The sequence below is a fragment of the Burkholderia sp. Tr-20355 genome, from assembly GCF_017104685.1.
GTDB lineage: Bacteria > Pseudomonadota > Gammaproteobacteria > Burkholderiales > Burkholderiaceae > Burkholderia > Burkholderia seminalis.
Genome location: NZ_JAAGPK010000044.1, coordinates 1 through 51,326 on the forward strand (window position 1 = coordinate 1; position 51,326 = coordinate 51,326).

General features: G+C 67.7%; 50 protein-coding genes and 1 pseudogene. 16 read left to right on the top strand and 35 right to left on the bottom strand.

Features of this window, described 5'->3' with window-relative positions; all coding sequences use genetic code 11:
• Both G3N62_RS14310 and G3N62_RS14315 read left to right on the top strand, forming a co-directional pair.
• Positions 1-574, top strand: a 574-nt coding sequence (locus tag G3N62_RS14310; protein ID WP_206141246.1) for a cytochrome c, incomplete at its 5' end; no start/stop codon positions are given.
• A 29-nt stretch (positions 575-603) separates the two neighbouring features.
• A complete protein-coding gene (locus G3N62_RS14315) occupies positions 604-1,083 on the top strand; it encodes a GNAT family N-acetyltransferase (RefSeq protein ID WP_059558226.1) in 480 nt (159 codons plus the stop codon).
• A gap of 82 nt (positions 1,084-1,165) precedes the next feature.
• Here G3N62_RS14315 and G3N62_RS14320 read toward each other — a convergent pair whose 3' ends face one another.
• From G3N62_RS14320 to G3N62_RS14330, 3 genes are read right to left on the bottom strand one after another with little or no spacing between them, the layout of a single operon-like run.
• A complete protein-coding gene (locus G3N62_RS14320) occupies positions 1,166-2,416 on the bottom strand; it encodes a Zn-dependent hydrolase (RefSeq protein ID WP_124668982.1) in 1,251 nt (416 codons plus the stop codon).
• Positions 2,409-2,933 carry an L-2-amino-thiazoline-4-carboxylic acid hydrolase gene (locus tag G3N62_RS14325; protein ID WP_034185941.1) on the bottom strand — a complete coding sequence of 175 codons (525 nt, stop codon included), beginning with the start codon at positions 2,931-2,933 and terminating at the stop codon, positions 2,409-2,411. The genes G3N62_RS14320 and G3N62_RS14325 overlap by 8 nt, the downstream gene beginning before the upstream one ends.
• A 25-nt stretch (positions 2,934-2,958) precedes the next feature.
• Complete coding sequence (locus tag G3N62_RS14330; protein WP_034185940.1) at positions 2,959-4,125, bottom strand: branched-chain amino acid ABC transporter substrate-binding protein; 1,167 nt, start codon at positions 4,123-4,125, stop codon at positions 2,959-2,961.
• A gap of 178 nt (positions 4,126-4,303) precedes the next feature.
• Between G3N62_RS14330 and G3N62_RS14335 the strand changes: the two genes are divergently transcribed.
• The 4 genes from G3N62_RS14335 (at position 4,304) to ahpF (ending at position 8,146) form a co-directional block, all read left to right on the top strand.
• Positions 4,304-5,200, top strand: a complete 897-nt coding sequence (locus G3N62_RS14335; RefSeq protein ID WP_034185939.1) for a LysR substrate-binding domain-containing protein — start codon at positions 4,304-4,306, stop codon at positions 5,198-5,200.
• Between the two features lie 35 nt (positions 5,201-5,235).
• On the top strand, positions 5,236-5,601 hold the full coding sequence (locus G3N62_RS14340) for a type II toxin-antitoxin system VapC family toxin (RefSeq protein WP_049035366.1): 366 nt from the start codon (positions 5,236-5,238) through the stop codon (positions 5,599-5,601).
• A gap of 263 nt (positions 5,602-5,864) precedes the next feature.
• Positions 5,865-6,428 carry an alkyl hydroperoxide reductase subunit C gene (gene ahpC / locus G3N62_RS14345; protein WP_049035363.1) on the top strand — a complete coding sequence of 188 codons (564 nt, stop codon included), beginning with the start codon at positions 5,865-5,867 and terminating at the stop codon, positions 6,426-6,428.
• A gap of 119 nt (positions 6,429-6,547) precedes the next feature.
• Positions 6,548-8,146, top strand: coding sequence for an alkyl hydroperoxide reductase subunit F (gene ahpF / locus G3N62_RS14350; protein WP_124609756.1), 1,599 nt, complete (start codon positions 6,548-6,550; stop codon positions 8,144-8,146).
• An 86-nt stretch (positions 8,147-8,232) separates the two neighbouring features.
• Here ahpF and G3N62_RS14355 read toward each other — a convergent pair whose 3' ends face one another.
• Together G3N62_RS14355 and lpxO are read right to left on the bottom strand one after the other, a co-directional pair.
• Positions 8,233-8,991 (bottom strand): extensin, encoded by a 759-nt coding sequence (locus G3N62_RS14355; protein ID WP_124668981.1) that lies wholly within the window; start codon positions 8,989-8,991, stop codon positions 8,233-8,235.
• A 159-nt stretch (positions 8,992-9,150) separates the two neighbouring features.
• Positions 9,151-10,050, bottom strand: a complete 900-nt coding sequence (gene lpxO, locus G3N62_RS14360) for a lipid A hydroxylase LpxO (protein ID WP_124668980.1) — start codon at positions 10,048-10,050, stop codon at positions 9,151-9,153.
• 685 nt (positions 10,051-10,735) lie between these two features.
• On the opposite strand from lpxO, the gene G3N62_RS14365 reads away from it, so the two are divergent.
• Positions 10,736-11,755: a fimbrial protein gene (locus G3N62_RS14365; RefSeq protein WP_124668978.1), complete on the top strand. Its 1,020-nt coding sequence runs from the start codon at positions 10,736-10,738 to the stop codon at positions 11,753-11,755.
• 68 nt (positions 11,756-11,823) lie between these two features.
• Here G3N62_RS14365 and G3N62_RS14370 read toward each other — a convergent pair whose 3' ends face one another.
• The 7 genes from G3N62_RS14370 to G3N62_RS14400 all read right to left on the bottom strand — a co-directional run bounded on the left by G3N62_RS14370 (position 11,824) and on the right by G3N62_RS14400 (position 20,959).
• On the bottom strand, positions 11,824-12,378 hold the full coding sequence (locus G3N62_RS14370) for a 4-carboxymuconolactone decarboxylase (RefSeq protein WP_069705090.1): 555 nt from the start codon (positions 12,376-12,378) through the stop codon (positions 11,824-11,826).
• Between the two features lie 25 nt (positions 12,379-12,403).
• Positions 12,404-13,738: an aspartate aminotransferase family protein gene (locus tag G3N62_RS14375; protein ID WP_034185931.1), complete on the bottom strand. Its 1,335-nt coding sequence runs from the start codon at positions 13,736-13,738 to the stop codon at positions 12,404-12,406.
• A gap of 15 nt (positions 13,739-13,753) precedes the next feature.
• On the bottom strand, positions 13,754-14,803 hold the full coding sequence (locus tag G3N62_RS14380; protein WP_034185994.1) for a C45 family peptidase: 1,050 nt from the start codon (positions 14,801-14,803) through the stop codon (positions 13,754-13,756).
• A gap of 20 nt (positions 14,804-14,823) precedes the next feature.
• The gene (glnQ, locus tag G3N62_RS14385) at positions 14,824-15,552 is read right to left on the bottom strand and encodes a glutamine ABC transporter ATP-binding protein GlnQ (protein ID WP_185733028.1); all 729 of its coding nucleotides are present in this window, start codon (positions 15,550-15,552) and stop codon (positions 14,824-14,826) included.
• Complete coding sequence (gene glnP / locus G3N62_RS14390; RefSeq protein WP_175027885.1) at positions 15,549-16,256, bottom strand: glutamine ABC transporter permease GlnP; 708 nt, start codon at positions 16,254-16,256, stop codon at positions 15,549-15,551. The genes glnQ and glnP overlap by 4 nt, the downstream gene beginning before the upstream one ends.
• A 15-nt stretch (positions 16,257-16,271) precedes the next feature.
• Positions 16,272-17,024, bottom strand: a complete 753-nt coding sequence (gene glnH, locus G3N62_RS14395) for a glutamine ABC transporter substrate-binding protein GlnH (RefSeq protein ID WP_049034308.1) — start codon at positions 17,022-17,024, stop codon at positions 16,272-16,274.
• Between the two features lie 395 nt (positions 17,025-17,419).
• Complete coding sequence (locus G3N62_RS14400) at positions 17,420-20,959, bottom strand: ABC transporter ATP-binding protein (protein ID WP_124668977.1); 3,540 nt, start codon at positions 20,957-20,959, stop codon at positions 17,420-17,422.
• 118 nt (positions 20,960-21,077) lie between these two features.
• On the opposite strand from G3N62_RS14400, the gene G3N62_RS14405 reads away from it, so the two are divergent.
• Positions 21,078-22,028 carry a LysR family transcriptional regulator gene (locus G3N62_RS14405; protein WP_124668976.1) on the top strand — a complete coding sequence of 317 codons (951 nt, stop codon included), beginning with the start codon at positions 21,078-21,080 and terminating at the stop codon, positions 22,026-22,028.
• 39 nt (positions 22,029-22,067) lie between these two features.
• On the opposite strand, the gene G3N62_RS14410 is transcribed toward G3N62_RS14405, so the two are convergent.
• Positions 22,068-22,439, bottom strand: a complete 372-nt coding sequence (locus G3N62_RS14410; RefSeq protein WP_124668975.1) for an MAPEG family protein — start codon at positions 22,437-22,439, stop codon at positions 22,068-22,070.
• 299 nt (positions 22,440-22,738) lie between these two features.
• On the opposite strand from G3N62_RS14410, the gene alr reads away from it, so the two are divergent.
• The gene (alr, locus tag G3N62_RS14415; protein WP_049028905.1) at positions 22,739-23,860 is read left to right on the top strand and encodes an alanine racemase; all 1,122 of its coding nucleotides are present in this window, start codon (positions 22,739-22,741) and stop codon (positions 23,858-23,860) included.
• Positions 23,861-23,953: 93 nt separating this feature from the next.
• Here alr and G3N62_RS14420 read toward each other — a convergent pair whose 3' ends face one another.
• Both G3N62_RS14420 and G3N62_RS14425 read right to left on the bottom strand, forming a co-directional pair.
• On the bottom strand, positions 23,954-24,748 hold the full coding sequence (locus G3N62_RS14420) for an enoyl-CoA hydratase (protein WP_124668973.1): 795 nt from the start codon (positions 24,746-24,748) through the stop codon (positions 23,954-23,956).
• A gap of 117 nt (positions 24,749-24,865) precedes the next feature.
• Positions 24,866-26,275, bottom strand: coding sequence for an MFS transporter (locus G3N62_RS14425; RefSeq protein ID WP_124668972.1), 1,410 nt, complete (start codon positions 26,273-26,275; stop codon positions 24,866-24,868).
• A 136-nt stretch (positions 26,276-26,411) separates the two neighbouring features.
• Between G3N62_RS14425 and G3N62_RS14430 the strand changes: the two genes are divergently transcribed.
• Positions 26,412-27,293: a LysR family transcriptional regulator gene (locus tag G3N62_RS14430; RefSeq protein WP_034185922.1), complete on the top strand. Its 882-nt coding sequence runs from the start codon at positions 26,412-26,414 to the stop codon at positions 27,291-27,293.
• Positions 27,294-27,308: 15 nt separating this feature from the next.
• On the opposite strand, the gene G3N62_RS14435 is transcribed toward G3N62_RS14430, so the two are convergent.
• From G3N62_RS14435 to G3N62_RS14450, 4 genes are all read right to left on the bottom strand, one after another.
• Positions 27,309-28,262, bottom strand: coding sequence for a hypothetical protein (locus G3N62_RS14435; protein ID WP_034185921.1), 954 nt, complete (start codon positions 28,260-28,262; stop codon positions 27,309-27,311).
• Positions 28,263-28,413: 151 nt separating this feature from the next.
• Positions 28,414-28,866, bottom strand: coding sequence for a DUF3592 domain-containing protein (locus G3N62_RS14440; protein ID WP_124668971.1), 453 nt, complete (start codon positions 28,864-28,866; stop codon positions 28,414-28,416).
• Positions 28,867-28,876: 10 nt separating this feature from the next.
• Positions 28,877-29,458: a hypothetical protein gene (locus G3N62_RS14445; RefSeq protein ID WP_124668970.1), complete on the bottom strand. Its 582-nt coding sequence runs from the start codon at positions 29,456-29,458 to the stop codon at positions 28,877-28,879.
• Positions 29,459-29,612: 154 nt separating this feature from the next.
• Positions 29,613-30,518 (bottom strand): LysR family transcriptional regulator, encoded by a 906-nt coding sequence (locus tag G3N62_RS14450; RefSeq protein ID WP_124668969.1) that lies wholly within the window; start codon positions 30,516-30,518, stop codon positions 29,613-29,615.
• A 90-nt stretch (positions 30,519-30,608) separates the two neighbouring features.
• Between G3N62_RS14450 and G3N62_RS14455 the strand changes: the two genes are divergently transcribed.
• Positions 30,609-31,130 carry a DMT family transporter gene (locus tag G3N62_RS14455; protein WP_049028900.1) on the top strand — a complete coding sequence of 174 codons (522 nt, stop codon included), beginning with the start codon at positions 30,609-30,611 and terminating at the stop codon, positions 31,128-31,130.
• Positions 31,131-31,167: 37 nt separating this feature from the next.
• Here G3N62_RS14455 and G3N62_RS14460 read toward each other — a convergent pair whose 3' ends face one another.
• The 7 genes from G3N62_RS14460 to vapB form a co-directional block, all read right to left on the bottom strand.
• Entirely contained in the window at positions 31,168-31,533 is a 366-nt protein-coding gene (locus tag G3N62_RS14460; RefSeq protein WP_006486240.1) for a response regulator, read from the bottom strand.
• Positions 31,534-31,562: 29 nt separating this feature from the next.
• Entirely contained in the window at positions 31,563-32,522 is a 960-nt protein-coding gene (locus G3N62_RS14465; RefSeq protein WP_124668968.1) for a chemotaxis protein CheX, read from the bottom strand.
• Positions 32,523-32,544: 22 nt separating this feature from the next.
• A complete protein-coding gene (locus tag G3N62_RS14470; RefSeq protein ID WP_124668967.1) occupies positions 32,545-33,135 on the bottom strand; it encodes a hypothetical protein in 591 nt (196 codons plus the stop codon).
• Positions 33,132-33,872: a methyl-accepting chemotaxis protein gene (locus G3N62_RS14475; RefSeq protein WP_124609801.1), complete on the bottom strand. Its 741-nt coding sequence runs from the start codon at positions 33,870-33,872 to the stop codon at positions 33,132-33,134. Before G3N62_RS14475 ends, G3N62_RS14470 begins: the two co-directional genes overlap by 4 nt.
• A 10-nt stretch (positions 33,873-33,882) precedes the next feature.
• A complete protein-coding gene (locus G3N62_RS14480) occupies positions 33,883-36,270 on the bottom strand; it encodes an MCP four helix bundle domain-containing protein (RefSeq protein WP_049028896.1) in 2,388 nt (795 codons plus the stop codon).
• 400 nt (positions 36,271-36,670) lie between these two features.
• On the bottom strand, positions 36,671-37,078 hold the full coding sequence (locus G3N62_RS14485) for a type II toxin-antitoxin system VapC family toxin (protein ID WP_124668966.1): 408 nt from the start codon (positions 37,076-37,078) through the stop codon (positions 36,671-36,673).
• Entirely contained in the window at positions 37,075-37,317 is a 243-nt protein-coding gene (gene vapB / locus G3N62_RS14490; protein ID WP_049028908.1) for a type II toxin-antitoxin system VapB family antitoxin, read from the bottom strand. The genes G3N62_RS14485 and vapB overlap by 4 nt, the downstream gene beginning before the upstream one ends.
• Before the next feature lie 269 nt (positions 37,318-37,586).
• Between vapB and G3N62_RS14495 the strand changes: the two genes are divergently transcribed.
• Positions 37,587-38,270, top strand: coding sequence for a phospholipase (locus tag G3N62_RS14495; protein ID WP_124668965.1), 684 nt, complete (start codon positions 37,587-37,589; stop codon positions 38,268-38,270).
• Positions 38,271-38,322: 52 nt separating this feature from the next.
• Here the strand turns inward: G3N62_RS14495 and G3N62_RS14500 are convergent, their stop codons facing one another.
• The gene (locus G3N62_RS14500) at positions 38,323-39,828 is read right to left on the bottom strand and encodes an amino acid permease (protein ID WP_034185911.1); all 1,506 of its coding nucleotides are present in this window, start codon (positions 39,826-39,828) and stop codon (positions 38,323-38,325) included.
• A gap of 76 nt (positions 39,829-39,904) precedes the next feature.
• Positions 39,905-41,311 carry an aspartate ammonia-lyase gene (aspA, locus tag G3N62_RS14505; RefSeq protein WP_034185910.1) on the bottom strand — a complete coding sequence of 469 codons (1,407 nt, stop codon included), beginning with the start codon at positions 41,309-41,311 and terminating at the stop codon, positions 39,905-39,907.
• A 141-nt stretch (positions 41,312-41,452) separates the two neighbouring features.
• On the opposite strand from aspA, the gene G3N62_RS14510 reads away from it, so the two are divergent.
• Positions 41,453-42,427 (top strand): LysR family transcriptional regulator, encoded by a 975-nt coding sequence (locus G3N62_RS14510; protein ID WP_049028894.1) that lies wholly within the window; start codon positions 41,453-41,455, stop codon positions 42,425-42,427.
• Between the two features lie 45 nt (positions 42,428-42,472).
• Here G3N62_RS14510 and G3N62_RS14515 read toward each other — a convergent pair whose 3' ends face one another.
• Positions 42,473-43,537: an asparaginase gene (locus G3N62_RS14515; RefSeq protein ID WP_034185908.1), complete on the bottom strand. Its 1,065-nt coding sequence runs from the start codon at positions 43,535-43,537 to the stop codon at positions 42,473-42,475.
• 323 nt (positions 43,538-43,860) lie between these two features.
• On the opposite strand from G3N62_RS14515, the gene G3N62_RS14520 reads away from it, so the two are divergent.
• Positions 43,861-46,110, top strand: coding sequence for a TonB-dependent receptor (locus G3N62_RS14520; RefSeq protein ID WP_124668964.1), 2,250 nt, complete (start codon positions 43,861-43,863; stop codon positions 46,108-46,110).
• A 42-nt stretch (positions 46,111-46,152) separates the two neighbouring features.
• Here the strand turns inward: G3N62_RS14520 and G3N62_RS14525 are convergent.
• The 5 genes and pseudogenes from G3N62_RS14525 to G3N62_RS14545 form a co-directional block, all read right to left on the bottom strand.
• Positions 46,153-46,410: pseudogene (locus G3N62_RS14525) on the bottom strand (aldehyde dehydrogenase family protein); the annotation flags it as partial.
• A 32-nt stretch (positions 46,411-46,442) separates the two neighbouring features.
• Complete coding sequence (locus G3N62_RS14530; protein ID WP_034185905.1) at positions 46,443-46,766, bottom strand: hypothetical protein; 324 nt, start codon at positions 46,764-46,766, stop codon at positions 46,443-46,445.
• 115 nt (positions 46,767-46,881) lie between these two features.
• On the bottom strand, positions 46,882-47,904 hold the full coding sequence (locus G3N62_RS14535) for a DUF2891 domain-containing protein (protein ID WP_124668963.1): 1,023 nt from the start codon (positions 47,902-47,904) through the stop codon (positions 46,882-46,884).
• A 19-nt stretch (positions 47,905-47,923) separates the two neighbouring features.
• Positions 47,924-48,874 (bottom strand): DUF979 domain-containing protein, encoded by a 951-nt coding sequence (locus G3N62_RS14540; RefSeq protein ID WP_034185903.1) that lies wholly within the window; start codon positions 48,872-48,874, stop codon positions 47,924-47,926.
• A complete protein-coding gene (locus G3N62_RS14545) occupies positions 48,871-49,560 on the bottom strand; it encodes a DUF969 domain-containing protein (protein WP_124668962.1) in 690 nt (229 codons plus the stop codon). The genes G3N62_RS14540 and G3N62_RS14545 overlap by 4 nt, the downstream gene beginning before the upstream one ends.
• Positions 49,561-49,829: 269 nt before the next feature.
• On the opposite strand from G3N62_RS14545, the gene G3N62_RS14550 reads away from it, so the two are divergent.
• Positions 49,830-50,054, top strand: a complete 225-nt coding sequence (locus G3N62_RS14550; protein WP_069705077.1) for a hypothetical protein — start codon at positions 49,830-49,832, stop codon at positions 50,052-50,054.
• Between the two features lie 58 nt (positions 50,055-50,112).
• On the opposite strand, the gene G3N62_RS14555 is transcribed toward G3N62_RS14550, so the two are convergent.
• Positions 50,113-50,541 (bottom strand): hypothetical protein, encoded by a 429-nt coding sequence (locus G3N62_RS14555; RefSeq protein WP_124668961.1) that lies wholly within the window; start codon positions 50,539-50,541, stop codon positions 50,113-50,115.
• Between the two features lie 346 nt (positions 50,542-50,887).
• On the opposite strand from G3N62_RS14555, the gene G3N62_RS14560 reads away from it, so the two are divergent.
• A partial coding sequence (locus G3N62_RS14560) for a response regulator (RefSeq protein ID WP_206141247.1) occupies positions 50,888-51,326 on the top strand: 439 nt, incomplete at its 3' end.

Consider the following 51,326-nt stretch of genomic DNA (forward strand, 5'->3'; position numbering starts at 1 on the left):
TCGCGCGGCCGACGGCTTCGCCGCGCAACTGCCGCTGGATCTCGTGCGCCCCCACGCCCCGGCCCGCGCCGTCCCGTGGCTCGCGATCGAGGACCCGGCCCATCCGTGGCCGAAGCTGCCCGGCAAGCCGGTCAGCGCCGGGCCGTTCTACCTCGTGTGGCTCGGGCCGGACGCGTCGTCGGTGCGCGGCGAGCAGTGGCCGTACCAGGTCGTGCGCGTCACGATCGAATCGTCGCCGCTCGCGCGCTGGCCGTCGCTGGCCGTCGATCCGGCCTTGCCCGCCGACGAGCCGGCCCGCGCGGGCCAGCGGCTGTTCGTCACGCAATGCCTCGCCTGCCACCGGCTCGACGGTGCGGGCAGCAGCCACGCCGGCCCCGACCTGAACACGCCGATGAATCCGGTCGACTACTTCCAGCCGGCCGCGCTGCGCCGCTATATCCGCGACCCGGCGTCGGTACGCGACTGGCCGGGCCGCCGCATGCCGGCCTTTCCGCCCGACCAGCTGAGCGACCGGGAACTCGACCAGATCGTCGCGTATCTCGCGTACCGGGCAAAGCGCAAGGCCGGCCAGTGACGGGCAGCCGGATCATCCAGGGGACGTTGATGACATCACGCGACACGCTGTTCACCATCGCGCCGATCGACGCCGCGCAGACGCACCCGCTCAGGGCGACGATCCTGCTCAACGGCGACCTGAACGCATGCGAGCTGGCCGGCGACCATGCGCCGACGACGCTGCATGTCGGCGTGCGCGACCGGTCGGGCATCGTCGCCGTCGCGTCGCTCTGCGAGGAGCCGCGCGACGACGATCCCGCGCAGCCGGCGTGGCGGCTTCGCGGAATGGCCGTCCACCCTGCCGTGCGCGGCATGGGATTCGGACGCGTGCTGGTGCAGGTCTGCGTGCGGCACGCGGAAGAACGCGGGGCCGCGCTCGTCTGGTGCACGGCACGCGAAGCGGCGTACCGGTTCTACGAAAAGCTCGGGTTTGCGGCCGATGGTGCGTTGACGACGATGCCGGGCCGCACCGATACGGCGTTCCACGTGATGCGCCGCTACATCGGCCGGCATTCGCGGTCGGTCTGACGCAACGCGCGCGCTGGCGTCACGCCAGACGAACGCCTGCCCGGCCCGGCGAAACCCTGCCGCCGGGCCGGGCGCGTCACGCTCAGGCTTCCTGCGCGCTTCGCAGCACCGCGCGCAACAGCACGTCGGCGCCCGCCGCCGCCCATTCGGGCGTGATCGCTTCGGCCTCGTTGTGGCTCAGCCCGTCGACGCACGGCACGAAGATCATCCCGGTCGGCGCGACGCGCGCGACATAACACGCGTCGTGGCCCGCGCCGGACACGATATCCATGTGCGACAGACCGAGCGCCTCGGCCGCGTCGCGCACTGCGTCGATGCAGCGCGGCGCGAACGGAACCGGCGGGTACGTGAAGATCTGCTCGATCCGCGCGCCGAGGCCGGACGCGTCCGCCACGCGTGCGAGTTCCGCGCGCAGCGCCGCGTCCAGTTCGTCGAGTACCGCATCGTCGGGATGGCGGAATTCGACCGTGAAGAAGCAGCCGCCCGGCACCGTATTGCGCGAGTTCGGCCGCGCCTCGATCATCCCGACCGTCGCGCGCGCATGCGGCGCGTAACGACGGCCGAGTTCGTCGAGAAACGAGATCATCCGTGCGGCGCCGACCAGCGCATCGCGACGGAATGCCATCGGCGTCGTGCCCGCGTGCGCGTCGACACCGGTCAACGTCACTTCGTACCAGCGTTGCCCCTGCCCGGCCGTCACGACGCCGATCGTCTTGCCGGCCCGTTCGAGAATCGCGCCCTGCTCGATATGCAGTTCGTACGCCGCGTGCACCGGATAACCGCCGACGGGCGCCGCGCCCGCATAGCCGATCCGCTCGAGCTCGTCGCCGATCGTCCGGCCCGTGCCGTCGGTACGCGACAGCCCGTATTCGAGCGTATAGACGCCGGAAAACACGCCGGCCGACACCATCGCCGGCGCGAAGCGCGAGCCTTCCTCGTTGGTCCAGATCACGACGTCGACCGGGCGCTCGGTCTCGATGCCCGCGTCGTTCAGCGCACGCACGACCTCGAGGCCGCCGAGCACGCCGTAGATGCCGTCGTACTTGCCGCCCGTCGGCTGCGAATCGGCGTGCGAACCGGTCATCACCGGCGCGGCATCGGGATTCCGGCCGGGGCGGCGAGCGAACACGTTGCCCATTTTGTCGACGCGCACCGTGCAGCCGGCCTCTCGCGCCCATTGCACGAACAGGTCGCGCGACTCGCGATCGAGATCGGTCAGCGCGAGGCGGCAGACGCCGCCCTTCGGCGTCGCGCCGATCTGGGCCATCCGCTCGAGCGACGCCCACAGGCGGTCGCCGTCGACGCGCGGTACGTTGACGGTGTTCTCACGCATCGCCGTGCTCCGCGGAACCTTGCAGCGCATAGCGGAAATCGCAACGCTTGCCGCCCTGCATGATCGTGCTCGTGCGCGTGAGCGCGATATCCGGCGCATAACCCTGGATGAAATAGCTGTCGCGCGCGCAGCTGAGCAGGTGCCCGATCTCGCCGAGCCCCATCGCGTGATACATCTCCGCGTAGCGGCAGCGATGCACGTCGTAGTCGTAATGCGTGTCGTCCGCGCGCCGCACCTCGACGTCGAGCGCATCGTCCTTCTCCCACAGCACCTGCAGCGCGATGAACGACTTCACGCTCGTGCCGTCCGGCTCCTGCGCGGCGAACGTGCGGCCCGCGTCGACGGCCGCGCCGCGCACGGCTTCCGCGATCACGGCCTGCGCGCGCTCGGTGCCGAACTCGCGCTTCATGATCTCGTAGATCGGCTTGATGATTTCCGCTTCGATGCGGCGCCGCGCGAGGATCCCGAGGCGCGTGTCCTCGGGTGCGGCGGCGGATGTCGGGCTGGATTCGGTCATGAGGATCGTCTTTGTCTCGTGGGGTCTACTTGGCCGCGGTGCGCGAACCGCCGAGCACGTCGACGACGGCCCACTTGCCGCCGCGCACCTGGTAGATCGTGAAGGCCGGGTCCTTCAGGTTGCCTTCCGGGTCGAACGCGATACGCCCGGTCACGCCCGGCCGGTCGATGGCGCGCACCGCCGCGACGAGCTTCGCCGGCTGCGTCGTGCCGGCCTTCTGCGCGGCGGCGATCAGCGTGGCCGCCGCGTCGTACGCGAACGGCGCATGCAGTTCGATCGGTGCATGAAAGCGTGCCTGGTATTGCGTGTCGAACGCCTGGCCGCCCGGCATCCGGTCGAGCGGCAGGCCCGGTTCGAGCGCCGTCACGCCGTCGCCGTCCTTGCCCGCGAGCGACAGGAAGGTCTGGCTCACGAAGCCGCCCGCGCCGAGCAGCGGCGCATTGACGCCGAGCTGGCGCATCCGGCGGGCGATCGGCGCGGCCTGCGCATCGAGGCCGCCGAAGAACACGAGATCCGCGTGCTTGCCCTTGATCGCGGTCAGCACGCCGCTGAAATCGGTCGTCTTGTCGTTCACGTACTGGCGATCGACGATCGCGCCGCCGTTCGCCTGCACGCCCTTGATGAACTGGTCGGCCAGTCCCGCGCCGAACGACGTGCGATCGTCGATCACCGCGATGCGCTTCGCCTTCAGCGTCTTCACCGCATACGCGCCGGTGAAATTGCCGCCCGCATCGTCGTGGCCCATGATCCGGAACGCCGTCGCGTAGCCCTGCTGCGTGTATTGATGGCCGGTGGACGCCGGCGCGATCTGCGGGATGCCCGCGTCGCGGTACACGCGCGACGCCGGCACGCTGCAGCCCGTGTTCCAGTGACCGACGACGCCGATCACGTGCTGGTCGACGAGCTGCTGCGCCACCGCGACGGCCGTGCGCGGATCGGACTGGTCGTCGGCCGCGACGAGCTTGTAGACGACCGGCTTGCCGCCGATGGTCGGATGCTTGGCGTTCGCGTCGTCGATCGCGAGTTGCGCGCCGTTCTGCAGATCCTTGCCGATCCGCGCGGACGGGCCGGTCAGCGGCGCGGCGAGACCGATCAGGATCGTCTGCGGTGCGGATTGCGCGAACGCGGGAACGGAGGCGACCAGGGCGGCCGCGGAGAATGCGAGACTGGCGGAGAGAAAAGCGATTTTCATGTGTGGAGGATCGGTAGGTCGAATCAAAACATGAAAAATATTAAATATTCAACACCCAAGCCCCAAATACCCAATTGTTGGATGCTTATGCCGTTTCCGGAACATTAACGTATACGACTGTATATAAAGCATATTTTCATGTTGTCGCTTACCCTGACTTTTCGATAAAATTCGATACATGAAAAATATCGAACAATTACCGCACGATCCGCCGCTGCGCGCGGTGCGCGCGTTCGAAGCGTTTGCGCGTCTCGGGTCGGTCACCGCGGCGGCGGGCGAACTCGACATCACGCCGTCGGCCGTCAGCCATCAGCTGCAACTGCTGGAAGCGTTCATCCAGACGCCGCTGACGGTCCGCGAAGGCCGGCTGCTCGCGCTCACCGACGAAGGGCGCGATTATTACCGCTCGATCAGCGCGGCGTTCTCGGTGCTGCGCAGCGCGACGCGCTTCGTGCGCGACCGCTCGTCGCTGCGGCAGATCACCGTCAGCCTGATTCCGCTGCTCGGCATCGGCTGGTTCATTCCGCGGCTGCACGCGTTCCTCGCCGACAACACGGACGTCGACGTCACGGTGCTGTACGCCCATCACCGCAACTACCGAAGCGACGCGTCGGACCTGTCGATCCGCTTCGGCACCGGCGACTGGCCCGGCTACCGCTGCGAACGGCTGCTGCCGGGCGCGATGGTGCCGATGTGCAGCCCGTCGTTCCTGACGCGCCACGGGCCGTTCCGCACGCCGGCCGATCTCGCCCGGGCGCCGCTCGTGCACGACGAGGATCGCAGCACGTGGGTCAACTGGCTGCAGGGTGCCGGCGTGCGGCACGTGTCGCACGCGGTGGGGCCGATGTTCGAGGATGGGCAGCTCACGCTGAGCGCCGCGCGTGCGGATCTCGGCGCGGCGCTGCTGCGCGCGCCGCTGGTCGAGCGCGAGCTGGCGAACGGCGAGCTCGTGAAGCTGTTCGATCACGCGCTCGACGACGGGCGCGATTACTACCTGTGTACGCGCGAGGACGCGGACATGCCGGACGGGGCGCGGCGGCTCGCCGAGTGGCTGAGGAAGATGGCGGGGATCTGAGCGGAACGTGCCGCGCCGGCGGAACGACGCTCGGAATGGTAAAAGCGCTCTTCGACACCAACATCCTGATCGACTATTTGGGCGGCGTGGAATCGGCACGCGTGGAACTGGGCCGCTACGACTATCGAGCGATCAGCACGATCTCGTGGATGGAGGTGCTGGCCGGTACGCCCGCACAGGACGAGGCGCCCATCCGCGCATGGCTCTCGTCGTTTGATGTCATCGCGCTCGACCACACCGTTGCGAATCGCGTCATGACAATCCGTCAGGAGCGGCGCCTCCGCCTGCCCGACGCAATTGTCTGGGCATCGGCACAAGTCAACGGGCTCCTGCTCGTGTCGCGCAACACGAAGGACTTCCCCGCCACCGAACCCGACGTCCGCGTTCCCTACACGCTCTGAGCCGTCGCATACCGCGACACCTTGCCCTCCCGTCGCACCGGACACGATCGCGCGAGACGTTCGTCCAGCGCCCGCGCTCGTCCGCATTCGACAGCCATCCGCCCCGCACTCGACAAGCCGCTCCCACAGGCCCGCACAATCAAGGGCCGGAAGCAGATAGAAAATCCCGATGCCCCAGATTGAAACAAGCAATTTCACAAGCTCCGGGTGAACCCGGATACTGGCAACACTCCACTCACCACTGAAGACAAGGAATTCTCCAGATGCCGATCATCAACACCCAAATCAAGCCGTTCAAGGCAACCGCTTACCACAACGGCGATTTCGTGCCCGTCTCGGAAGAGAACTTCAAGGGCAAGTGGTCCGTCGTCGTGTTCTACCCGGCCGACTTCACGTTCGTCTGCCCGACCGAGCTGGGCGACCTCGCCGACCGTTACGCGGAATTCCAGAAGCTGGGTGTCGAAATCTACGGCGTGTCGACCGACACGCACTTCACGCACAAGGCATGGCACGACACGTCGGACACGATCGCCAAGATCAAGTACCCGATGATCGGCGACCCGACGCTCACGCTGTCGCGCAACTTCGACGTGCTGATCGAGGAAGAAGGAATGGCCCTGCGCGGCACGTTCGTGATCAACCCGGAAGGCGAGATCAAGCTGTGCGAAATCCACGACAACGGCATCGGCCGCGACGCAGGCGAACTGCTGCGCAAGGTGCAGGCTGCGCAATACATCGCGGCGCACCCGGGTGAAGTGTGCCCGGCCAAGTGGACGCCGGGCGCGGAAACGCTGACCCCGTCGCTCGACCTGATCGGCAAGATCTGACGATCGCGCCGCGCGCCTCGCACGAGGCGCGCGATGGCGGGCCGCCGCGACACGCGGCCCGCACCCTCCTCCGGCACGACGTGCCCGACCAGCATAATCAATACGGAATCCGAAACGCCATGCTCGACGCCAATCTCAAGAACCAACTCAAAGCGTACCTCGAAAAAATCACGCGCCCGATCGAACTCGTCGCTTCGCTCGACGACAGCGCAAAATCGCAGGAACTGCTGGCGCTGCTGAACGAGATTGCGTCGCTGACGGATCGCGTGACCGTTGCGGAACGCCGCGACGACGCCGAGCGCAAGCCGTCGTTCTCGATCGGCGAACCCGGCAAGCCGGCCGGCATCCGCTTCGCCGGCATCCCGATGGGCCATGAATTCACGTCGCTCGTGCTCGCGTTGCTGCAGACGGGCGGCCACCCGATCAAGCTCGACGACGACGTGATCGAACAGATCCGCGCGCTCGACGGCGATTACGCATTCGAGACGTATTTCTCGCTGTCGTGCCAGAACTGCCCGGAAGTCGTGCAGGCGCTGAACGTGATGTCGCTGATCAACCCGCGCATCCGCCACGTCGCGATCGACGGCGCACTGTTCCAGGATGAAGTCGAGTCGCGCCAGATCATGGCCGTGCCGACGATGTTCCTGAACGGCGCGTCGTTCGGCCAGGGCCGCAGCAGCGTGAAGGAAATCCTCGCGAAGCTCGACACGGGCGCCGGCGAACGCGCGGCGAAGTCGCTCGAAAACAAGCCGGTGTTCGACACGCTGATCGTCGGCGGCGGCCCGGCAGGCGCGGCAGCCGCCATCTACTCGGCGCGCAAGGGCATCGCGACGGGCGTCGTCGCCGAGCGTTTCGGCGGCCAGGTGCTCGACACGATGGCGATCGAGAACTTCGTGTCGGTACAGGAAACCGAAGGGCCGAAGTTCGCGACCGCGCTCGAGCAGCACGTGAAGCAGTACGACGTCGACATCATGGACGTGCAGCGCGCCGACGCGTTGATTCCGGGCGACGTGCACCAGATCCGCCTCGCGAACGGCGCGGTGCTGAAGGCGAGGACGATCGTGCTCGCGACCGGCGCGCGCTGGCGCGAAATCAACGTGCCGGGCGAGCGCGAGTACCGCAACCGCGGTGTCGCGTACTGCCCGCACTGCGACGGCCCGCTGTTCAAGGGCAAGCGCGTCGCGGTGGTCGGCGGCGGCAACTCGGGCGTCGAGGCCGCGATCGACCTGGCCGGCATCGTGAAGGAAGTCACGCTGATCGAATTCGGCGCGCAACTGCGCGCGGACGAAGTGCTGCAGCGCAAGCTGCGCAGCCTGCCGAACGTGACGATCGTCACGCAGGCGCAGACGACCGAGCTGACCGGCGACGGCAGCAAGCTGAACGGGCTCGTCTACAAGGATCTGCGCTCGGGCGACACGCGGCGCATCGATCTCGAAGGCGTGTTCGTGCAGATCGGCCTCGTGCCGAACACCGAATGGCTGAAAGGGACGGTCGAACTGTCGAAGCACGGCGAGATCGTCGTCGATGCGCGCGGTGCGACGTCGGTGCCGGGCGTGTTCGCGGCCGGCGACGTGACGACGGTGCCGTTCAAGCAGATCGTGATCGCCGTGGGTGAAGGCGCGAAGGCGTCGCTCGGCGCGTTCGACCACCTGATCCGCCAGGACGTGGCGCCGGCCGCCGCACCGCAGCCGCAAGCGGAAGAAGCGGTCGCCGCATAACGCCCTTCGGCGTACCGGATTGTCTCTCTTGGCCCCGCATGCTTTGGTCGGCATGCGGGGTCCTTTTTATTCGGAAGTTGGCGCGGCTACTTGGTTGCGGTCGGATCGCCGTTCGCAGGCACGGGTGTCGTCGACTTGAAGTTGCTCGATGCGCGGACCAGTTGCTCGGTCATCGCGGCGGCGACCGGATTCGCGCCGGACGAATTCCCCTGGCGGGACGAACCGGCGCTTGCCGACATCGACGACATCGGCGGCGGCGGCAACGACGGGTCGAGCTTCGCCGATTCCCGGACCAGCGCGGCCGTCTCCGGCGTTTCGGATTTCGTCGCGGCCGGCGCGGCGGCTGCATGGCGTTCGAGGCCGTCGCGCTTGCGCGGCGCACGTTGCGCGACCTGCGCGGATGCGGCCGATGGAGCGGGTTTGACGGCCGGCGCCGGCGGGGTCGAATCCTGCGCATCCACCGTCACCACGTTGACTTTCGGCGGCGGTGCGGCGGGCTTCGTCACCGGTTGCGGCTTGTCGCTGACGACCGGAACCGCGGGCACGGCCGCAGGCGCCGCGTCGATCCGCGCGGTTTCAGCCGGCGCAGGCGTGGGTGCGGAGGGAGGCGGCGCGGCCGCGACCTGTTTCGATGCCGTCGCGGCAGCCGGTGCCGGCGGCGCGATGGCGCCCTGCACCGCATGATCGTTGCTCGCGGGTGCCGCGGCGACCGGCGCGGCCGAATCGCCGATGCCGGCGTCTTCGATCGCACGGTGGTCCGCGCGCAGGAGCATCACGTAGCCAGTGCCGGCCGCGGCTACCAGGAGCGCACCGGCGATCATCAAGGTCTTGCGGGTACTCGTCATGCTTGCTCACCGATCATTTCGACGTGAACAAGCCATCATACGCGGCCGTCGGTCATTGATCCCGCATGAATACATTTGGTTGCATTGATGGCGGCCGAGGGCCGCCGATGCGATGCCGCGCGCCCTATCGTCAGACGGAAAAATGCCTGCTCGTCCCCGTCAGATACAGAAAATTGCAACCGCGATCCCGCCGAACAGCAGCCACTTCACGACGTAGTACACGGTGCGATTCCATGCCTTCAATCGCTTGCCGGCGCGGCGAATCGCATACAGGTACCTGAACGCACGATTGAGGCCGCCCGTGCGATCGCCGGTTTCGTTCGGCGACGCCGCCGCGCGCATCAGCAGTTGCCCGAACGCATCGTTGATGCGCTGCGCCCAGCGATATCTCATCGGGCGGTCGATGTCGCAGAACAGGATCACGCGATCGTGCCCGGTGCGGTTTTCGGCCCAGTGCAGGTACGTCTCGTCGAACATCACGGCCTCCCCGTCCCGCCATGCATACGACTCGCCGTCCACGATGATCCGGCACGCGTCGTCGTTCGGCGTATCGAGCCCGAGGTGGTAGCGCAGCGAGCCCGCGTACGGATCGCGATGCAGCCCGAGTTTCCCGCCCGGCGGCAACTGCGCGAACATCGCCGCCTTGATCGACGGAATCCGCGACAGGATCTCGACCGAGCGTGGACACAGCGCCTGCGCGGACGGATGCGGCGCGTCGTACCACTTCAGGTAGAAACGCTTCCAGCCGTGGCGAAAGAACGAATTGAAGCCGATGTCGTTGTACTCGCCGGACGCCTTGATCCGGCTCGCGTCGCGCAACGCGAGCGCTTCGCCGCGAAACGTGCGCCATTCGCGCCGTAGCACCGCGAGCTCCGGAAAGTGATCCGTATCGAGAAACGGCGTGGTCGGCACCGACGAGAACGCGTAAGAAAAGCAGTTCAGCGGTGCGATGAAGGTCGAGTGATCGGATAGTTGCCTGAACAACCTGTGCCGAACCTTGCCGCGCCGATGCGTGTACACGACACACGCAACGAACACGATCAACAGGACCCAGCGCATCGATATTTCCCCCGTAAGCTGTTTGCCGAAATTCTAGGTAGGGGAAAAAATTCCTGCACTGACGCGCAGGTCGTGCGGCGTGCGTCGTCACGACGCGGCGCGTTGCCGGATCGACCGTGCCGAAACGCCGAAAGGCCCGAGAATACGGGCTTTTCGGGCCATCGTGGCGCGCGTGCGGCGTGCTCCCGACGCAGGCGCCGCCGGCGATTATTCCGGAAACGGCAAATCAGTTTGTCGGTCTGCACGCATACCGAACGCGTTCAGCGTCATCGTCGCACGCAAACAGGCAACCGGTGCGCCCCATCCCCGACATGATTGCGTCGACAGTCGGCAGCACACCGCTCTTGTCGCACGCCGCGCGAGTCATGTTCAGGTCGACCGCCGAGCGGACGGCATGCGAACGTCGCATCCTCGAACGACGGAATTCGCAACAGGGTTTCACCGAGCGCGGGCACGGCATCCGACAAAGCGCGGCATCGTGGGCGGTCAGGCCCCGGGCGCGCATGCCTGACACGCAGGAACCAGTTCGTGTGAGGGAGACCGCATCGCACTTTTCCGATTGGTTAAACCTGAATTTCGTACTAGTCCCATTAAAAATCCCGCCCCGTTCGATGAAAATCCCAAATCTGATCGGAGTTCGACATATCTGCCCTTCCATACGACGACATTTCGCCGGGAAATCCCCATGAACCTCACGAGTCCATTTCATCCTGCCTCGATATCGGCTTGTTCAAGACGTGTACTCCGCCGCGCGTCACTGCCCGTCGTCCTGACGCTCATGGCCGCCTTCGTCACACATGACGCGTTGGCACTCACCCAGGTCACCGCATTCGGCTCGACGCTGAACGTGCCGAGCACCACTGCGGCCGGAACGGTCCTGAGTCGCCATACCATTCCGAAAAATCAGCTTTGCGGCGCGCTTGCCAAGTGCGACGTCTACGCGATCTCGTTATGGCCGAACGGCGGAGGCGCCTTCGCGCCCGGCCCCGATATCGCCACCAACGTCCCCGGCATTTCGGCGCGGCTGCTGATCGGCGGCCAACCCGCCACCCGGGCCGACTACGGATCTGCCGGTATGCCGATTACCGTCTCGTCATCTCTTGAGGTCCAGCTCGTGCGCGATTCGCGGCCGCTTGAGCCCGGCAGCCTTGCCGGCCAGGCCGGCGGAAATCCTTCGTACTTCTATATTTGCACGTCGCCTCGCGGAACATCCACATCCTATTGCGGTTCGTCGTACGACGGTCTTGCGATCGCGCTGGCGGCCAAGGTCAAGCTGGTCAACGGCACCTGCGGCACGCCCACCCAATCCATCACGCTGCCGGGTGCCGCCGCCGCTCAATTCAAAGGTGTCGGATCGACCGGCAACAACGCATCCACGCAGAGCTTCAATCTGCGATTCGAAAATTGCCCGCCGGGCTATACGCGCATCGGTTACACGCTCACGCCGATCGGTGGCGCGTCGTCCACCATTCCCGGTGCATTGCCGCTGCGTGGCGGATCGACCGCAAAAGGTATCGCCATCAAGATCACGGACGCATCCGGATTGCCGGCCGCCTTCGATTCCTCGTTGCGGCTTGGCGCATACTCGTCCTCGACGGGCGGCACCTACACGCTTCCGATGGTTGCCGGCTATGTCCAGACGGAGGCCGTCGTCACGCCGGGCACGGTCATGGGCGCCATGTCCGTCCTGGTCGATTATCAGTAACCGCCTGCGCCTTCACACCCGCGTCTCAAGCCGGACGCGTGATTCGGGGGCGCCGGTTCAACTGCACCTCATTCCGGGAACGGCAAATCGGTTTGTCCGTCTGCGCGCATACCGAACGTGTTCAGCGTCATCGCGACGAGTGCGTAGTAACCGAGCAGCGCGACGAGATTCACCACGGTCTCGTGGCCGAAGCGCGCCTGTGCGCGCGCGAACGTCGCATCGCTCACGCGGCGCGTGTCGTACAGCTCGCTGGCGAACGCGTATATCAGTGCGTCGTCGTCCGATTCGAATGCGGGCGCGACGCTCAGCCGGATCGCTTCGGCCGTCGCTGCCGGCACACCGGCGTCAAGCGCGATCGGATGATGGATGTGCCACTCGGCCTGCGAGCGCCAGCGCGCGGCCGTCACGAGAATCGCGAGTTCCGACAGGCGCAGCGGCAGGCCCGTGCGATAGCGGCAGAACGCGCCGAGCTTCTGCGCGTGCTGGGCCAGCTCGGGGCTCGCGATCCAGCCGAGGAACGGCCCGTTCAGGTTGCCGCGCGGACCACTGAGGATGTCGGCCAGCACGGCCTTCTGCTCGTCGGTGGCCAATGCGGGATCGAAAGGAGGCAGTCTGTCTGTCATGGTCGGGATTCGATGAAGTCGGGATTCACGCGCCGGCCGACGCGAGCGCCGCGCCGATCGCGCCGGACAGCCGCTCGACGATCGTGTCGATCTGCGGCGCGGTACTGATGAACGGCGGCGCCACCAGGATGTGATCGCCGTGCACGCCGTCGATCGTGCCACCCATCGGGTACACCATCAACCCACGCTGCATCGCTTCGCGCTTGACCGCCGCATGCAGCCTCAGCGCGGGATCGAACGTCGCCTTGGTGTCGCGATCGCGCACGAGCTCGATGCCGACGAACAGCCCGCGGCCGCGCACGTCGCCGACATGCGGATGCGTACCATAATGCTCGCGCAACGATGCACGCAACTGCTCGCCGCGCGCCTTCACGTTGTCGAGCAGTTTCTCTTCGGCGATCACGCGCTGGACTTCGAGCGCGGCCGCGCACGCGGTCGCGTGGCCGAGGTACGTGTGGCCGTGCTGGAAGAAACCCGAGCCGTCGACGATCGTCCGGTAGATGCGGTCGCTCACCAGTGTCGCACCGATCGGCTGGTAGCCCGCGCCGAGCCCCTTCGCGATCGTCAGCAGGTCGGGCGCGACGTCGTCTTCTTCGCACGCGAACAGGTAGCCGGTGCGCCCCATCCCCGCCATGATCTCGTCGAGGATCAGCAGCACGCCGTATTTATCGCACACCGCGCGCATCTTCTTCAGGTACGTGCGCACCGGCGGCACCGCGCCGGCCGTTGCGCCCACCACCGTCTCCGCGACGAACGCCGCGACGTTTTCCGCGCCGAGTTCGACGATCTTCCGTTCAAGCTCGTCCGCCAGACGCTGCGCGTACGCTTCGTCGGTTTCGCCCGATTGCCGGTCGCGGTACGCATAACACGGGCTCACGTGATGCGCTTCGATCAGCAGCGGCAGGAACGGCTCGCGGCGCCATGCGTTGCCGCCTATCGCGAGTGCGCCGAGCGTGTTGCCGTGGTAGCTCTGCCGCCGCGCGATGAAATGCCGGCGCTGCGGCTCGCCCTTCTCGACGAAATACTGGCGCGCGAGCTTCAGCGCGGCCTCGATCGCCTCGGATCCGCCCGACACGAAATACACGTGTTCGAGGCCGGCCGGCGCGGCGTCGACGAGCCGGTCGGCGAGTTCTTCCGCCACGTCGGTCGTGAAGAACGACGTATGCGCGTACGCCAGTTGCTGCGCCTGCCGCTTGATCGCGTCGATCACGCGCTGGTTGCTGTGGCCCAGACACGACACGGCCGCGCCGCCGCACGCGTCGATATAGCGTTTGCCGGTCGAATCGATGATCTCGATGCCGTCGCCTGCAACGGCAACGGGCAAGGTGGCGCGCGGAGCGCGATGGAAAACGGTCGTCATGCGTGGCCTCATGGATCAGGACGCGTCGGGCGCGCGTCCGGACGGCACGATGCGCGTCGCGAAGCGCCGCGTGCCGTGTTGATGAACGGTGAAATCGATTGATGCCGAGCCAATCGCGAACACGGCGGTTGCCAGCGTATTCTCGCCGTCGGGGTCGGCCGGATCGTCACGGTAGATCGGCAGCCCTTGCGGCGCGCGATCGTCTAGCACGCGCAGCAATGCGCGTTCGTCGACCGCGTCGATGCCGGGCATCAGCGTGTCGACGCGGCGCTGGCGGTCGGCCGACGATTGCGTGACGATCTGCGCTTGCGCGTCGCAACCGGGATGCACCAGATGGTTCGCATGGCCCGACAGTCGCGCGACGTCGACGACCGAACAACGCGCGACGCTCGCCTCGATGCTCAGCAAGCGTTCGTCGCCGGTCGCACCGAGCGTGTGATGAAAGCCGCTCGCGCGCGCATGCCCGCGCAGCACGTCGGCCGCCGCGTCGAGCGATGTCGCGTCGAGCACCGCGCGCGCGAGGATCATGCGCGGCACGCCGGCTGCCGGCGTGCGGATGCGCAGATTGTTGATCGTCTGCACGATGCCCGCGCGGTTCGCGGCAAACGTATGGCCCGGCAGCGAACCGGGGTAATAGAAACTGACGAAACCCGGCTTGCCGGCCGGCTGCACGTCGACGAGCAGGCAACGCTCGCGCAGGAACGGATCGCCGTCCTCGTTGTGCGCGATCCAGCGCGTACCGTCGGCATCGCGCGCGGCGAGCGTCGTACAGCCGTCCGGCGCGTGATGGATCAGTTCGCCGCGGCAGTTCCACAGGAAGACGTCCTCGGCCGGCCAGCCGATGCCCGCCGCGATCCCGTCCAGTTCCGCGACGAGATCGGGGTACGCGGCCAGCGCGGCCTGCCGCAGCGCATCGACGAACGGATGGCCGCGCCAGCCTCGCACGGCCTGCCATGCGCTGCTCTGCCGCATGTACGTGTCGAATACGGGGCGGGCAAGCTCGCCGAGGCGCACGCCGATGTCGAACGGCGCACCGGCGATGACGGGAGAAAGGGAAAGCGGCATGTCGGCCATTTCGGTTTCGTTCAGGACACGTGTTTCAGGAATTCCTTCAGGCGCGGCGTCGGCGGACGGTCGATCAGGTCGACCGGATGGCCGTCCTCGGCAATGCCGCCCTGATCCATAAACAGCAGCCGCGTGCCGACCCGCTTCGCGAAGCCGATCTCGTGCGTGACGACGATCATCGTCATCCCCTCGGTTGCGAGATCCTGCATCACTTTCAGCACTTCGTGGCGCAATTCCGGATCGAGCGCCGACGTCGGCTCGTCGAACAGCATCAGCCGCGGCCGGATCGCGAGCGCACGCGCGATCGCCACGCGCTGCTGCTGCCCGCCCGACAGCTCCGACGGGTAATGATTCGCGCGCGATTCGAGGCCGACCTTGTCGAGCAGCGCCATCGCCTGGTCGCGCGCGACGGCACGCGATGCACCGCGCACCTGGATCGGCCCGAACATCACGTTCTCGAGCGCGGTCATCTGCGGAAACAGGTTGAACTGCTGGAACACCATGCCGGCCTCGAGCCGGATGTTGCGGATCGTCGCCGCGTTGCCGCGCACGCTCTGGCCGTCGACGAGCAGCTCGCCGCCGGTGATTTTCTCGAGCGCGTTGATACAGCGCAACATCGTCGACTTGCCCGAACCGGACGGGCCGATCACGACGACCACCTCGCCCGCGTCGATCTTCAGGTCGATATGCTTCAGCACCGGCACGTGGCCGAAGCTCTTCGACACGTTCTGGAATTCGATCATGCTCATAAGATGCGCATCCTTTTCTCGACGATCCGCAGCGTCAGCGTCATGGCGCCGGTCAGCAGCAGATAGATGATCGCCACCGCCGTCCAGATCTCGACCGCCTGGAAATTGCCCGCGATGATTTCCTGCCCCTTGCGCGTCAGCTCGCCGACGCCGATCACGATGAACAGCGACGTGTCCTTCAGGCTCACGATGCACTGGTTGCCGAGCGGCGGAATCAGCCGCCGGAACGCGAGCGGCCCGACCACCTTGAGCAGCACGCGCGGCATCGACAAGCCCATCGCGAGCCCCGCTTCCGTCAGCCCCTTCGGAATCGACAGCAGCGCGCCGCGCACCACTTCCGCGAGATACGCGCCGGAATTCACCGTGATCGCGATGATCGCGGCCGTCAGGCCGTCGATGCGGATATGCGCGAGCAGCGGCAGCGCGAAGTACAGGAACATCACCTGCACGACGATCGGCGTGCCGCGGATCAGTTCAATATAGATCTGGGCGAGCACGTTCATCGCCTTCGGTCCGTATGCGCGGAACATCCCCGCGATCATCCCGACGATGAAGCCGCCCACCAGCCCGAAAAATGCGATGAACACCGTCAACCGGACCCCGTCCATCAGGTCCGGCAACGCCGCCCAGATCGCCGACCAATCGAAATTCACTTGTCGCTCCCCGTTCGAATCAAGACCGGCGCGGCCATCCGGCCGCGCCATGGTGCGCCGTCACGCTCACATCTTCGGCGGCTCGGCACCGAACCACTTCTTGTAGATCTGCGCGTAGCGGCCGTCGGCCTTGATCTTCACGAGCGACGCGTTGACCTTCGGCACGAGCGCGCTGCCCTTCGGGAAGCCGATCCCGTATTTGTCGCCGCTGACCGGTTGGCCGGCGACCTTTACCTTGCCCTTGCCTTCGTTGTTCACGAAGAACAGGACGTTCGGCGTGTCGTGCATCGCCGCGTCGACGCGGCCGGCTTCGAGCGCGAGATAGGCCTGGTCGATGTTGGGGAACTGACGGACCTCCTTCGGCTTCAGGTGCGCCTTGATCCAGTCGATCGTCGCGGTGCCCGTCTTCGCGGCGATCACCTTGCCGTTCAGGTCGTCGATCGACTTGATCGACGTGTTGCCCGCCTGCACCATCGCCGCGAGGCCGCTGTCGTAGTAAGGGGCGGAGAAGTCGATCGCTTTCTTGCGCTCCTCCTTGATCGTCATCCCGGACAGCGCGACGTCGATGTTCTGCGTCTGCAGCGCCGGGATCAGGCCCGCGAAATCCATCGGCTGGATCGTGTATTTCCAGCCCTGGTCCTTCGCGATCTCGGCCCACAGGTCGAGATCGAAGCCGACGTACTTGTCGCCCTGCTTGAACTCGAACGGCATGAAGGACGTATCGGTCCCGACGACGAGCGTCTTGGTATCCGCGTGCGCGATGCTTGCGCCGAGCGCGGCGGCAACCGCGACGGCTTTCAGGAAGGAACGGCGACTCATGGTTTCTCTCCGCATGATTGAGCGATGTGGCCGGCCAGCCGGCCGGCGGGAACGACGACATCAAGCCGCACCGCAACATGCGATGTCGAATTAGACCTTAGTGCAACAAGTGTTGTCAATGGCGATACTACGACAACAAAAAAGTCCGCAACGAATAAATTCATCGAGACAAATCCGGGCCACGCGGGCCGGATTGATCGGAGGAAACGGGAGAACGGCGGGGCAGGACGCGCCGCCGGATCGCGCCGCCGCGGGATGGCGGCGCATCGGGAGACAATGGCGGCGCCGTGCGGGGCCGGCCGTGCGCGCCAGGCCGGCAACCGCCGGCGCGGCTCAACGCAGGTTGCGGGATGCGCGGGACAATACCGGACGACGACGCGCCGGTGTCGCGTCGATCACGCCGCCACCCCGCTCGCCTGATGCGACACGAGCCGCGCATACGCGCCCTGCCGCGCCATCAAGTCCGCGTGGCGTCCCGCCTCGATCACGCTGCCCTGCTCCATCACGAGGATCAGGTCGGCATTGCGTACGGTCGACAGCCGGTGCGCGATGATGATCGACGTGCGCTGCGTCATCAGATCTTCCAACGCCGCGCGGATCTGCTGCTCGCTGATCGTGTCCAGATGGGACGTCGCTTCGTCGAGGATCAGCACCGGCGCATCCTTCAGGAACGCACGCGCGATCGCCACGCGCTGGCGCTGGCCGCCCGACAGCTGCACGCCGCGCTCGCCGACGCGCGTCGCCAACCCGTCCGGCAGCCGCGCGACGAAGTCGCCGAGCGCCGCATGGTCGATCGCGCGCCGCACGTCCGCGTCCGACGCGTCGTTCGCCGCGAGCCGGATGTTCGCTTCGAGCGTGTCGTTGAACAGATAGGTATCCTGCGCAACCAGCGCGATGTGCTGCCGCAGGTCGTCGAGCCGCAGGTCGCGCAGGTCGACGCCGCCGAGCGTCACGCGGCCCTGTTGCGGATCCCAGAAACGCAGCAACAGGCTCGCGACCGTCGACTTGCCGGCGCCCGATGCGCCGACCAGCGCGACCGTGCTGCCCGGCGGCACCTCGAAGCTCACGCGGTCGATCGCGGGCACGCCGCGGCCCGGATACGTGAACGACGCCGCCTCGAAACGCACGGCCGGATTGCCGGGCGGCGCGTGCGTGCCGTCCGTCACGGTCACGGGCTCCTTCTCCAGCGCGCGCAAGCGGCGCGTCGACGCGATCGTGTCGGCAAGCTGGCGCGCGACCTGGCCGATTTCGGCCACCGGCATGAACGCGGCCACCGCAACCAGCACCAGCAGCGGCAACGACTCGTGCGGAAACCAGCCGCGTGCGCACAGCAGCGCACCGAGCGCCGCGACGGCCAGCCCGCCGAGCCCGCTCGCGACTTCCAGCGCGGCGCTTTGCGTCGACAGGTCGTCGAGCAGCTTCGCTCGCTGCAGGCGGTACGCATCGACCTCGGCCAGGAACGCTGCGCGCCGGCGCTCGATCGCCTGGAACGCGGTCAGCTCCGCGAGCCCCTGGATCGTTTCGGTCAGGTGCGCGCCGAGCTGGCCGAGCGCTTCGCGCGCGCCGGTGCCGAGCCGGTCGACATCGCGCCGCGCGAGCACCGGCGCGAGCCCGGCCCACAGCAGGAACGGCAGCAGCACGAGCGCAAGCGGCCATGCGACCGACGCGAGCAGCACCAGCACGCCGGCCGGCACCAGGACCGCGACGAACGCGGGCGCCAGCGTGTGCGCATAGAAATACTCGACGGTCTCGACGTCCTGCGTCGCGAGCGAGACGAGATCGCCGGAACGGCGGCGCAGCAGCCCGGCCGGCGCGAGGCGTTCGAGCGTCGCGAACAGCGCGATGCGCATTTCCGCGAGCAGCCGGTACGCCATGTCGTGCGCGAGCCACGATTCGAGCCAGTGCAGCACGGCCGCCACCGGCGCGATCACGAGCAGCGCGACGACGAGCGACGCACTCACGCGGCCGGACGACACCGCACCGACCACCATCGCGCCGATCACCCCAACGCCGATGAACGCGAGCACGCGGCCGATCCCGAACAGCACGGTCAGCACGACCTTGCCCTTCCACGGCCGCACGAAGCGCAGCAGCGTCTGCAACGTGTCCGCCCAGCCGATCGTCGCCGCGTCGTCGTTCAGCGGCCGCACCTGCGGGCCCGACGACGCGCGCGCGGTCGCACCGGCCGCCGCCGACGCGCCGACGGATTCGGCGACTGCCTCCAGTTGCGGCCCCATCAGCCGGCGATACGGGCCGTCGCGCGCGATCAGCGCCGCATGCGTGCCTTCATCGACCACCTGCCCCTGGTCGAGCACCAGGATGCGGTCAGCGCCGATCACGCTGGACAGCCGATGCGCGAGCACGAGCGTCGTCCGCCCGCGCGTGAGCCGGTCGAGCGCCTGCTGGATCAGCGCTTCATTCTCCGCATCGACCGACGACAGCGCCTCGTCGAGCAGCAGGATCGGCGCATCGCGCAGCAGCGCGCGGGCGATCGCGATGCGCTGGCGCTGGCCGCCCGACAGCATGAGCCCGCGTTCGCCGATGCGCGTCGCGTAGCCGTCGGGCAACGCCGAGATGAAATCGTGCGCGTTGGCGGCGCGCGCGGCCGCGATCATGTCCGCGTCGCTCGCCTCGGGGCGGCCGAGCCGCAGGTTGTCGGCCACACTGCCGTCGAACAGCGTCGCATCCTGCGCGACGACGGCGATCATCTCGCGCACCTGGTCGGCATCGAGCGTGCGCACGTCGTGGCCGCCGATGCGTACCGCACCGCCCTGCGCATCGTGCTGACGCAGCAACAGGCGCACGATGGTCGACTTGCCCGCGCCGCTCGGCCCGACGATGGCGACCGTCTCGCCTTCGCGAACCGTGAAGCTCAACGCCGCATGCGCATCCGCGCGGCGCCCCGGATACGCGAAGCTGACGTCGTCGAACGCGATCTCCGGCCGCAGGGCCGCGACGCGCGGCGCATCGGCGGCCGGCGCCCGGCTGCCCGCGTCGAGCAGCGCATGGATCGCATTCGCCGCCGACTGGCCGATCATCCCCTGGTGCAGCACCGCACGCAGGTCGCGCAGCGGCCGGAAGATTTCGCTGCCGGCCATCAGCACGATCAGCAGCGCTTCGAGGCTCATGTCGCCGTGCCGCACGCGCCATGCGCCCACCGCGATCGCCGCGGCCGCGCCCAGGCCCGTGCCGAGATCGGTGAAGAGCCGCGTCAGCAGGCCGAGCGCGAGCACCCAGAACGTGCTGTCGGACAGCGCGCGCGCCTTGGCGGCCAGCTTCGCGCCGAACGCGCTGCTCTGCCCGAACGCCTTCAGCGTCGGCAGGCCCTGCACCGCGTCGAGAAACTCCTCGCCGAACGCCTTGAACGCGGCCGAGCGTGCGAGCGCCGCACGCTTGTCGGCGCGATGCACGAGCTGCGGCAGCGCGAGCGTGACGAGCGCCGCGACCAGCAGGATCGCGGCCGTCGGCACGTCCCACCATGCGAGTACCGCGAAGATCATGACCGGCGCGCAGGCGGCGATCGCGAGTTGCGGCAGGTAGACGCCGAAGAAGGTTTGCAGCTGCTCGACGCCGTCGACGACGGCGAGCATCACGCCGCCCGTGCGCTCGCCGCTGAACCACGCGGGGCCGAGCGCGGCGATCCGGTCGAACAGCCGCGCGCGCAGCGTGGCCTGCACGCGCCCGGCCGTATGCTGCGCGAGCACCGTGCGGCGATGATCGAGCCACGCGCGCAGCAGCACGCAGGCCGCCGTTGCAGAGACGGCTTCGCCGATGCCGCGTACCGGCGCACCGGAAAAAACCAGCGCCAGCACGCGGCCGAGAAAGACGAAACGCAGGATGCCGACACCCATCGCGACGAGCCCGAGCGCGACTGCCGCGGCCACCCGCCAGCGCAGTCCGGCCATCATGGCCCATAGTCGTCGGTCGAAATACATGTTGCCTCCAGTCAGTGACGCGTTGCTTTTTTCTTGACCGGATCGAGGCTACCCGCGCCGCCCGCGCGCGGCAAAAGATGATTTTTCAACGGGTGTTGAGTCAACTACAATACCCGGCATGTCGCACCTTCCTCCCCTTAGCGCGCTGCGTGCTTTCGAGGCGGCCGTCCGCCTCGGCGGGTTCGCGCGCGCGGCGGTCGAGCTGAACGTGTCGACCAGCGCGGTCAGCCACCAGATCCGCTCGCTCGAGGAAGCGCTGGGTGCACGGCTGCTCGAACGCAGCACGGGCATAGGCGGCATCGGCCTCACGCCGGCCGGCGCCCGCCTGCTGCCGGCCGTCAGCGATGCGCTGTCGCGCTTGACCGACGCCTGCGCGGAGATTCGCGGCACCGCACAACGGCTGACCGTCTCCGCCAACGCGCCGTTTTCGTCGATGTGGCTCGCGCGCCGTCTGGCGGAATTCTCTTCGCTTCATCCCGACACGCCGCTGCATGCCGTCGTGCTCGACGACGAGCCGGATTTCGCGCGCAGCGGCGTCGATCTGGCGATCGTGCACGTGCCCGCGCACCGGCTGCGCGCCGACGACGACGTCCTGATGCGGGAAACCGTGTTTCCGGTCTGCAGCCCCGAACTGTTTCCGTACGCATCGGGGTACGTGTGCCGCTCGCGGCTGCTGCAGGAAATGCACGAGAACAGCCCCGAGATCGACTGGCGCAACTGGGCGTCGGAATTCGGCTTGCCGGGCGACTTCGAAACGAAGATCGTCCGTTACAGCAGCTTCAGCCAGGTGATCGGCGCGGCCGTCGGCGGTGCGGGCATCGCGCTCGGCCGCGTGCCGCTGATCGAGCCCGAACTGCGCAGCGGACGCCTGGTACCGCTGGTGCCGGGCCTCGCACGCGAGGCGTCGTGGCGCTTCGTGCTGCGCCGCCATCCGTCCACGCGCCACCGGCTGCTCGATCCGTTGATCGCATTCCTGCGCAGCGAAGCGCAACTGCCGCCGTTTGTCGCAAAGAAGGTTGTGCCCGCATCCAACGACAGTCACGCACGGGGCGCCGGCGGCGCGCCGTAGCGCCGGCATGCGCCGCCGGCGCCCGTGCTCATCGGCCGCTTACGGCGTGGCGAGGAACAGCGCGACGACGCACGCCATCCCGCCGAACCACACGAGCGAACGCAGCGACGCCCAGTTCAGCAGGTACATCAACGCATAGACGATGCGGATCGCGACGAACGCCATCGCGAGCTGGTCGACGCGATGCACGTTCGCGCCGTTGTGCCACGCCACCACCAGCGCGGCCGTGAACAGCGCCAGCGCTTCCCATGCGTTCTGATGCGCGGCCTGCGCGCGAGCGCGCCAGCCTTCGAGCCGGGCCAGGTAATCGCGTGGCGCGCGGTTGTCGTAACCCTTGCGGGCCTTGGCCAGGAACGTCATCGGGAACGGCAACAGCGCCACGATGAACAGGCACAGCTGGGACGTCGTCATAAGTCTCCTCCGTTATGATTACATTGATCAATGACAAGATCGCCGAGAGCTTAGCATTGCGCCGCCCGGTTCGCGCACCGGTTTTCTAGACGGGGGACTCGGCCGCACGGGCCGCGGTCGGCCGCGGCCGACCGGCATGACCGCCAAAATTTCCACCAAATCGCCGACAAATACGTTAATTAAAACTGGTCGAACACCAATAAGATAGCGCTCGACACTGGCTTGGCGCGTTGCGGCGCCAGCCTGCCGTTTCACTCCGCGCCGCCGCGCGCCGAACGACATCGACCCGAGCCATCACCATGCCCCGTCCCATCGTCGCCCATATCCGCCCTGACGCCGTCCGCCACAACCTCGATTTCATCCGCCGCACGGCCGCGCAATCGCGCGTCTGGGCCGTGATCAAGGCCAACGCATACGGCCACGGCATCGAGCGGATCTATCCGGGCCTCGCGGCCGCCGACGGCATCGGGCTGCTCGATCTCGACGAAGCCGTGCGCGTGCGCGAACTCGGCTGGGACAAGCCCGTGCTGCTGCTCGAAGGGATCTTCGAGCCGGCCGACGTCGAACTGGCCGATCGCCACCGGCTGACGGTGAGCGTGCATTGCGACGCGCAGCTCGACCTGCTGATCGCCGCGAAGCCGCAACGGCCGATCGACATCCAGCTCAAGATGAACTCCGGCATGAACCGGCTCGGCTACCGGCCCGCCGCGTTCCGCGCCGCGTGGGAACGCGCGGCGAGCGCACCGTCGATCGGCAGGATCACGCTGATGATGCATTTCGCGAACGCCGACGAAGGCCAGGTCGACTGGCAGCTCGACCAGTTCGATGCGACGACGGCCGGCATTCCCGGCGAACGCTCGGTGTCGAATTCGGCGGCCGTGCTGTGGCATCCGCGCGCCCATCGCGACTGGGTGCGGCCCGGCACGATCCTGTACGGCGCGTCGCCGACGGGTGCGTCGCGGCATATCGCCGACACGCCGCTGATGGCCGCGATGACGCTGACGAGCCGGATCATCGGCGTGCAGACGCTGGCGCCGGACGAGACCGTCGGCTACGGCCGCCGCTTCACGGCCGACCGGCCGATGCGGATCGGCGTGGTCGCATGCGGCTACGCGGACGGCTATCCGCGCCACGCGCCGACCGGCACGCCGATCGCGGTGGACGGCGTGATGACGCGTGTTGTCGGCCGCGTGTCGATGGACATGCTGACCGTCGACCTGACGCCGTGCCCGAACGCGGGTATCGGGTCGAGCGTCGAGCTGTGGGGCGACCAGGTGAAGGTGGACGATGTCGCGGAAGCCAGCGGCACGATCGGCTACGAGCTGATGTGCGCGCTCGCGCCCCGCGTGCCGGTCGTGATCGTGCCGCCCGGCGCATCGACCGTGCAGCCGGCGCTGCGGACGGGAAGCTACGGGCGCTGACCGACGTCGACGTACACGCCGCCCGGGTTGCGGGCCGCCTCGGGCGGCCCGTTCGCTTTCCGGCGAGCCGCCGCGCGAGTCAACGGGAACGCGCTACGAGCGCCACGCCGGCTCGCGCTTCTCGAGGAACGCGTCGATGCCCTCGCCGGCATCCTCTTCCATCATGTTGCGCGCCATCACGTCGCCCGCATACGCATAGGCTTCGTCGAGCGGCAACTCGCGCTGGCGATAGAACATCTGCTTGCCGTATCGCACCGCGGCCGGGCTCTTCGCGACGATCTCCGCGACCTTGCGCGCGACGGCCGCGTCGAGCGCGCCCTCCGGCACGGCCTCGTTGACGAGCCCCCACGCGGCGGCCGTCGCCGCATCGACGAAGCGCCCGGTCACGAGCATGTCGAAGGCGCGCTTCGCGGTGACGTTGCGGCTCAACGCGACGGCCGGTGTCGAACAGAACAACCCGACGTTGATACCCGATACCGCGAAGCGCGCGGTATCGGCCGCGATCGCGAGGTCGCACGCGGCGACGAGCTGGCAGCCGGCCGCCGTCGCGATGCCGTGCACGCGTGCGATCACCGGCACCGGCAACGCGCGCATCGCGAGCATCACGCGGCTGCACTGCGCGAACAGCGCGCGGTAGTAGTCGAGTTCGGGCCGGCTGCGCATCTGCCGCAGGTCGTGGCCCGCGCAGAATGCCTTGCCCTCGGCGGCCAGCACGACGCAACGCACGTGCGAATCGGCCGCCAGCGCCTCGAACGCATCATGCAGGCTCGCGAGCATTGCCTCGGACAATGCGTTGAACTGCCGCGGGCGATTCAGCCGCAGCGTGACGACGCCGTCGTGCGCATCGCGCAACAGGATCGGCTCGGCAGTCTCTTGATCGGGTTCCATGGTGTTTCGCTCGACGAAGGGCGGCAGAATGCGTTTCGGCACAGACGTGCGGCCGGCGCAACCGCGCGTGCGCGGCCGGTCGATGAAATGGTCCTCCACATTCCGTGTGACGTCCAGTCACGCCCCTTTCGTCATGCCGGCCGCCCGTGCGGCAAGGGCGGCCGTCGCATACGCCATGCATCCAAGCGCCGCGACCGCCCACAGCGCGTCGGTCAAGTCCGGCAACAGTATCGTCGCGGCGCCCGCGATGGCCACGCCGAACAAGCTTCCGGCCTGCCGCGCCGCGTTGAGAAACCCTGACGCGACGCCCGCCGCCTCCGCGGGCACCTGTTCGAGCACGGTCGCGATCATCGGCGCGACCGACAACGCGGTGCCGGTGCCGAAGGCGGCCATGGCCGCCCAGACCACCAGCCATGGCGCACGCAGCGCGAGCGCGACGGCGATCGCCGGAATGGCCAGCGCCGCCATCCCGAGACCGCTTGCCATCAGCGTGACCGGGCGCACACGGCCATGCAGTTTTCCCGACAACAGGTTGCCGAGCGACAGGCTCAGCGCAAACGGCAACAGCGTCATCCCCGTCTGCCGCGCACTCATGCCGAAGCGCCCGTGCAGGTACAGGCTCAACACGAACAGCAGCCCGAAGTAGCCGACATAGACGAGGCTGCCCATCAGGTTCATCGCGACGAACACGCGATTGCGAAACCACGCGAGCGGCACCATCGGATGGCGCGCACGCCGCTCGACGACGACCAGCATCGCTGCCGCGAGCGCGGCGGCCAGCAGCGCGCAGCGCACTTCCCCCGCGCCGGGGCCGCGCGTCGGCAATTCGATCACCGCGAAACACAGCGCGCCGAGCGCCGCCGCACCGATACCCTGGCCGGCCCAGTCGAACGGGCGCGCATGCCGCGCGCCCGACGCCCGCACGAGCATTGCCGCCCCGGCAAAGGCGATCGCGCCGGTCGGCACATTGATCAGGAACGCGCTGCGCCAGCCGAAATCGTCGACGAGGATGCCGCCCAGCACCGGCCCCACGGCCACCGCAACCGATGCGATGCCGGCCCAGACCGCAATCGCCCGCGCCCGCTCGGCAGGCACGTCGAAGGTGCCGCGCACGACCGCGAGCGACGCGGGCAAGAATAGCGCGGCACCCATGCCCTGCGCGAAGCGCGCCGCCACGAGGATCGCCACGGACGGCGCAACGCCGCACGCCGCCGATGCGGCGACGAACAGCGCCAGCCCCGCGAGATACACGTGCTTCGCGCCGAACCGGTCGGACAGCGCGCCGCCCGCGAGGATCAACGCGGCGAAGCTGAGCGTATACGCGTCGACGATCCACGCGAGTTCGGCGACCGTCGCGCCGAGGCTCGCGCGCAACGCGGGCAGCGCCACGTTGACGATCGTCGAATCGAGGACCGCCATGAACATGCCGATCGCGACGAGCGCCAGCGTGAAGCGCTGCTCGCGCGCCGTCGGGCGGCTCGCGGCGGCCAGGGGAACGGAAACGGACACGGGATTGCAATCGGACATGACACCTCCAGGCAGATGCCGGGAGTCTAGGAACGGCACACGATGCGGAAAAGTGATAATTTCGCATTTGCCTGATGCAGATCTGCATCACCCGTTCCCGTCCGCCGCCGCCCGCCCGATGACACAATCGCTCCGCATGAACTGGGACAACGCCCGCTTCTTCCTCGCGCTGGCGCGCACCGGCACGCTGCGCGGCGCCGCGGCGCAGCTGAATGTCGATCAGGCGACGGTGGGACGCCGGATCGCCGCGCTCGAGGAGGAACTGTCGGCCCGCCTGTTTCTCCGCACGCCAACCCTCTATGTGCTGACGACCGCCGGCGAAGCACTGCTCGAACCGGCCGAAACGATGGAACGGGCGTCGCTCACGATCGAACGCCGCGTGATGGGGCTCGACGAGCAACTGGCCGGATCCGTGCGGATCGCCACGACCGACTCGCTCGGCAAGCGTTTCGTGGTGCCCGCCATCGCCCGCATGCGGCGCAAACATGCCGGCATCGACGTCGTCTGCGTGACTTCAGCGGAAATCGCCAACCTCACGCGCCGCGAAGCGGACCTCGCGATCCGCACGTTGCGGCCGGAATCGCCGGACCTGATCGTCAGGCGGCTCGGGCATCTCGAAACGGGGATCTATGCCTCGCGCCGCTACCTGGCCGAGCGCGGCGAACCGGTCGCGGGCAGCGCGTTCGACGGGCACGACCTGGTGATGTACCAGCAGCCGGTCGTGCCGACGATGTGGGACGCGCTGTGCGGCGAACCGACGTCGCGCGGCCGCGTGATGTTCCAGACGTCGTCGACGATGATGCTGGTGGAAGCGACGCTGGCGGGGCTCGGCATTGCGGAGCTGCCGTGCTTTCGCGCCGATGCCGAGCCGGAACTGGTGCGTCTGATGACGCGGCGCTGCAATCACTTCGACGTATGGCTCGTCGCCCATGCCGATCTCTACAAGACCGCGCGCGTGCAGGCCGTGATCGAAGCCGTCGTCGACGAATTCGCGACCGCCGCGGCGACTGCCCCGTAACGGGCCGCCCGGGTGTCAGCGCGGCCGATACTCGCCATCCGCGGCAGACCATCGAAACGTCCGGCGCCATTTGCCGCCGCGCTCGCGTAACTGCAGGTCCCGGAAGCCGTCCGTCGAAGTCGGCAGCATGCTCAGCGTATTGCTGCCTTCCGTGATGTCGTGATCGCGCGTGCCGTCGCGATGCCAATCGCCGGCGATATCCCGGTAGAACATCATCGGCTGCGCGAACACGACGCGCAGCGTCTTGCCGTCGATCCGGAACAGGTACAGCGCCTCGAACGATGCGCCGCCGCCCGAGTAACCGATCGACCAGCCCGCCCGCACCCCGAACGCCGCATCGCCCGCCCGCAGCGTATACGGCGCGAGATCGAACCGCGACCACCGCTCGGGCCGTAACGCGAGATCACCCGGTCGCGTCGTCTGCTCAAGGTAGTCGGGACTGTCGAGATTCGTGTTGCTCCAGTCGGTCGCCTGCTCGAGCGGCTGTTCGGTACGCGCGACGAGGCGCGGCACGCCGTCCGGACCGCGCTCGAACACGCCCAGCCAGACCCGTTCCTTCTGGTCGTCGGCATCGGCGTGGCGCTCGAACCCTTCACACTCGGTGGGTGCACGAAATCGCAGCGCCTCGCGTGCAAGCTCGTCGGTCGGTGCCGCACAAACGATCGCAACGAACGCACCGGGGCGCTGCGGCCACGGTTTCGCGCCGACCAGCACGACACGCGCAAGCGGCTGGCCCGGGACAAGCTGTGCCACCAGCCCTTCCTTCGTGAAGCCGGGCGGCAGGCGCACACCGAAACCGTCCCCTTCCGGCGCGCCGGTCATGTCGCGCGCATACGCGGCGCGGGTTTCGGGAGCATCGAACGTCCCGGGCACCTGGTCGAGCGAATGCGCCGTACCCGCCGCGTGCGCGGCGAAGCCCGCAAATGCAGCGCCGATCGCGACGAGCCACGGCATCAAGCGAATTGTCATGCTGGAAGAGTCCTGTGAAGTAACGAGGCGACGTACTGCGATACCGTACATGAAATCGTGTGCGTGACAACCGGATCGGCCCGCGGCCTCATGACGGAATCCATGATGTTCTGCTTGCCGGGTTCGACACGTTTCGGCGCGCGGCGGGTGATCACCTCCGCTTGCGCCCGCTGCGCCATGCGCGCACGCCCGACCACAACTGACCGACGCCAACGACGAAAAAAACCGCGCCCATCCCGCCGATTGTCAGCGCATCGCCCCAGATCGCGCCGAACGTATTCATCCGTGCGGTCATCCTCGGCGCGTCCGGCGCATAGCGCACCTCGACCGTCGCGCCGTCCTGCACGCTGACGTCGCCGCCCTGCGCGTATTCGACATGCTCACCCGCGTGTGTCGTGAACGCGATCTCGGGATGATGCGGGCCTGCGTTCAGCTTGATGACGCGCCCCGGCACGACGACCGACGTGCGCAGGAATTCGCGCGTCGACTGCGCGCCCAGCGTGGCGCCGATCAGCATGCACGTGCCCAGGACGGTAAAGACGATGCCCTTCGCGATCAGCGTCTCGACGTGCTGGGTTGCGGCGCAGCCGGATGCGGACATCATGCGTCTCGCGCTACGGACGCGACTGATGGAACGACACGTCGATCCGCGACTGCGTCTTGCAGCGGTACATCACGCCGCGCCCCGTTTCGTCGGTCACGCCTTCGTATGGCCCGTTGCACCCCGTGACCTTGTACGGCGCGAACGGGATGCGCTTGCCGTCGGTCGGCCGGACCAGCACCGGAATCCGCCCTGTCGGGCCATCGCCGATCATGCGGACGAGCATCATGCGCGACGCATCGATCGGCGCGGCGGAACGCATGTAGATCGTGCGCCCCTGCGCGTCGGTCGCGCCTTCGACTTCGAGTTCCCGGCTGTCCTGGGCGGCGCTCGTATAAAGCGCGAATGCATAGCGCGTGTTCGGCAGCGCCTGTTTCGTCGCGGGATCGTACAGCACGAAATAGCAGCCGTTGACGCCCCTTCCGGCCGTCGCCTGCCCGTCGACCGGTGTGGGATGGCACGTGTAGGACGAACCGTTGCCGACGTCCGCCTGCGGCGCCTGCTGCCCGGTGCCTGCGCATCCGCCGGCCAGCGCAGCCATCAGCGTCACGCATGCGGCGCGCACGCGCGCGGCCTGATCGACTCCGATTTTCATTGGAAGGGATTCCGTTCCCGATTGTTGCAGACGCCGGGCATGCCGCGCGCGATGCGCAGGTTCGCCGCCCTCGGCCTCCGGCAGGATACGGACATCGCGGTACGCTGTAAATCGTTGCGCCCGCAATCGCCGCTGCCACATCACTGCCACACCGCTACCCGCCGCTCGCGACGCGCGCGATCGTCTGCCGCAGCCAGATGTGTGCGGCGTCGCCATGCCGGCGCTCATGCCAGTGCTGCGCGAATTCGAACGAATCGATCGGGAACGGCGGGTCGAACACGCGCAGGCGTGCGTCGTCGCGCACGCGGTCGAGGTTGCGGCGTGCGACCGTCAGCACGAGATCGGTACCCGCGATCAGGTCGTTCGCGACACTCCAGAACGGCAGGATCACCGCGATGTGCCGCTCGTGCCGCAGCCGCGCGAGCGCCCGATCGACCTCGTTGTCGATCCCGTCGCGCATCGCGACGAGCGCGTGCGGCCGCGCGAGCCACGCGTCGAGCGCGAGTTCGCCGCGGCGCGGCAGGCGGCTCGCGTCGGCCACGCATGCGAACGACTCCACGAACAGCGGCTGGGCATGCAGGTCGCGCTGCAATGCGGGCAGCACGCCGAGCGCGAGATCGACCTCGCCGTCCATCAACTGCATGCGCATCGCCTCGCGCGTGCCCTGCGACACGATCAGCTCGATGCCCGGCGCGTCGGCGCGCAACGTCTTCACGAGCGCGGGCAGCACGATCCGCGCACCGTAGTCGGACATCGCGATGCGAAAGACGCGCGTGGCCGCGGACGGATCGAACGCCGGCGGCTCGATCAGCGCGCCGAGCCGCCCGAGGACGTCGTTCAGCGGCTCGACCAGTTCGTTCGCGCGCGCGGTCAGCTCGAGCCGGCCCGCGCGCCGCACCAGCAGCGGATCGCCGAAGATCTCGCGCAGCCGCGCGAGCGCGTGGCTCACGGCCGGCTGGCTCCGGTGCAGCCGGAGCGCCGTGCGCGAGATGTGACGTTCGCTCAGCAGCACATGCAGCGTGACGAGCAGGCTCAGGTCGATACGGGCGAGATTATTCATTGCACGAATACATGACATCCGAAAGACGAATTTCCATTCACCATCTTAATGGACGACACTCTTTTCGACATCCTTTCAAGACCGACCAAGATGACGACTTCGCTTTCCTTCGCCACGCTCCCGCTCGCCGTCGCGGCTTTCGTCGCCGGCGCGCTCGTGCCGCTGCAGGGCGGCAGCAACGCCGCGCTCGGGCGTGCGCTCGGCCACCCGCTGTGGGCGAGCGTCGCGTCGCTGACGGTCAGCCTGCTCGCGGTGCTGCCGGTGCTGCTGGCGACGCGTGCGCACGCACCGCTCGTCGGCGACGCGCTGCAGCGCCCACTGTGGATGTGGCTCGGCGGCCTCGCGGGCGTGATCTACATCACGCTCGCGCTGATCCTGACGCCGCGGCTCGGCGCGACGACCTTCATCGTCTGCGTCGTCGCCGGGCAGATGCTCGCATCGCTGCTGATCGACCACTACGGGCTGATGGGGCTCGCGCAGCGGCTGGCGACGCCCGGCCGCATCGCGGGCGTCGCGCTGATCTTCGCGGGGATGATCGTCGTGCAATGGCAAACGCCCGCGCCGGTTGCGGCAGGCAACGCGGCGGCCGCGCGGCCCGAGCCGCAGCGTTGACCGCGAAGGTCACGGGCCCGCGGCGGCCGGCCGTGCGTCAGCCCGCGAGCTTCTTCAGCGCGTCGAGCACCGCGTCGCCCTTGAACGGCTTCACGATCCAGCCCTTCACGCCGGCCGCCTTGCCGCGCTCCTTCATCGCCGGGCTGCTTTCGGTCGTCAGCATCACGACGTTGACCGCCGTGTTCGCCAGTTCGCCGCGGATCTTCTCGACCATCGTCAGGCCATCCATGTTCGGCATGTTCACGTCGCTGATCACGAGGCGCACGCCGGGCGTCGCCTTGAGCTTCGCGAGCCCGTCCTTGCCGTCGACGGCCGTCGCGACGTCGAGCCCGTGATTGCGCAGGAAACCCGCGACCTCGTCGCGCACCGTGCCCGAATCGTCGACCACCAGAATCTTTGCCATGTCGTATTCCTCCTTCGTCGTTGCTGACTTCAAAACAGTTCGAGTTCACCCGACTCGACCATCGGTCCGACGTCCTGCACCGATTCGCGGAAATCCTCCGGCGACCAGCTGAGGCTGAACACGAAGCGCTGGTCGAGACAGACGGCGCGCCCCGATCGCGGATCGGTCATCCGGTACTTGAAACAAAGCTGCGGACAGTCGCCGCCGAACGAGATGAACTTCTGCTTGTGGTTGACGACGAGCGGCACCTGCACCGGATGGCGCGCCAGTGCCTCGGCGTCGCCGAGATAGCGGTTCTTGAACGCGCCCCACACGAGGTTCGTCAGTTCGCCGAGCACGCTGTTCACGTCGCGGAAATCCGGCGCGCGACCCTCGCCGCGCGTGCCGCCGATCATGTCGAGCAGCGGCTGCTCGCTCGTCTGCAGCAGCATGTAGCCGCGGCACCACGCGCTTTCGAGCGCGATCAGGCTGAACACCTCGCCGAAGATGATCTGGTCGCGGACGATGCACGGCGTTTCGTGCTCGATCGCCATGCCCGGGAACAGGCTGTCGATGCGCGCCTCGGTGATCTCCGAGATGCCGCGCACGAGCGCGTTCGGATAATCGCGGCCGAACAGGTATTCGTCGATCGCGCGCTCGAGCGGCGTCATGTCGTCCGCGACGTAGGCCGCGCAGGCCACGCGCGCGAGCGCATCGGGCAGTCCGTCGCGCGACGCGAGCGATTCGCGGCGCAGGATGATCGGCAGTTCGGGCCGCAGCGCATCGATCTGCGTGGCGATGATCGCGCTCTCGGCCGGCGAACCGCCGTAATCCTCGGCCAGCAGGATCGCGCCGAGGTCGATGTTCGAGCGCAGCACCTTCAGCAGCCGGCTGCGCCGCACGGTCAGGCCGACCAGGTTGTGCTCGTCGCAGAAGCACTTGATCGCGTCGGCGTGCGCGCGGCTGTCGTCGAGCACGAGCACCTTGCTGACGGGTTGGTCTTGGGTCATCTCGCGGATTCCTCGTGGTCGGTCAGAACAGTTCGAGCTCGCCGCCGGTATCCACCGCCGCCGTTTCCGGCACCTGGAAATCGACCGGCGCGTTCGCGCACACGCACAGCGTCGCGCCGACCCGCACGTCGCCGTCGAGCGTGAGGTCGTACGCGGCCACGTAATCGGGTGCGAGCACGGGCAGATAGTCGATGCTCGCGCCGCTCAGCAAATACGGCGTCGACATCCCTAGATCGGGGAATGGCGCGGTCAGCGCCTGGTTGATCGCGCCGCAGCACAGGTTCGCGACTTCCATGAACGCTTCGGGCAGCGGCCGCTGGCTGCCCGTGCCCGCCGTCGTGCCGGCGAAATGGCGTCGTGTCGCGTCGTCGTCGCTGAAGCGCAGCGCGAGCAGCAGGCGGAAATGCAGGGCCGAGATCGTCAGTACCGCGACATGCTCGGGCACCTTCGGCGCCGACCGCGACCTCGCATGCACGCGATCGTGCCCGTCGTGTTCGTCGAGCTCGTGGCCGGCGGCCGGCCGGATGTCGCACGCGCCGCCGGACGCGAGCCGCGTGCGCGCCGCGTCGAAAAAGATCCGTTCGAAACCGGCCCTGGCCTGCGCGCTGATCACGCCGCCTCCCCTTCGATGCGCGCGTGCAGCTGCCCCGCCAGCGTCTCGACGGTCGCGAGCGCGGCCGTGATCATCTTGCCGCCGGCCTGGATGTCCTGGAACGTCGCGGCCGTCACGAGATCGTTGCGGTTCAGGCTGTCGCGATAACTGTTCGACAGTTGCTGCGAACGCGCGGCCAGCCCGCGCACCTCGCTCGCGACGATCGAGAAGCCGCGTCCGGCCGAGCCCGCGCGCGCGGCCTCGATCGACGCGTTCAGCGACACGATCGACACGTGCGCGACGATCGCCGACAGCTCCTGGTTCTTCGCGCGCATGTCGTGGTTCTGCGTGGTCAGCGAGATCATCTGCTCGTGCCAGCGCTCGAACGTGCCGGCGAGCCCGCGCAGGCGCGCGGCTTCGTCGGCGATCTTCATCGCATGCTGCGCGAGCGCCGCGCGCTCGGCAAACAGCGCCTGCCGCGCATCACGCTGCGCGCCGGCCACCGACGCCTCGCGCGCCAGCGCTTCCTCGAGCTGCGCCTCGCGTTGCGCCCAGGCGTCGGCTGCCGCCGCGTGCGCGGACACCGCGGCTTGCGCACGCGCTTCGGCCGCATCGAGCGCGCCGCGCAACGTGTCCGCGTCATGTTCCATCGCCGCGACGAGCCGCCCGCGCATCACGCGAAACACGATCGCCGCGGTCACCGCGACGACCGCACCGCCCGCCAGCGCGACGGCCGCCTGAATCATCCACGCCTGCACGATCACGTCGTCACTCCGCCGCGCCGATATCCGCGATGCGCGCCCGCTGCTCGTGCGGCGCGTCGTGCGCGGCGCCGTCGGCCGCGAAGCGCGCCGGCAGCGACACGATCGTCTCGAACGCGCGGTACGGCGCACCGGCGCGATCGTCGGTGAAGCGCAGCGCGATATTGCCGCCGTCGCGCTTCAGGAAGTTGCGCACCGCGTCCATGCCGACGCCGCGCCCCGACACCTCGGTCACCGTCTGCGCGGTCGAGAAGCCCGGCCGGAAGATCAGCTCGGCGACATCCTCGTCGGACAGCGCCGCTTCGTTGCCGGCCTCGATCCAGCCGCGCTCGCGCGCGATGCCGCGGATCCGGTCGAGCGCAAGGCCGCGGCCGTCGTCGCCGAGCACGAACCACAGCTCGCCGCCGCCCACGCCGACCGCGATGTCGATCGTGCCGGACGCCGGCTTGCCGGCCGCGCGCCGCTCCTCCGACGATTCGATGCCGTGATCGATCGCGTTGCGCAGCAGGTGCATGAACACGTTCTTCAGCGTCGCGGCGATCTCGCTGCGCACGCGCTGGCCGTGGCTGTCGACATGCACGACGGGCGCCGGCTTGCCGAGTTCGGCCGCGAGCGACGGCAGCGACTCGATCACGCCGCCGAGCGCGTCGCCGATGCCCTGCGTGCCGAGCTGGCTCAGCATGCGGCGCACGGCATCGCGTGCCGCGTGCCAGTCGGCCACGTTCGCCGGATCGGCGCCGTCGAGCACGCGCAGGCTTTCGCTGATGTGCGCGCGTTCGACCATCAGGAACTCGGCGCCGCCCTGCGCCGGCTCACCGCTGCGGCCGAGCGTGACCGCGTTGATCGTCGCGTAGTGTTCGACGGCATCGCGCACGCGCGCGAGGTCGTCCATCAGCGCGTCGCGGTTCCACTCGGGGCCGCCGTCCGCGCGGCGCAGCGATTCGTACGCCTGCTCGGCCTCGTGAACGATGTTCGTCAGGTGCTGCAGGCTGTACGTGCGCGCGTTGCCCTTGATCGTGTGCATGTTGCGGAACAGCGCGGCGACGATCGAATGATCGGCGCGCTCGTGCTGGCGGATCATCCGCTCGTTCTCGCTCAGGAAGCCCTTCGCGCTGTGCACGAAGTCGTGGAACTTGTCCTGGCTGATCGACAGGATCTCGCCGATCATCTCGAGGCGGCGCTGCTGCTCGCCCGCCTGCGCGGTCAACTCGCGGATCTCGGTCACGTCGCGCACGCACAGCATCAGCCGCACGACCGTGTCGGTCTCGTCGGTGATCGCCGACCAGCTCAGGTCGAGCCACTTCTCGCGGCCGTCCGGCATGCGCTTCGCGACTTCGTTGACGAGCAGGTGTTCGTTGAACTCGAAGTTCATGCTGTCCTCGCCGAGGCACGCATGCACGGCCGCATCGACCTGCGAACGCGCGTCGGCGCCGATCGCCGAATCGTCGAACACGAGCGCCATCAGGTCGCGCCCGGCGATGTCGTTCGTCTCGAAGATGGTTTCGAGGTACGCCGAATATTCCGCATGCACGACGCCGCCTTCGACGACGGTCAGGATCCCCTGCTGCATGTTCTGCAGCATCGCCTGGATGTCGGCCGTCTTCTGCTTGAGTTGCGCGGCGTTCTCCTGGATCTTCTCGATCATCCCGTTGAACGCGACGATCGAATGGCCGATCTCGTCCATCCGGCCCACCGGCACGCGGCGCGTGAAATCCTGGCTCGTCGCGATCTCGCTCATCGCCGTCTGCATCCCGATCAGCGGGCGCGTGATCTGGCGATACAGCACGAAGCCGAGCGCGGTCAGCAGCACGATCACCGTGCCGGCGACGCCCGCGATCGCGGTCGCCGTCGTCGCGAGCATCCCGTTCAGCGCGCTGATCGCGTCGTCCTTCTGGCGGTTCTTCTCGACGCGCAGCGTGCCGACGATGCTCTCGAGTTCGTCGCGATACTGCGCGACGTTCGCGAACAGGTAGGCCTGCGCCATCTCGGCCTTGCCGTCCGCCTTCATCTTCACGGTGTCGTCGATCGCCGCGAAATAGTTCGCGGCGCTGTCCTTCGCCTGCGCGACGAGGCCCTCCTGCGCATGGCCGACCGCCGATTTCGCCTGCACGTCGAGTGCGGCGCGCAGCGCGGCCTGCTTGGCCTTCAGCTCGTCGCGCGCCTGCGCGGCCGTGTTCGCGTCGGGCGCGTAGACGAGCGTCATCGTCGCGATCTGGATGTTCTTCACGTCGGCGACGAGATCGGCCGACGCGAGCGCGCTCGGCACGATGCCCTGGGTGACCTGACGCACCTCGGACGCGCTCTTGCGTGTCTGGTACACGGCATAGATGCCGATCGCGGACAGCGCGAAGAACGTCAGGACGACTAGCAGCGTAATGCGATGACGGATGGTCATGAGTCCAGCTCCCCGCAGCGATCCGGCTTCGATCGCCCTTTGGTCTATTGAAAGAATGTGAGCGCCGAATTATCGGGGATGGTGTATGACTGTCCGATGACCGTAAATCAATCGTTCATTGAGGAAATTGCAATGAATAATTGCGGCGGAAAAAGCCTAAAGTTTTTTCCGGATTGGCCGTTAACTTCGCGCCGCCAATGCAGGTATGGCTGCATGATTTGCCGAATTTTTGAAGTGGCGGATATTCATTGTTTTATTCATGATCCGCAAAATCGATTTTATTGAATGCCGGTAAAACGTTTGCGTATTATTTACGAGCCTGTTTGTTTTGGCAGCTCTTGCGATCGAAGCCGCGTTCGCGCCGCAGGTTCGTGAATGTCGAACCGGAATGATCGGCCGTTCAATGTTCGCACGGCCCGGCAAGCCAGTCTTCGAATTGCAGTCGCGGTACCCGCTCGAATTCGCGAACGTTGTGCGTGACGAGCACCAGATGCCGGGCGCGTGCCTGCCCGGCTATCAAGGCATCGTATGGACCGATCGGGGTACCGGCCGCCATCAGGTGCGCACGAATCTCGCCGGCATGCTGAGCATCCTCGACATCGAAGGACACGACCTCGAACTGAAGCGCCTCGACACGCGCGACATTCGCAGCCGCTCGCTGGCTCTTGTACGCGCCGAAATAGAGTTGGTGCGCGACGATCGCCGGCATCCCGAAATCAGCCGGCTGGTACGAACGCAGGCGGCCCAGCACGGCCGGCTCGCCTTTGAGAACGGCAATCACCGCGTGGGTATCCAGCAGGAATTTCATTCGAACACATCCAGACTCGTGCGCTCCTGCGCGAACGGCTGCGTTGCCGCGGCCGCCTCGAAGTCCGCATCGACCGGGCCGATCAGCGGCGTCAGCCATGCCCAGTCATGCGGCACCGGTTCGAGCACGACCGACGCGCCGTGGCGCCGAATCCGAACCTCGGCCGTGTCGAAACGGAAATCCCTCGGCAGCCGGACGGCCTGCGAGCCGCCATGCTTGAAGATTTTGGCAGTGCCCATCGCCATACCCCCGCGTATCTACAGAATGTATCTATTCCATCTGTGCGTGAGTACGACGAGCCATCCGATCGGCCTGTTTCCGGTCCGTTATCGGGCACGATTTCCCGCTACGGCCCGTACCGGATGCCGCACTGCCGACGATCCGCCGGCAACACAAACCTCGGCCCGATTCATTCCCAACAGGAAACAATCAATCGCCATCCCGGTGATTCCCTCACCGCGCCGGCCGCTCTAGACTGTCGCATCGTTCCCCTTTCCGGACTCACGCGATGACCGACGTCCTGCCGCTGACCACCGACCCCGATTCGGGCCTCCAGTACCGGCTGCGCCCGGCTGCCGGCCGCCCCGCCGCGCGCCTGTTGCTGCTGCACGGCGTCGGCGGCAACGAAACCAACCTGCTGAACGTGGCCAGCGTGATCGATCCGCGCATCGAAATCGCGTTCCTGCGCGGGCCGCTGACGTTCGGCCCCAATCAGCACGCGTGGTTTCCGGTGCGCTTCGGCCCGAATGGCCCCGAAATCGATGCGGCCCGCGCCGACGCCAGCCGTATGCAACTGATCACGCTGTTGCGCGCCTTCCGTGCGCGGGATGGCGCGGATGCCGCGTTGCCGACCGTGATCGCCGGCTTCAGCCAGGGCGGCATCATGAGCGCCGGCGTCGCGCTGACTTCGCCGAACGACGTCAGCGCGTTCGCCGTGCTGTGCGGGCGCATCCTGCCGGAAATCGATCCGCTGATCGCGCCACGCGATGCGCTTCGCCCGCTCCATGCGTTGATCGTCCACGGCCGCTTCGACGACAAGCTGCCGGTCGCCTGGGCCGACACGGCCGATGCGAAACTCACGGCGCTCGGCGTCGCGCACGATACGCGGCTGTACGCGGCCGGCCACGAACTGACGGCGGAAATGGCGGGCGACTTCGGCCGCTGGGTCGGCGAGCGCACCGGGTTGAACTGACCGCACCGGGGACGCCGGCCCGAGCACGGACCGGCGTTCCCGGCGGATGCCGTCACGCGTTCCGCGCGGGATCCGCAACGACGTGCGCGGCTGTGGGCGCGGCAACCGCCTGCTCGCGCAAGGCACCGCGCTTCGTCAGCTTCCAGCCGACCACCAGCGCAAGCACCACGACCGGAATCGTCGCGATCGTCCACGTGCCGCCCGGATAGTCGAACGCCATCAGCACCAGCACGGCGACGAGGAACGCGAGCGTGAGCCACGACGTGAACGGCGCGCCGGGCATCCGGAACGACACGGCCTTCATCTCGCCGCGATTGACCGCGCGGCGGAACAGGATCTGGCACATCACGATGAAACCCCACGTCGTGATGATCCCGAGCGACGCCATGTTCAGCACGATCTCGAACGCCTGCGCCGGGACGATGTAGTTCAGCGGCACGCCGATCGCATTGATCGCGACCGTGATCAGGATCCCGCCGTACGGCACGCCGCGCGCGTTCATCCGCGACACGAAACGCGGCGCCGAGCCGCCCATCGCGAGCGAGCGCAGCACGCGCCCGGTCGAATAGAGGCCGGAGTTCAGGCTCGACAGCGCAGCCGTCAGCACCACCACGTTCATCACCGTGCCGACGTACGGCACGCCGAGCTTGCTGAAGAACGTGACGAACGGGCTTTCGTGCGAGCTGTACGCGGTCCACGGCAGCAGCATCGTCAGCAGCACGACCGAGCCGACGTAGAACAGCGCAATGCGCCACATCACGCTGTTGATGGCCTTCGGCAGCACCTTGCGCGCATCGGCGGTCTCGCCCGCCGCGACGCCGACGAGCTCGATGCTCGCGTACGCGAACACGACGCCCTGCACGATCAGCACGGCCGGCAGGATGCCGTGCGGAAAGATCCCGCCATGGTCGGCGACCAGGTGAAGCCCCGTCGCCTGGCCGGCGACCGGATGGCCGCTCGCGAGGAACACGGCGCCGACCGCGAGAAACACCGCGAGCGTGCCGACCTTGACGAGCGAGAACCAGAATTCCATCTCGCCGAACACCTTCACGCCGATCATGTTCATCACCGACACGATCCCGAGCGCGCCGAGCGCGAACACCCATTGCGGCACGTCGGTGAATACGGCCCAGTACTTCATGTAGATCGCGACCGCGGTGATGTCGACGATGCCGGTCGTCGCCCAGTTCAGGTAGTACATCCAGCCCGCGACGAACGAGGCGCGCTCGCCCATGAATTCGCGCGCATACGACACGAAGCTGCCGCTGGTCGGCCGGTGCATCACGAGCTCGCCGAGCGCGCGCATGATCAGGAACGCGAACACGCCGCACACGAGATACACGAGCGCCAGCGCCGGCCCCGCGCTTTGCAGGCGCCCGCCCGCGCCGAGAAAAAGGCCCGTGCCGATCGCGCCGCCCATTGCGATCATCTGCACGTGCCGCGGCTTCAACTGCTTCGCATAGCCGGCTTCGTGCGACGCGAACATCGCATCGGGATCGGCATGGCGGGAATCCGCGCCGCCGGCCGCATCGGCCGGGCGCTCGCTGGTGTGTTTCATCGAGAGTCTCCGTTGTTTCTTGGTGTGTCGCGCCCCGCTCAGGGGCGCTTTCGGTACGGCCGTGCGCCGGCCGGCGTCAAAGCACGCGCGGCCGGATCAGGGCTTCGGGTTGCAGCGCCTCGTCGAGTTGCGCGGGGGTCATCAGCGCGTGTTCCAGCACGACCTCGCGGATCGATTTGCCGGTGGCGTGCGCTTCGGCGGCGACGGCCGTCGCACGCTTGTAGCCGATGTACGGGTTCAGCGCGGTAGCGAGCGCAACCGAGCGCTCCATCGTTTCGCGCAGCCGCTCGGGATTCGCGGTGATCCCGCTCACGCAGCGCTCCGCCAGCGTCGTGCATGCGGCCGTCAGATGGCTGAAGCTGCGGAACAGCGCGCTCGCGATCACCGGCTCGAACGCGTTGAGCTGAAGCTGTCCGGCCTCGGCCGCGAAGGTCACGGTCAGATCGTTGCCGAACACCTCGAACGCGACCTGGTTGACGACTTCCGGGATCACCGGATTCACCTTGCCGGGCATGATCGACGAGCCGGCCTGAACCGGCGGCAGGTTGATCTCGCCGAAGCCGGCGCGCGGGCCGCTCGACAGCAGCCGCAGGTCGTTGCAGATCTTCGACAGCTTGACGGCGATCCGCTTGAGCACGCCCGACACCTGCACGAACGCGCCGCAATCCTGCGTCGCCTCGATCAGGTTCGGCGCGGTGCTCAGGTCGAGCCCGGTGATGCGCCGCAGCGCGGCCAGCGCCTTCTCCGCATACTGCGGATGCGCGGTGATCCCCGTGCCGATCGCGGTCGCACCGAGATTGATCTCGCGAATCAGCCAGCCGGCTTCCTGCAGCCGCGCGATGTCTTCCGTCAGCATCACAGCGTAGGTCGAGAATTCCTGGCCGAGCGTCATCGGCACCGCGTCCTGCAACTGCGTGCGGCCGAGCTTCAGCAGCCCGGCGAACGCGTCGGCGCGCTCGGCGAACGCATCGCGCAGCCGCGCCATCGCCTCGAGCAGGTGCTCGACCGCGAAGCACGTCGCGACACGGATCGCGGTCGGATAGACGTCGTTGGTGCTCTGCGCGAGATTGACGTGCTCGTTCGGGTGCAGGTATTCGTACTGCCCGCGCGCGTGCCCCATGATTTCGAGCGCGCGGTTGCAGATCACCTCGTTCGCATTCATGTTGGTCGACGTGCCGGCGCCGCCCTGGATGACGTCGACGACGAACTGGTCGTGCAGGCGCCCTTCGCGAATCTCGACGCACGCGGCGGCGATCGCATCGCGATACGGCCGCGGCAGCAGCCCGAGCTCGCAGTTGGCGTCGGCCGCCGCTTCCTTCACGGCCGCGAGCGCCAGCACGAGGTACGGCAGCGAAGCAATGGTGCGGCCCGTGATGTCGAAATTCTCTTTCGCGCGCAGCGTATGGACACCGTAATAGGCGTCAGCCGGGATACTTCGTTTACCTAAAAGATCCGCTTCGACGCGGAAGCCGCTTTCTGTCATCGTGCCCTCCTGAGTGTCTCGTGCCGCCCGTCGTCCGCCGCTTCCCGACGCGACGGGTTCGCATTCTATGCCTTTGCAAAAACAAGCTCGCTTCTGTATTATCGAAAGCGGTTTTGCGTGGGACGCAACAGCGAGAAGCGAATGAAAAAAGGCGCGAGAGAAACCGGCATCGATCACCTGGGCGCGATGCGTGCGTTCGTTAGAGTGGTCGAAACGGGGAGTTTTTCGGCGGTCGCGAAGGAGATGCACGTGTCGACGTCGACCGTCGCGCGCAAGGTGACGGCGATCGAGGACGCACTCGGCGTCGCGCTGCTGCATCGTTCGACGCACAGCGTGACGCTCACCGAGGCCGGCCATATCTACCTGGAACGCGCGGTCACGCTGATCGCCGATCTCGACGACACGCTGCGCGTCGTCGCCGAACTGAATGCGCAGCCGAGCGGCCCGCTGAAGCTCACCGCGCCGGTCGCGTTCGGCCGCCGCCATCTCGCGCCGCTGGTCGCGCCGTTTCTCGCGCGCTATCCGACCATCCAGCTCGACGTACGGCTCACCGACAACCACAACGACCTCGTGGCCGGCGGCTACGATCTCGACATTCACGAAGGCGAGAATTACCTGGACAACCTGGTCGTCCACCGGCTGTCGCGCAACGACAGCATCCTGTGCGCGACACCCGGCTATCTCGACCGCTGCGGCCGCCCGGCGTCACCGGACGACCTGAAGCACCACAACTGCCTGCGTTACGTGCATCCGGAAGGCGATCCGCGCTGGGATTTCGTGAACGGCAACGCACGGCACAGCGTGCTGCCGGCCGGCAATCTCGTCACCGATCATTCCGAGTTGCTGCTCGAAGCGACCTGCGCGGGGCTCGGCATCGCGGAGTTCGAGATCTGGCTGGTGCGCGACCTGCTCGCGAGCGGCCGGCTCGAAGCCGTGCTGCCGCGCTACCGGCTGCAGAACCGGCTGACCGGCGAATACATCTACATCGCGTATCTGGCGAACCGGCGCAGCTCGGCGAAGCTGCGCGTGCTGAAGGACTTTCTCGCGGAACACCTCGCGCAGATCGGCGAGCTGTCCGAGCGGGAACTCGCGAAGATCCGCGGCGCACGCGCGTAGCGCGCGGCCCGGATCGCCGGCCTCACGCCGGTGCGGCGACGGCGCTCAGACCGCCTGCAATTCGAACGGGAACGTGGCGTGCCCGAACTCGACGCCCTGCGTGTTGAGCATCCGCGGCCGATGGAAGCCGGCCAGTTGCGCGCGCTGCGCGTCCGTGCCGATCCGCAGCCGCTCGAGGATTTCGCTGACGACCATGTAGAGCACGTCGAGATTGCCGTCCTCGATCTTCACCGAGATGCCGAGCGCGCCATCGGCGCCGAGCTGCCGCGTGCGTTCCGAGGCGCGCACGCCGATCCCGTAGCACGCATCGGCGCCGAGCTTGCCGACCACCTGCCCGTCGAACGCGTTCATCAACACCGTGCAATAGCGCCCGTCGCCCGCGACGAGTTCCGGATAGGCCGTCATCGCACGATGGATACGCGCCAGCGCGCGGACCCGGTCGGTGAGCGCGCCGCCGCCCGCTTCCACCGCGTCCGCACCGTCGGCCAGCGACGCGTAAAGACGCGCGAGGCGATCCAGCGGGAACGCCGGCGTCGGCAGGTTGCACCCGTCGATGCCCCAGTCGACCTCGTCGTTGCGCAATCCGCATGCATCGGCCACCCCATGCTTCACGCGCACCTGCATCGGATGGTCGGGCAGATGGTAGTCGGCGATCGGCGCGCCGATCGCCCGCGCGCCCGCCAGCATCCCGACATGCTTGCCCGAACAGTTGCTGCACACGCCGGTCGGCGTGTAGTCGCGCTTGATCCACGATCGGTACACCGCCTCGGACAGCGGCGGATGGCCGCCGCAACGCAGGTCCGATTCGTGCGCGGCCACCTTCGCGAGCATCGCCCGCGTCCGTTCGATGTGACGCTCCTCGCTGCTGTGCGACGCGCACATCAGCGCGATGTCCGCATCGTCGAAACCGAAGCGCTCCGGCGCGCCCGTCTCGATCACCGACAGCGCCTGCGCCGGCTTGGCGGCCGACCGCGCCAGCGTCATCCGGAACGGATCGCCGAATCGGGCCAGCAGCCTGCCGCGTGCATCGACCACCGCCACATGGGCGACGTGCGTGTTCTCGATCGCGTTGCCGCGGTATGTGACAACCGCTGCGCGTGGGGTCTCCATCGTGTCTTGTCTCCTTGCTCGGGGCCTGATTGCCGGGGCCCGTCCAACCGGTACGGCAGTGTAGCGAGTCGCTGCCGCCGCGCGCCGTCCCGACGATGGAAAGCGGTGTTGCACGCGACGCAAAGGTGATCGCGCCCCCACGAAAGCCTGACCGGATACGTACAACAACCCTTCGATCGTTTACATATTTGATGCCAATCCGTACAATTGCGACCGCAAACGCGAATCATACGCATTTACATTGACGTCTTCCGATGTTTCGGCCCGTGCGGCCCACATCGAGAAAACGCACCCGATCACCGAACCTTCCGCTGCTTCCCGATATGCCCGCCCAGTTCAAGACGAGGCCTCGTGCCCTCGTGTCGGCGCTGACCTGCTCCGTTTTCCTGACACCGCTGCTCGCTTCCGCCGCAACCGCACCCGCTACCGCTCCGGCCCCTGCCGCCGACCGGCCCGCGCCGGCCGCCGACGCACCGGCGACGCTGCCGACGATCGCGGTCCAGTCGTCCGCGCTGTCGGACATGCAGGTGAAGCGCTCGCCGTCGTACAAGTTCACCGCGCCGCTGCTCGATACGCCGCGCTCGGTCACGGTGATCCCCGAGCAGCTGATCAAGGAAAAGAACGTCACGTCGTTCGCGGACGCACTGCGCTCGGTGCCCGGCATCACGTTCCTCGGCGGAGACGCGGCCGCGAACCCGTCGGCCGACCGCCCGGTGATCCGCGGCTTCGAATCGCGCAACTCGATCTTCGTCGACGGGATGCGCGACTCCGGGCTGCAGAACCGCGAGACGTTCGCGGTCGAGCAGATCAGCGTGATCAAGGGCCCCGATTCGGTCTATGCGGGCCGCGGCTCGGTGGGCGGCAGCGTCGACATCGTCACGAAGACGCCGAAGAACGACAATTTCGTCAACAGCAGCATCGGCTTCGGCACCGACGGCTACAAGCGCGCGACAGTCGACGCGAACCGCAAGATCAACGACACGACGGCCGTGCGGCTGAACGTGATGGGTCACGACGCGAACCAGGCCGGCCGCAACGACGTGTACAACAAGCGCTGGGGCGTCGCGCCATCGATCGTGTTCGGGCTGAACACGCCGACCACGGTCACGGTCAGCTACTACCACATGAACGCGTACGACATGCCGGACTTCAGCGTGCCGTTCCGCGCGTCGGGCGGCACGCCGGTGCCGACCGACCGCGGTCAGTTCTTCGGGCTGAACACGCGCGATTACCGCTACGGGCAGACCGACACCGGCGAAGTACGCGTCGAGCACAAGCTCAACGACGACTGGAAACTGAAGAACACGACGATGTTCGGGCGCACGACGCTCGATTACGTGGCGACGAATCCGCAGATCTCGACCCGGTATCCGGACCGGCTCGGCATGCAGGCCAAGAGCGGCAAGTACGCGACGAACGGCATCGCGAACCAGACCGAGATCACCGGCCGCGTCAACCTGTTCGGCATGCAGCATACGATGACCGCCGGCGTGGAATTCAGCCAGGAGCAGAACCGCTACGAGGGCTACCTCGTCACGGATGCATCGGGCACGAACCTGCGCACCGGCGATATTTGCGTCACGTCGCCCGCGTTCTGCGCGCCGATTTCCGGCGGCTGGAACCCGAACATGCCGTGGACCGGCAACATCGTGCTGAACGGCGACAAGGGTTTCCCCGGCGCGACCACCAACACGCGCACGACCACCGCGTCGGCGTACCTGTTCGATACGGTGAAGCTGACCGAGCAGTGGCTGTTCAACGCGGGGCTGCGCTTCGACCGCTACGACCTGACCGCGAAACAGGCCGGCGCCGCCGACCTGTCGAACACGTCGAACCTGTTCAGCTACCAGTTCGGCCTCGTGTACAAGCCGGTGCGCACCGTGAGCCTGTATGCGTCGTACGGCACGTCGTCGAACCCGCCCGGTTCGAACGGCGGCCTCGGCGGCGGCACCGACCAGATCACCGCGAACAACCAGAACCTGTCGCCCGAGCGCACGCGCAACATCGAGGTCGGCGCGAAGTGGGACGTGATCGACCAGCAACTGTCGCTGACGTCCGCGCTGTTCGACACCGAGAAGACCAACGCGCAGGTCAGCGACGGCCTCGGCCACACGATCAACGCGGGCAAGCAGCGCGTGCGCGGCGCCGAGCTGGGTTTCGCCGGCAACGTGACCGACAAGTGGCACGTGTTCGGCGGCTACACGTACCTGAATGCGGTGACGGTCGATGCGGGCCCCGGCAATCCGGGCGGCTCGGGCCTGCCGATGGTGATGGTGCCGAAGCACAGCTTCACGCTGTGGACGAGCTACGACGTGATGCCGAAGCTGACGCTCGGCGCGGGCGCGACGGTGATGAGCAAGACCTATGCATCGGTGTCGCCGACCGTGAAGAAGTGGACGCCCGGCTATGCGCGCTTCGACGCGGCCGCGACGTGGCGCGTGAACAAGACGATGGACGTGCAGCTGAACGTGCAGAACCTGTTCGACAAGAAGTATTACGCGAGCGCGTACCCGATCTACGCGACGTGGGCGCCGGGCCGCTCGGCGATGGTCACGCTCAACTTCTATCAATGACGCCGCAGGCGGGCGGGCGCGATGCGCCCTTCCCCGCCCTGCTCACCGCGGCAGCGAATACGTCGTCACGTTCGTGAAGCGCTTCATCGCTTCCTGCACGCCTTCCTCGTACCCGAGCCCCGAATCCTTCACGCCGCCGAACGGTGTCGGTTCGAGCCGAGAGCCCGGCACGTCGCGCACGTTCATGCTGCCGACTTCCAGCTCGGTGACGAAGCGCGTGATGTGGTCGAAGCGGTTCGTGCACACCGACGACGACAGCGCATGGCCGGTGCCGTTCGACATCCGGATCGCGTCGTCGATGCGCGAAGCGCCGGCGTCGGCCGGACACCCGTTCACGCGAGGTGGTAGCGCAGCCAGAAGGTTTCGCGGCACGCGTTGTCGAACGTCAGCCGCGACGGGCTGATCGGTTGCGCATCGGGATGGTGGAGCACATCGTAGTCGATCCAGCATTCGGCGCACAGCAGATCGGACGGCGCGCGGTCCTGCTCGACCGAGCGGCGCACGATCGCGCCGTTGTCGAAGCGGTATTCGGTTTCGTCGCGCGTGACCTCGACGTCGTCGTCGGTCCAGCGGTCGTGCGACGTGACATGCGACACGATCGACACCGGGCCCGCGAGCCCGTGGATCGCGGCGACGTAGGAAATGAGCTTGTCCATGGCGAGGCGGCGAACTGGCGGAGAGCCGATTCGCGCAACGCATGCTGCGCAAATCGGCCCGAGCGGCGAGTATAGCCGCGCGCCGAAGACCTTGCCGCCGGCGGGGTTTCGCGCGCTACGCGTCCAGCGCGAGCAATGCGAACGTCGCGAGCCAGTGCTCGCCCATGTAGTCGCCGGCCACGTGCGCGAGCGCGCTCGCGAGATGCCGGTCGGCCGCGTCGAGCAGCTTCACGCGCCGCGCATCGCCCTCCGGCAGCGCGCCGGCCAGCGCGCGCTGGCACCACGCGCGGCTCAGGTTCAGCCCGTCGAGGTGCGCGATCTTGCCGTCGCTGCGGTCGCTGACCGTCGCCGGCTCGAACAGCGTCGCCGGCTCGCCGCGCGCGAGATCGGGCAGGAAGCGCGCGAACCAGCCGTCGAATTCGGCGGCCGGCAGCACGCGCCGCATCAGCTCGGCCTCGATCAGCGCGGGCGACAGGAATTCGTCGCCCGACGGCTCCCACGCCTGGCACGCGACGTCGTTCAGGTGCCAGCGTTTCGCGGTATCGACGATCAGCGCCGCGAGCCCGTCGCGCTGCGTGTCGCGCGCGAAGTCGAGCGTGAGCGCCAGCGCGAACGCGGTGTTGAAGTGCGTGCCCACGCGCAGCGGATAGGTCGCCTTCGGCAGGAAGGTCTCGAAGCGCGACACGAACAGGTCGGTGAGCGGCGCGATCGTCTTCGCCCAGCGCGCGGCCTGCGGCAGCGCGCCCTTCAGCGCGAGCCGCTCGAGCTGCGCCGACAGCGCGAGCAGCCACGCCCAGCCGTACGGCCGCTCGAAGCCGCTGTTGTGCGGCAGCGCGAGATACGCGCGCTCGCCGGCGACGTTCGCGTCGGTGAAATGCGCATCGACGGTCGCGACGATGCGCTCGGCCTCCGGCAACGCCGGATAGCGTTCGAGCACGCGCAGCACGAGCCAGTAGCCGTGCACGCACGAATGCCAGTCGTAGCTGCCGTAGAAGATCGGGTGCAGCGCGCGCGGCGCCTGCACGTCGTGCGGGCCTGCGAGCGCATGCGTGAGCTTGTTCGGATATTCGCGGGTCAGGTGCGCGAGCGCGAGCGACGCGAATTTCGACGCGAGTTCGGGGGTGAGTCGGTCGGTCATGAGGGTCTCGTCCATCGAATCAGAAGCGGAATGCGAACGCATACATCAGCAGCGTGTTCACGGCGAGCAGCAGCACGGCGGTCGGCCACTGCGCCTTGATCACGCCGTTCTTGTCCTTCAGTTCGAGCAGTGCCGCCGGCACGATGTTGAAGTTCGCGGCCATCGGCGTCATCAGCGTACCGCAGAAACCGCTCAGCATCCCGATCGCGCCGACGATCGCCGGGTTGCCGTGGAACTGGTGGACGATCAACGGCAGGCCGATGCCGGCCGTCATCACCGGGAACGCGGCGAAGCCGTTGCCCATGATCATCGTGAACAGCGCCATGCCGACCGTGTAGGCCGCCACCACCGCGAACGGCGAATCGATCGGCACCCAGTCCTTCACGAGCCCCGACACCACGCCGCCGACGCCCGCGACCGCGAACAGCGCGCCGAGCGCCGCGAGCATCTGCGGCAGGATCGCGGCCCAGCCGACCGCGTCCATCGTATGACGCGCTTCCTTCAGCGCATGCACGGGCGAATCGCGCAGCATCGCGAGCGCGACGACGAACGCGACGATCGTGCCGAGCACGAGCGAAATCAGCGTCACGCTCTTCGGTTCGACGAACGGCACGAGCTTCAGCGCGAACGTGCCGATCAGCGTGACGACCGGAATCAGCAGCGCGGGCAGGAACAGCCGGTTGCCGAAACGCCGCGCGAGCGTCTCGCGCCGCGCAGCCGCCGCGTCGCCGGCTTCGTCGGACTTGCCGCGCCCGAGCTTGCCGGAGCCGGCGATCACCGCCAGCGCGATCGCGAGGCAGCCCGTCACGAAGTGCGGCAGCCGCGCGCCGAGCAGGAACGTGACCGCGTAGATCGCCCAGAACGCGAAATTGACGACGCGGCGCGGGTTCGTGCGATCCGTCAGGTTGAAGTACGCGAACGCGGCGAACATCAGCCCCGCGAGCGTGTACAGCGATTCGAGGCCGATCATCGCGCGCCCTCCTGCTTCACCAGGCCGAAGCCGCGCGTCAGCCGGCGGTCGAGCAGCGCGAGGCGCGTGCAATGGATCAGCAGCGCGGCGATCGCGGTCGGGATCGCCCATACCGACAGGTGCAGCGGCTCGATCGCGATGCCGTTCTGCTCGAGAAAGCCCTTGATCAGCAGGATCGACTGGATCGCGATGAAGATGTCCTCGCCGAAGAACACGGCGACGTTGTCGGCGCCCGACGCATGCGCGCGGATCTGCTGGCGCACCGCGTCGGGCAGCTCGCCGTGCCGGTTGACGGCGGCGGCTTCGGCCATCGGCGCGATCAGCGGCCGCACCATCTGCGCATGGCCGCCGAGCGACGTGAGGCCGAGCGCGGCCGTGACCTGGCGCAGCACGAAGTACAGCATCAGCACGCGGCCCGTGGTCGCCGCCTGCACGCGCGAGATCATCTGCCGCGCCTGCTCCTTGAGCCCGTTGCGCTCGAGCAGCGCGATCACCGGCAGCGTCAGCCAGATCAGCCCCATGTAGCGGTTTTCGGTGAACGCCTTGCCGAATGCGCTGACGATGTCGACCAGATTCAGGCCGCCCGCCAGCCCGGTCGCGAGCCCCGCGATCGTGACCACCAGCAGCGCGTTGAAGCGCAGCGCGAAACCGATCACCACGATCGGCACCCCAATCAGCACCAGCATTTCCCCTCCTTGTGTCGGATGCGCGGCACCCAGGCAACGCGCTGCCCGCCCGGTTTCGACCGGGCTCGGACGGCGCAATCTAACACGAGACTTTATCGATAAAAAGTCGACAAATTACAGGTTCGGGTAAACGTTGAAACCGGCGAACACCGTGCACGCACCCTGTGTCGGCGGTATTTCATCGGAGGAATCGGGCGGCCGGCGCGCGTGGCGGAGCCCATGGCCGCCGACTAAACTGGAAAGCATCGGCAACGGACGGGAGAGCCGCCATGATTGACGTATTCCAGACCATCGGCAGCCGCGCGTTCTCCGCTCATCTGGCGAAGGACGGGATGGTGACGCTGATGGAGCAACGCCACGAAGTCGACCGCGTGACGCTCGCGACGGCCTATGCCGCGCTCGTCGAGGAAGCCGGGCAGGAAAGCGACCTGCGCGACGCGACGGTCGAGGGGATGATGCGCGCGCTGATCCAGGGCTACGCGCGCAGCCATTGACGGCGCGGCCGCGCATCGGCTCGTGCGGCCGGCAGCCCGGTGTGGCCGATCCGGCCCGCTACGCGGCCGGCGTGCTCGCGCCCATGCCGAACCACCGGCCCGCGCGCAGTTGCCGGTAGTCGGCTTGCGTGAAGATCCTCAGCAGGTTGGCGAGCGCGCCGTGACTGGCGCGGTCCAGTTCCGTCATGAAGGCTTCGACCTCGTCGCGGCCGGCAAACAGGATGGTGCTGAAATAGCGCGCGCGCTCCGCGTCGGACAGGTTCGTCGCGCTCAGCTGGTACGGATGGTGAAGTGCCGCGAACAGGAAGTAGTAGCGCTCGGCGTCGTCGCGCAGCACGCGCACCGCGTCCGGCTCGACCGGAAAATCGCGGCAGAACGACGCATGTCCGCTCTCGATGAAGATCCGGTACAGCAACCGGCCGGCCCGCTCGATGACGATCGGTGCGTACGGGTCGCGGCTGACGAGTACGGTATCGGGCACGGTCATCAGGCTCTCCTCTTTCTTTTTTGTCGACGCCGGCACGGTAACATGCCGGCTTCCGCACGGCGCGTCGGCACGATCCGTCGCCCCGACATGCACGGCCGGCACCGGGCCGCCGCCCTCGGTCGCCGGAAAACACCGCACCGTCATAGAGGAAAAACACTGAAACGGCGCCATGCGCGAATTTTTCGATTGCCGCCGCTCGCGCCGCATGACAGCATGCGGGCGTCGCCAACCGAAAAGAATTCCGTGCCGTCCGCCCGCCGATGCCGTTCGGCGGCGCCGGACAGGCCATGCTTTCCATGAACCCGGCCCATCTCCAACACTACGAACCGACCGGAGCATTCCGCTTGTGAACATCGGCATCGTCAACGACCTCCCGCTTGCCGTCGAGGCGATGCGCCGCGCGATCGCGCGACGACCCGAGCACCGCGTGCTGTGGGTCGCGACCGACGGCGCGCAGGCCGTCGAACTGTGCGCCGCGCAGCCGCCCGACGTCGTGCTGATGGACCTGATCATGCCGAAGTTCGACGGGATCGAAGCGACGCGGCGGATCATGCGATCCGAACGACCGTGCGCAATCCTGATCGTGACGAGCTGCATCGGCGCGAATGCGTGGCGCGTGTTCGAGGCGATGGGCGCCGGCGCGCTCGACGCGGTCGATACGCCGCGGCTCGGCGCCGGCGCGGCCGGCGACACGACGGCACTCCTGCTCGCGAAGATCGATCAGATCGGCCGGCTGCTCGACGCGCCGGACGGCACGCGCCTCGCCGGTACGGCCGCGCGCGCCG

Coding starts and splice junctions, on each gene's coding strand:
- G3N62_RS14315 (WP_059558226.1), top strand. CDS start 604: ATGACATCACGCGACACGCTGTTCACCATCGCGCCGATCGACGCCGCG.
- G3N62_RS14320 (WP_124668982.1), bottom strand. CDS start 2,416: ATGCGTGAGAACACCGTCAACGTACCGCGCGTCGACGGCGACCGCCTG.
- G3N62_RS14325 (WP_034185941.1), bottom strand. CDS start 2,933: ATGACCGAATCCAGCCCGACATCCGCCGCCGCACCCGAGGACACGCGC.
- G3N62_RS14330 (WP_034185940.1), bottom strand. CDS start 4,125: ATGAAAATCGCTTTTCTCTCCGCCAGTCTCGCATTCTCCGCGGCCGCC.
- G3N62_RS14335 (WP_034185939.1), top strand. CDS start 4,304: ATGAAAAATATCGAACAATTACCGCACGATCCGCCGCTGCGCGCGGTG.
- G3N62_RS14340 (WP_049035366.1), top strand. CDS start 5,236: ATGGTAAAAGCGCTCTTCGACACCAACATCCTGATCGACTATTTGGGC.
- ahpC (WP_049035363.1), top strand. CDS start 5,865: ATGCCGATCATCAACACCCAAATCAAGCCGTTCAAGGCAACCGCTTAC.
- ahpF (WP_124609756.1), top strand. CDS start 6,548: ATGCTCGACGCCAATCTCAAGAACCAACTCAAAGCGTACCTCGAAAAA.
- G3N62_RS14355 (WP_124668981.1), bottom strand. CDS start 8,991: ATGACGAGTACCCGCAAGACCTTGATGATCGCCGGTGCGCTCCTGGTA.
- lpxO (WP_124668980.1), bottom strand. CDS start 10,050: ATGCGCTGGGTCCTGTTGATCGTGTTCGTTGCGTGTGTCGTGTACACG.
- G3N62_RS14365 (WP_124668978.1), top strand. CDS start 10,736: ATGAACCTCACGAGTCCATTTCATCCTGCCTCGATATCGGCTTGTTCA.
- G3N62_RS14370 (WP_069705090.1), bottom strand. CDS start 12,378: ATGACAGACAGACTGCCTCCTTTCGATCCCGCATTGGCCACCGACGAG.
- G3N62_RS14375 (WP_034185931.1), bottom strand. CDS start 13,738: ATGACGACCGTTTTCCATCGCGCTCCGCGCGCCACCTTGCCCGTTGCC.
- G3N62_RS14380 (WP_034185994.1), bottom strand. CDS start 14,803: ATGCCGCTTTCCCTTTCTCCCGTCATCGCCGGTGCGCCGTTCGACATC.
- glnQ (WP_185733028.1), bottom strand. CDS start 15,552: ATGAGCATGATCGAATTCCAGAACGTGTCGAAGAGCTTCGGCCACGTG.
- glnP (WP_175027885.1), bottom strand. CDS start 16,256: ATGGCGCGGCCGGATGGCCGCGCCGGTCTTGATTCGAACGGGGAGCGA.
- glnH (WP_049034308.1), bottom strand. CDS start 17,024: ATGAGTCGCCGTTCCTTCCTGAAAGCCGTCGCGGTTGCCGCCGCGCTC.
- G3N62_RS14400 (WP_124668977.1), bottom strand. CDS start 20,959: ATGTATTTCGACCGACGACTATGGGCCATGATGGCCGGACTGCGCTGG.
- G3N62_RS14405 (WP_124668976.1), top strand. CDS start 21,078: ATGTCGCACCTTCCTCCCCTTAGCGCGCTGCGTGCTTTCGAGGCGGCC.
- G3N62_RS14410 (WP_124668975.1), bottom strand. CDS start 22,439: ATGACGACGTCCCAGCTGTGCCTGTTCATCGTGGCGCTGTTGCCGTTC.
- alr (WP_049028905.1), top strand. CDS start 22,739: ATGCCCCGTCCCATCGTCGCCCATATCCGCCCTGACGCCGTCCGCCAC.
- G3N62_RS14420 (WP_124668973.1), bottom strand. CDS start 24,748: ATGGAACCCGATCAAGAGACTGCCGAGCCGATCCTGTTGCGCGATGCG.
- G3N62_RS14425 (WP_124668972.1), bottom strand. CDS start 26,275: ATGTCCGATTGCAATCCCGTGTCCGTTTCCGTTCCCCTGGCCGCCGCG.
- G3N62_RS14430 (WP_034185922.1), top strand. CDS start 26,412: ATGAACTGGGACAACGCCCGCTTCTTCCTCGCGCTGGCGCGCACCGGC.
- G3N62_RS14435 (WP_034185921.1), bottom strand. CDS start 28,262: ATGACAATTCGCTTGATGCCGTGGCTCGTCGCGATCGGCGCTGCATTT.
- G3N62_RS14440 (WP_124668971.1), bottom strand. CDS start 28,866: ATGATGTCCGCATCCGGCTGCGCCGCAACCCAGCACGTCGAGACGCTG.
- G3N62_RS14445 (WP_124668970.1), bottom strand. CDS start 29,458: ATGAAAATCGGAGTCGATCAGGCCGCGCGCGTGCGCGCCGCATGCGTG.
- G3N62_RS14450 (WP_124668969.1), bottom strand. CDS start 30,518: ATGAATAATCTCGCCCGTATCGACCTGAGCCTGCTCGTCACGCTGCAT.
- G3N62_RS14455 (WP_049028900.1), top strand. CDS start 30,609: ATGACGACTTCGCTTTCCTTCGCCACGCTCCCGCTCGCCGTCGCGGCT.
- G3N62_RS14460 (WP_006486240.1), bottom strand. CDS start 31,533: ATGGCAAAGATTCTGGTGGTCGACGATTCGGGCACGGTGCGCGACGAG.
- G3N62_RS14465 (WP_124668968.1), bottom strand. CDS start 32,522: ATGACCCAAGACCAACCCGTCAGCAAGGTGCTCGTGCTCGACGACAGC.
- G3N62_RS14480 (WP_049028896.1), bottom strand. CDS start 36,270: ATGACCATCCGTCATCGCATTACGCTGCTAGTCGTCCTGACGTTCTTC.
- G3N62_RS14485 (WP_124668966.1), bottom strand. CDS start 37,078: ATGAAATTCCTGCTGGATACCCACGCGGTGATTGCCGTTCTCAAAGGC.
- vapB (WP_049028908.1), bottom strand. CDS start 37,317: ATGGGCACTGCCAAAATCTTCAAGCATGGCGGCTCGCAGGCCGTCCGG.
- G3N62_RS14495 (WP_124668965.1), top strand. CDS start 37,587: ATGACCGACGTCCTGCCGCTGACCACCGACCCCGATTCGGGCCTCCAG.
- G3N62_RS14500 (WP_034185911.1), bottom strand. CDS start 39,828: ATGAAACACACCAGCGAGCGCCCGGCCGATGCGGCCGGCGGCGCGGAT.
- aspA (WP_034185910.1), bottom strand. CDS start 41,311: ATGACAGAAAGCGGCTTCCGCGTCGAAGCGGATCTTTTAGGTAAACGA.
- G3N62_RS14510 (WP_049028894.1), top strand. CDS start 41,453: ATGAAAAAAGGCGCGAGAGAAACCGGCATCGATCACCTGGGCGCGATG.
- G3N62_RS14515 (WP_034185908.1), bottom strand. CDS start 43,537: ATGGAGACCCCACGCGCAGCGGTTGTCACATACCGCGGCAACGCGATC.
- G3N62_RS14520 (WP_124668964.1), top strand. CDS start 43,861: ATGCCCGCCCAGTTCAAGACGAGGCCTCGTGCCCTCGTGTCGGCGCTG.
- G3N62_RS14530 (WP_034185905.1), bottom strand. CDS start 46,766: ATGGACAAGCTCATTTCCTACGTCGCCGCGATCCACGGGCTCGCGGGC.
- G3N62_RS14535 (WP_124668963.1), bottom strand. CDS start 47,904: ATGACCGACCGACTCACCCCCGAACTCGCGTCGAAATTCGCGTCGCTC.
- G3N62_RS14540 (WP_034185903.1), bottom strand. CDS start 48,874: ATGATCGGCCTCGAATCGCTGTACACGCTCGCGGGGCTGATGTTCGCC.
- G3N62_RS14545 (WP_124668962.1), bottom strand. CDS start 49,560: ATGCTGGTGCTGATTGGGGTGCCGATCGTGGTGATCGGTTTCGCGCTG.
- G3N62_RS14550 (WP_069705077.1), top strand. CDS start 49,830: ATGATTGACGTATTCCAGACCATCGGCAGCCGCGCGTTCTCCGCTCAT.
- G3N62_RS14555 (WP_124668961.1), bottom strand. CDS start 50,541: ATGACCGTGCCCGATACCGTACTCGTCAGCCGCGACCCGTACGCACCG.